This window comes from Streptomyces sp. NPDC001415 (genome assembly GCF_053597395.1).
In genome coordinates, this window is the sequence record NZ_JBSFIE010000009.1 from 110,953 (window position 1) to 167,808 (window position 56,856).

Sequence of the window (56,856 nt, forward strand, 5' to 3'; positions counted from 1 at the left end):
GGGGCGAGCGGGGTCGGCCAGCTGGAGGAGTCCCTCGACGCGGTGGATCTGGTCCTGGACGCCGAGGTCAGGGCCCGGCTCGATACGGCGGGCCTCGATGCGGCGAGTTGAGCGGTACGCCGCCGGTCTCGCCCGTCGCTCCGCCGGCCACCGTGGGTTCGTGTGCCTGCTGTGGCTCACGGTGCTCCTGGTGGGCGGAGCCGTGGCGGTGGGCGGCCTCGGCCGCCTGGACCAGAGCTTCACGGCCTCCGGCCAGGACGGCTCCCGGGCCAACGCCGCGATCACCGAGCGGTACGGGTCGGGCGCGGGCGTCGCCCCGCTGGTCGCCGTCGTCACCTGGCCGGACGGCACCGACGGCCGCTCGCCCGGCGCGACGGCCCGCCTCGCGGCCGGCCTGACCGGGGCGACGGCGCCCGGCACCCGCGTCCTGTCGTACGCCGACACCCGTGACGAGGCGTTCCTCTCGCGCGACGGGCGCACCACCTATGCCCTGGTGTATCCGCGCTCCGGCGAGCCGGACCTGGCCGGTCTCACGGTCGTACGGGACGCCACGGAGCGGCTGCGGACCGGGTTGCGCGCGGAGCTGCCCGGCGCCCGGGTCAACGTCACGGGCGTCCTTCCGCTCCAGGACGACAGCGCCGCCGCAGGATCGGGCCTCGGCCTCCAACTGGCCAAGGCGGCCTGTGCGTTGCTGGCCGTCGCGCTGCTCGTCAGGGCGTTCCGGCTGCCGATCGCGCTCGTTCCGCTCCTGGTGACGGCGGTGTCGTCGGTGGCGGCCCTGCTCGTGGTCGTCGCACTCGCGGGCTTCATGGAGCTGAGCCTGGCCGTGGTGTACCTGATCCCGGTGGCGGCCCTGGCGCTCTCGCTGCGGCGCACGTGGCTCCTGGTGTCGGCCTGGCGGGCGGAGCTCGCACGCGGGTCGGACCCCCGGTCCGCCGCCCCGCACCGGGCGGGAGTCGCACTGGCCGGCCCGGCGACGGCCGGGGCCCTCGCCGGGACCGCGTCCCTGCTCGCGCTGGCCCTGTTCCCCGTCCCCTTCCTGCGCTCGATCGGGCTCGCGGGCGCGGCGGTCTGCGTGACGGCGACCCTGGCGTCCCTCACGCTCGGCCCGGCCCTCCTGGCGTGGCTGCCCGGCGGGTGGCTCACCAAGGGACGGGAGTCCGCGGGGTGGCGGCCGCGTCATCAACTGCCCGACAACTCAAGGTTGTTGAGGGGTGAATCCCGGTTCTTGCGCCGCCTGTCGGCCGTCGGGCTCCTCCTGGCCATCGGGCTGCCCACGGTCGCGTCCGGGTTCCTGACCACGGGCAATCCGCGCGCCGAGGCGCTGGTGCGCGGCGGGCCGGCGCGGGACGGGCTCGACCAGCTGACGGCCGCCGGGATCCCCACCGGCGTGCTCAACCCCCTTGATCTGCTGGCCCCTTCGGGCACCGACCCCGCCCGGGTCGCGTCCTCGGCCGCCCGGGTCCCCGGCGTGCTGACCGCGACCGCGCCGCGGGGCGCCGCCTGGCACCACGAGGGGTCCACCCTGGTCGCCGTCGTCCCGTCCGGCGAGCCCATGTCGGACTCCGGCCGCCGGGCGATGGCGGACGTGCGGGCGGCGGCCGGCGCCACGGGGGCGGTGGCAGGCGGCTCGGGGGTGCCCGAACTCGACCTGGTCCAGGGCGTGTACCGCGCCGTTCCGGCCGCTCTCGCGGTCATGGCGCTGCTCGTCCTCGCCGTGGTCGCCCGTCTGCGGTCCGCCCGGGCGGCCCTGCGCGCCGCGGTGTGCGGGGCCGTCGCGCCGGTCGCGGTGAGCGGACTCCTGGTGCTGGTCTGGCAGTACGGCGTGGGCGCCGGGCTCCTCGGCGGGGTGGGTGCGACGGGGGCGGTGACCGGGTGGGTGCCGCTGGTGGCGGGTGCGTTCGCCTTCCTCGACGCGGTCGACCGCGCCGTGACATCCGGCTCGGCGGGGCGTCCCCGGCTCGGCGCCGGCCCCTTGACGGCCCTGTCACTTCTGGCCATCGGGCTCGGCCCCCAGGTGGAACTCTCCTTGCTGGCTACGGGACTTGGCGGTGCCGCCCTGCTCTGCTCCGCGCTGCTCCGGGGCCCGGCCGTACGGTCCGAAAGGGCACGGCGAACCGTCCGGGAAAAGAACACGGAACCCACCGCAAGTGCCCTTCCGGCCACGCCCGCGTCACCTTATTGGTCTAGACCTAGATCACCGCTCGGCCATACGATCCCCCTGGTCGAACCATCGGACCACGCACAGTGACGTGACGGCATACGCGAACCTGGGGGAACCCGCATGCTTGAGGCACTCGGAATCCAGCAGTCCACAGAGATCGTCTATCGGCTCCTGCTGGAGCAACCCGACTATGGGGTACCGGAGTTGGCCGAGCAGCTGGGTTGGCCGGAGGGTGAGGTCAGGGCGGCGCTCGCCCATCTCGCGGACCTCAGGCTCGTCCTCATGGACGACGCCGCGGACGGCGCCGCCCCCTTCAACCCCGATGTCGGGTTCGCCTTCCTTCTCTCGCGCGCCGAGGCCGAACTGACCAAGCGCAGACGCCAGGTGGAGCGGGCCGAGCGGGCGGTGGCCACGATCCTGGCCAAGTTCAGTGAGGGCGCCACCTTCCGGCACGACGTGGTCGACCGGATCCACGGAGTGGACGCGGTACGCGAACGCCTCGAAGACCTGGCCGGCAGCGCCCGCGCCGAGTGCCTCTCCCTCCTGCCGGGCGGCGCCCAGCGGCCCGACACCATGGACGCGAGCCAGCCCCTGGACGAGCTCGCGCTGGAACGCGGGGTGAAGATCCGCAGCATCTACCAGGAGAGCTTCCGCAACGACCCGCCCACCCTGGAGTACGTGCGCTGGTACTGCGACCTCGGCGGCGAGGCCCGTACGGTGCCGATCGTGCCGATGCTGATGGTGATCGTCGACCGCGGCGCGGCGCTCGTCCCGGTGGACCCGGGCGATGCGCGGGCCGGCGCGCTCGAAGTGCGCAGCCGCGGTCTGGTCAACGCGCTGGTCGTCCTCTTCGACCATCTGTGGGAGTCGGGCACCCCGTTCGGGGAGACCCCGCGGCGCAACGAGCACGATCTCTCGCCGCAGGAAAGGGAGTTGCTCCTGCTCCTCGGCATCGGCTGCACGGACGACGTGGCCGCGCGGCGGCTCGGGATCTCGCTGCGTACGGTGCGCCGGATGAACTCGGACCTCATGTCGCGCCTGGGCGCCCGCAGCCGTTTCGAGGCCGGCGTCCGGGCGGCCAAGGAGGGTTGGCTCTGACGTCTTGACGGCTGCGGCGCCGGGAACCCCCGTCCGGAATCCGGACGGGGGTTCCCTTGACCGAATCTCTCCCCTAGATTTCCTGCGCATTACCAAGTGATCCAACGCACAGGTGATCGTGAGGGGACGGAGCCACCCAATGCCGGATTCGACAGAAGTGAAGAGACCGGTGATCACGCCCTTGCGCGTGGTCATCGCGCTCTGCCTGATCGCGCCCTTCGTGGCGATGCTGTGGGTGAGCTCGTACGCCAAGACGGACCCGGCGCTCGGCGGCATCCCGTTCTTCTACTGGTACCAGATGCTCTGGGTGCTGATCTCGACCGCGCTCACGATGATCGCGTACAAGCTGTGGCAGCACGACCAGCGCTCCCGCGCCACCTCCGACAACAACAAGGGGGGTGTGTCCAAGTGAAGGACGGCGTGAACGGCGTCGCGCTCGGCGTCTTCATCTTCTTCTTCGTGGCCGTCACGGTCATCGGCTTCATGGCCGCGCGCTGGCGCAAGGCCGAGAACGAGGCGAGCCTGGACGAATGGGGCCTGGGCGGGCGGTCGTTCGGCACCTGGGTCACCTGGTTCCTGCTCGGCGGCGACCTCTACACGGCTTATACGTTCGTGGCGGTCCCGGCGGCGATCTACGCGGCGGGCGCGGCGGGCTTCTTCGCCGTCCCGTACACGATCCTCGTCTACCCGCTGATCTTCACCTTCCTGCCGCGCCTGTGGTCGGTCTCGCACAAGCACGGCTACGTCACCACCTCGGACTTCGTGCGGGGCCGGTTCGGCTCCAAGGGCCTCTCCCTCGCGGTCGCGATCACCGGCATCCTCGCGACGATGCCCTACATCGCGCTCCAACTGGTCGGCATCCAGGCCGTGTTGGACGTCATGGGCGTGGGCGGCGAGTCCGACAACTGGTTCGTGAAGGACCTGCCGCTGCTCATCGCGTTCGCGGTGCTCGCGGCGTACACGTACTCCTCGGGACTGCGGGCCCCCGCGCTGATCGCGTTCGTGAAGGACGGCCTGATCTACCTGGTCATCGCGGTGGCGGTCATCTACATCCCGATCAAGCTGGGCGGCTTCGACGCCATCTTCAGCGCGGCGCAGCACAAGTTCGCGGGCCCGCCCGGCGGCAAGCCCACCGGGGCGATCGCGCCCGGCGAGAAGAGCCAGTGGACGTACGCCACCCTCGCGCTCGGCTCGGCGCTCGCGCTGTTCATGTACCCGCACTCGATCACCGCGACGCTGTCCTCGCGCAGCCGCAACGTGATCCGGCGCAACACCACGATCCTGCCGCTGTACTCGCTGATGCTGGGCCTGCTCGCGCTGCTCGGCTTCATGGCGATCGCGGCCGGCGTCAAGGTCAGCAACGGCCAGCTGGCGATCCCGCAGCTCTTCGAGGACATGTTCCCGGACTGGTTCGCGGGCGTCGCCTTCGCGGCGATCGGCATCGGCGCGCTGGTCCCGGCGGCGATCATGTCGATCGCGGCGGCAAACCTGTTCACGAGGAACATCTACAAGGACTTCATCAAGCCGGACGCGTCGCCCGCGCAGGAGGCCAAGGTCTCCAAGCTGGTCTCGCTGGTGGTGAAGATCGGCGCGCTGGTCTTCGTCCTCACCATGGACAAGACGGTCGCCATCAACTTCCAGCTCCTGGGCGGCATCTGGATCCTGCAGACGTTCCCGGCCCTGGTAGGCGGCCTGTTCACCCGCTGGTTCCACCGCTGGGCGCTGCTCGCGGGCTGGGCGGTCGGCATGGCGTACGGCACGCTCGCCGCGTACGGGGTGGCCTCGCCCACGCAGAAGCACTTCGGCGGCTCCTCGAAGGAGATCCCGGGCATCGGCGAGATCGGCTACATCGGCCTCACCGCGTTCGTCCTGAACGTGGTGGTGACGGTGGTCCTGACGGTGATCCTGCGCGCGGCGAAGGCCCCCGACGGCATCGACGAGACCTCGCCCGAGGACTACACGGCGGACGCCGGCGACCCGGGCGTGGCCACGGAACTCCCGCCGGCGACGGCGGGTTCGGCCCACTGAGTTCTGGTCGTACGCGTACGCAGAAGGGCCGCCGCATCCGGGGAGGGTGCGGCGGCCCTTCTGCGTACGGGGGTCAGCGCACCCAGTCCTTGAGCACCTCTGTCTGGAGGGTGATGTCCACCGGATCGGGCAACTCGATGTCCCTGCCGAAGGGCAGCGTGCGCACGTTCGCGTACCGGCGGCCTTCGGGCTCGCTGTAGACGGAGATCTCGCACTTGGCCCGGTCGATCAGCAGGTATACGGGAATGCCCGTCTCCGCATAGGCCTGAGGCTTCTCGACGTGGTCCCGCCGGTGAGTGTCCGAGTCCCACGAGGTCACCTCGACCACCATGAGAATGGGGTCCGGGTCGACCCAATCGCCCTGCCCGACGAAGGCATCCGGATGAGCCAGCACCGCATCGGGGATGGCGCGCCCCGTCCGGTATTCCTCCGCCTTGATCCCCTGTCCCGGGTGCAGGAAGAGGTCGTCAGGCCGAGCCTGCATGCAGACCTTGAGCAGCCACTGAATGATCCGGTTGTGATCGCCGTCGGGCATGGCCTTGCTCCTGATGACCCCGTTGATGAATTCGAGCCGCGTTCCCTCCCTCTCGCGGGCTGCTATGCGCGCCAGAGCCTCGAATTCGTCGGGCAGCATGTGGGGGCGGTCGGCCATCACGGTCATGCCTCGCTCACCTTCCTCGACGGTGCTGTCTCCGACGATAGCGGAGAGGTACGTCACAGGGGCGCCACATCGCGGCCGACACAACATGTGGGGGCTGCCGCATCCGGAGTCCCCCACATGTATGCTCGTCCTCGCTGTCGCCGCAGGGGAATCCGGTTCGAATCCGGAACTGTCCCGCAACGGTATGACCCGTACCCCTTTGTACGGGCAGAGTCCGATGACCTGCCGATGGCGCGTCCGGGTCGACCGAACCGGACGCCAGACGTCCGGGCCTCGCGGTTGGGCCGGTGGACGACGCGCTCAGGGCTGCCCCGACGCGCGCCGACGCCTCCTCCGAAGGGCCCCGTGCCGAGCGAGGGAGTGCCCCCACGTGACCATCGCCCCTGCGGATCCCGCTTCAGCGATCACCGAAGAGTTGGCGGATGCCCCGGGGACCGCGCTGCTGCGGACCCTGACGGACCTCACCGCCGACCTCGCGGACACCGACCCCGGCCGGGTCGCCGCCGCCGCGCTGCGGGGCCGCAACGCCCGTTCCGACGAGGCCGAGCTGCGCGAGCTGGCCACCGAGGCGGCCGCGGGGCTCATCTCCGAGGACCCGGCGTACTCCCGCCTCGCCGCCCGGCTCCTGACGATCACCATCGCCGAAGAGGCCGCGACCCAGGGCGCGGTGTCGTTCTCCGCCTCGGTCGCCGTCGGCCACCGCGAGGGCCTGATCGCCGACCGCACCGCCGACTTCGTCCGCGCCCACGCGGCCCGCCTCGACGCCCTGGTGGACGCCGCCCTCGCCGACGGCGCCGACGACCGCTTCGGCTACTTCGGCCTGCGCACCCTCTACTCCCGCTACCTGCTGCGCCACCCGATCACCCGCAAGGTCGTCGAGACCCCCCAGCACTTCATGCTGCGCGTGGCGTCCGGCCTCGCCGAGGACGAGTCGGTGCGCGCCCTGGACGAAGTGGCGTCCCTGTACGGCCTGATGAGCCGCCTGGACTACCTGCCGTCCTCCCCCACGCTCTTCAACTCCGGCACCCGGCACCCCCAGATGTCGTCCTGCTACCTGCTCGACTCGCCGCTGGACGAGCTCGACTCGATCTACGACCGCTACCACCAGGTCGCCCGGCTCTCGAAGCACGCGGGCGGCATCGGCCTCTCGTACTCCCGCATCCGCGGCCGCGGTTCGCTGATCCGGGGCACCAACGGCCACTCCAACGGCATCGTCCCGTTCCTGAAGACGCTCGACGCGTCGGTGGCCGCGGTCAACCAGGGCGGCCGGCGCAAGGGCGCCGCCGCGGTGTACCTGGAGACCTGGCACTCCGACATCGAGGAGTTCCTGGAGCTGCGCGACAACACCGGTGAGGACCAGCGCCGTACGCACAACCTGAACCTCGCGCACTGGATCCCCGACGAGTTCATGCGCCGGGTCGACGCCGACGGCCAGTGGTCGCTGTTCTCGCCGGCCGACGTGCCCGAGCTCGTCGACCTGTGGGGCGAGGAGTTCGACGCCGCCTACCGCAAGGCCGAGGCCGCCGGCCTCGCCCAGAAGACCATGCCGGCCCGGGACCTGTACGGCCGAATGATGCGCACCCTCGCGCAGACCGGCAACGGCTGGATGACGTTCAAGGACGCCTCCAACCGCACCGCGAACCAGACGGCCGAGCCCGGGCACACGGTCCACTCGTCCAACCTGTGCACCGAGATCCTGGAGGTGACGGACGACGGCGAGACGGCCGTCTGCAACCTCGGCTCGGTCAACCTCGGCGCGTTCGTGGTGGGCGACGGCATCGACTGGGAGCGCCTGGACGAGACCGTCCGCACCGCCGTGACCTTCCTCGACCGGGTCGTCGACATCAACTTCTACCCGACCGAGCAGGCCGGCCGCTCCAACGCCAAGTGGCGCCCGGTGGGCCTGGGCGCGATGGGCCTCCAGGACGTCTTCTTCAAGCTGCGCCTGCCCTTCGACTCCCCCGAGGCGAAGGCCCTCTCGACCCGGCTCTCCGAGCGGATCATGCTGACCGCGTACGAGGCCTCCACCGACCTCGCCGAACGCAACGGGCCGCTGCCCGCCTGGGACAAGACCCGCACCGCGCGCGGCGTGCTGCACCCCGACCACTACAACGTCGAGCTGACCTGGCCGGAGCGCTGGGCGGCCCTGCGGGAACGTATCGCCAAGGTCGGCATGCGCAACTCGCTGCTCCTCGCCATCGCCCCGACCGCGACCATCGCGTCCATCGCGGGCGTGTACGAGTGCATCGAGCCGCAGGTCTCCAACCTCTTCAAGCGCGAGACGCTGAGCGGTGAATTCCTCCAGGTGAACGGCTACTTGGTGGAGGAGCTCAAGCGGCTCGGCGTGTGGGACGCCCAGTCCCGCGAGGCGCTGCGCGAGGCCAGCGGCTCGGTGCAGGACTTCGGCTGGATCCCGGCCGACGTGCGCGCGCTGTACCGCACGGCGTGGGAGATCCCGCAGCGCGGCCTCATCGACATGGCCGCCGCCCGCACCCCCTTCCTCGACCAGTCGCAGTCCCTGAACCTGTTCCTGGAGACGCCCACCATCGGCAAGCTGTCGTCGATGTACGCGTACGCCTGGAAGCAGGGTCTGAAGACGACGTACTACCTGCGCTCGCGCCCGGCGACCCGCATCGCCCGCGCGGCCCAGGCCACGGCCCCCGTGCCGGCCCAGGTGACGCCGGAAGACGCCGTCGCCTGCTCTCTCGAAAACCCCGAGTCCTGCGAGGCCTGCCAGTAATGAGCTCCACCGAACACAAGAACCTTCTCGACCCGGGCTTCGAGCTGACCCTGCGTCCCATGCGCTACCCGGACTTCTACGAGCGCTACCGGGACGCGATCAAGAACACCTGGACCGTCGAGGAGGTCGACCTCCACTCCGACGTCGCCGACCTCGCGAAGCTGACGCCGGGCGAGCAGCACATGATCGGCCGCCTGGTGGCCTTCTTCGCCACCGGGGACTCGATCGTCTCGAACAACCTCGTCCTCACCCTCTACAAGCACATCAACTCCCCCGAGGCGCGGCTGTACTTGAGCCGTCAGCTCTTCGAGGAGGCCGTGCACGTCCAGTTCTATCTGACGCTGCTCGACACCTACCTCCCCGACCCGGAGGACCGCGCGGCCGCGTTCGACGCGGTCGAGGAGATCCCCTCGATCCGCGAGAAGGCGCAGTTCTGCTTCAAGTGGATGGACTCGGTCGAGAAGATCGAGCGCCTGGAGACCAAGGCCGACCGCCGCCGTTTCCTGCTCAACCTGATCTGCTTCGCGGCGTGCATCGAGGGCCTGTTCTTCTACGGCGCCTTCGCGTACGTCTACTGGTTCCGCAGCCGGGGTCTGCTGCACGGCCTCGCGACCGGCACCAACTGGGTGTTCCGCGACGAGACGATGCACATGAACTTCGCCTTCGAGGTCGTGGACACCGTCCGCAAGGAGGAGCCGGACCTCTTCGACGATCTGCTTCAGGAGCAGGTCACCGACATGATCAAGGAAGCGGTCGAGGCGGAGCTCCAGTTCGGCCGCGACCTGTGCGGTGACGGGCTGCCCGGCATGAACACCGAGTCGATGCGCGAGTACCTGGAGTGCGTCGCCGACCAGCGCCTGACCCGGCTCGGCTTCCCGGCGGTGTACGGCTCGTCGAACCCGTTCTCGTTCATGGAGCTCCAAGGCGTCCAGGAACTGACGAACTTCTTCGAGCGCCGCCCGTCCGCCTACCAGGTGGCGGTCGAGGGCTCGGTGGGCTTCGACGAGGAGTTCTAGCCCCCGATATACGTAAGGCGTGAGGCCCCGCTGCCACGGGGGGAGCGGGGCCTCACGCCTTACGGCTCTACGCCAACTGCCTTACGGCGTACGTCAGTTGTTCGGCACCGTCTCGTAGCGGGCCGTGCCTTCCGCCATCTGCTTCAGCGCGTCCTTGCGGTCGCGCTTGGAGAGGCGGTCGATGTACAGGTACCCGTACAGGTGGTCCGTCTCGTGCTGGAGGCAGCGCGCGAAGTAGCCGGTGCCGCGCACCTTGACGGGGTTGCCCTCGGCGTCCTGGCCGGTGACCACCGCGTAGTCGGGGCGGGCGAGTTCGGCGTACGCGGTCGGCACGGACAGGCAGCCCTCGTTGGACTCGTCCAGGACGCGCAGCTCGGACGGCAGCTCTTCGAGGACCGGGTTGCAGACGACGCCGACGTGCCTCACGCCCTCGTCGTCCATGCAGTCGTAGACGAAGACTTTGAGGTCCACACCGATCTGGTTCGCGGCCAGGCCGACGCCCTCGGCCGCCTTCTGGCTGGCGAACATGTCGTCGATGAGCTGGGCCAGCTCGGCGTCGAACTCGGTGACGTCCTTGCACTCCTTGTGGAGCACCGGGTTGCCGACGACCGTGATCGGGCGGGCGGTGCCGCGCTCGCGGTGGGCCAGCTCGCGCGCCTCGCAGTCCTCCGTGTCCACGACGAACCCGTCGTTCTCGACCTGCTGGTCCGTCTCCTGCTGCGCCATGTCCGCCGTAAGCCTTCCTGAAAACCCGATTCCGATCCCGTACAGACTAAGGCGTGGCTCAGCAGACTTCTTCTAGATCCCGCCACTCCCGGCTGTCGGGGTTGTCCGCCACCCAGCCGTCGAGGAGGCCCCGGACCAGGCCGGCGGGGGCCGCGATGCCGCATTCGCGCTCCGGCACCCACAGGTCGCCGGAGGTGCGGTGGCCGAGCGGGCCGGGGTGGCCGGGCTCGCTGTGGTCGTGCGGGTCGAGGTGCTCGCCGTCGCCCTCGTCGCTGGGCATCTCGGACTCGGAGCAGGCCCGGCACAGCAGGCGTACGGACGAGGACCAGTCCTCGGCGGCGAAGCCCGCGTCGGCGGCGAGACGTTCCAGCGCGTCCCGGTCGGCCTCGGTGGCCGCCTCAAGCAGGACGACCCAGGTCGGTACGGGCGAGGGCGCCCACAGCTCGATCTCGTCGAAGACCGGGAAGGACGGGCCCGCGGCGGTGGTGCGTTCGCCGTGCGGGACGCCGTCGTGCAGCACGACCTCGCCCCAGCGCCGTCCCGAGGACGGCAGCGGGATGGACAGGACCTCCATGCGGGCCGGGTCGAGCCTGCGGCCCCACACCACCTCGGCCTCGCCCTCGGGCGAGAGGCGGACGGCCGCGCTGCCCAGCTCCATGCCGACGGGCTCGCCGCTGCCGGTGGCCTCGCCCGGCACCTTCAGGCCGTACGCCTGCCAGGCCCGGCGGGCGAGCGGCCAGTCCTGCAGCGCGGTGGCCGCGATGCCGACGTTCCACCAGTCGGGGGCGCCGGCCTCCTTGTCGAGGAGGGCGACCGCGCGAAGCCCGGCGGCCCGCGCCTGCTCCCAGTCGTGCCGGAACTTGTGCAGGAGCGCCAGGTTGAACCAGGACTCGGACAGCCAGGGCTCCAGATCGGCGGCGCGCGTCAGAAGCGCCCCGGCGTCCTCGTACCTGCCGTCGCCGATCAGCGTGAACGCACGGTCTGTGGCCTGCCGCCACGAGGCGGAGGGCCGGTGCCGTCCCTTGCCGAAGATCCTCACGATTCCCGCCTGCCCAGACCGGCCCCGACTACCGGGTCGGTCTTACGGTCTCCCAGTTTTCTGGGTTCTTTTCGCATCCAACCATGCCCAGCCGGAAGGCCGCTCATTACTCCTGGGTTACCCAGGCGGCACCCGGGTCAGACAGCCTCGGGCCAGCACGCGTGCCAGGGATTCGACAACCTGCGGATGGTAGTCACGGCCGGTGCCCAGACGCAGCTGTTCGAGTGCGTTCAGCGGCCCTCCGGGGCCCGAGGAGCCCTCCGAGAGGTCGTCGTAGGCGTTGACCGCGCGGACGATCCTGGCGGGCAGCGGCTGCTCCCGGTACGGGTCGGCCTGGCGCTCGACGACGACCGCCACCTCCGCGGGCACCCCGGTCTGGCGCACCACCGCGCCGCCGAGCAGCGCGATGCGGCGCTGGTCGGCGGCGGGCAGCCGGGCGGTGGCCCCGGCGGGTACCGGGTCGAGCAGGGACAACTGCCCGATGTCGTGCATGAGCGCCGCGTACTCCAGGACGGTCAGCTCGCTCTCGCAGAGCCCCAGCTCGCGCCCGACGGCCCGGCTGAGCTCGGCGACCCGGCGGGCGTGGCCCGGCTGGGTGTATCCGGCGATCTCGGTGGCGCGGGCCAGCGAGGCGATGGTCTGGCGGTACGTGGTGCGCACGGCCGCGTACCGCCGGAAGGCCAGCTGGGTGAGGAGCAGCGGCACGCAGAACACGGGCAGCGCCCACAGCCCGGCGACGGCGACCGCCAGCGCGATCACGGTGCCGGTGGCGCACACGGCGGACCCGATGCCGATGAGCCCCCGCAGCTCGTCCCGCAGGAGTGGCCCGAAGGGGTACCGGGTGCGGGCGTGCAGCAGCAGGGCGGCGACCACCGCGTCGCACAGCGCGGTCAGCACGAGCAGCAGAAGGAGAACGAACGCGAAGTACGGTCCGTGCCCGAACCAGGCGTCGAGGTGCCCGGAGTTGTAGAGCGGCTGAAAACAGACGGCGGTGAAGGCGACGGTGAGCACCCGTCGGGCCGCCTGGTCCAGGCTCGGCCCGCGCCCGACGGCCACGTGCGGTACGGAGCCGAGCAGCGCCGCGGCCACCACCACGGCGATCACCTGGAGCACCCCGTGCCGGGTGGCGAGCCCGGCGTTCTGCCCGAGCAGCGCGTAGGCCAGCGCGCCGGCCGAGGCCAGCGGGGCGGGCTCCCGCTCCCCGTCCCTGGCCCCCCAGCGGGCCAGCTCCCCCACGGTGATGAGCGCGCCGAACGCGGCGGCGGTGCCGGGCTCGACGAGCCCGTCGCGCAGGGTCGCCCCGAGCGCCCAGACGGTGAGCAGCCCGGCGAGGGCATAGACGGCGAGCACGGGGGCCGCGGGCCGGGCGGCCACGTCAGGCGCCTTGGGCGTTCGAGGGGCGGGGGCCGGGGAGCCCCGGTTCGGGGCGGGGGCGCGGCCCGGGTTCCGCGACGTCCGCCAGGGGCGAGAACCGGCCGTTCGCGGGCGGGGTGGGGAGCAGATCCGCGACGGGCCCCGCCGGGACGGCGGGAGCCTTCACCGGCCCGGGCGGAGGCAGGTTTCCGCGTGCCGCCGGGCCCGGCTCGTCCGCGGTGACCTCGACGTGCCACCCGTACCGGGACAGCGCCCGCACCAGGCCCCCGACCATCCGCGGGTCGAACTGCGCGCCCGCGCACCGCTGCAGCTCGGTGACGGCCGCCGCGACGGGTCTCGCCCGGCGGTAGGAGCGTGTGGACGTCATCGCGTCGAACGCGTCGGCCACCGCGACGACCCGGGCCGCCTCGGGGATCTGGCCGCCGGCGAGCCCGTAGGGATAGCCGCTGCCGTCGAGCCGCTCGTGGTGGTGCAGGATCGCGGCGCGGGCCTCGCCGAGGAAGCCGATGCCGCGCACCATCTCGTGGCCGTACTCGGGGTGCAGCTCGATCACCGCCCGCTCCTCGGGGGTGAGCGGCCCGTCCTTGCGGAGCACCCGGGTGGGCACCCCCAGTTTGCCGACGTCGTGCAGGATCCCGGCGAACCGGATGACCTCCAACCGCCCTTCCTCCATGCCGAGTTCGCGCGCGATCATCTCCGAGGCGCGGCCGACCCGCTCGCTGTGGCCGCGGGTGTACCTGTCCTTGATGTCGACGGCCTGGACGAGGGCGCGGATGGTGGCCCGGTGGGCGGCGCGCTCGCGGTGGTACTGGGCGAAGACCCAGCATGAGATGTACATGGGAAGCAGCACGAACAGCGCGGCGGGCGGCCCGAACCCGCTGCGCCACAGCACGGCCATCATCAGCCCCGCGAGCCCGTGCACGCAGTGCGGGGCGAGCGAGCGCAGCAGGAGCCCGCGCCAGGCGGTGCGGGGCGGGCGCCGTTCGGCGGTGGCCAGGATGAGGCCGTCGAGCGCGGTGAGGACCAGGCAGAAGACCAGCGCCGCGGCCCCGGCCGGCAGCAGGGCGTAGGGAAAGTCGGGGGCCGTGGCGGCGCCGCGCCCGCCCAGCGCCTCGCGCCCGCCGAGCAGCACATGGGCGCCGGCCGCCGCCGACGCCGCGATGGCGAGCTGGGCGGCCCGCCAGACGCGGCGCACCCGGCGCGGCTCTTCCTCGACGTACGCGATGAGCGCGCCCGGCACCGCGACGAGGGCCGCGGCGGCCGGCGGGAGCAGGAAGGCGGCGGCGAGCAGCACCGGGAAGAAGGAGCCCGGGGCGATCGGCACACTCACCTTCCCGGCAAGCACCGGGCAGCGCGGAGGCCATTCACACAGCGCGTACAGGCCCGCGAGGAGCGCCACGGCGGCCCAGGGCACGCCCTGGCGCAGGACGGGCAGCGCGCAGGCCCCCGCGCCCACGACGGCGCCCACGACGGCGATGCGCGCCCCCGTCGGAATGTCCCGCAGCCCTCGCGGCTCCGCCATGGCCCCCACCTCCCCATCCGCCCGGGCAGCCCGTTGCGTACAGCTTCGCGAGAATAGGCCCGTGCGCGGCGGCGGTCAGGTGCATGGTCGGAATAGGGCGTTTCGAGCCACCCGGATTAGCACCTTCGGGTGACGCCGGGCGCCCCCGGGGCCGGGAACACAGGAGAGCGGCCACGACATGGCGTCGTGGCCGCTCTCAACTGCCCTGCCGCGAGCGGCAGTTCACTGTTCCAGATCATCCTTGGCGCAGCACCGGATCACTCGGAGATCACTCGGGCCGGAGCGTCGGCATCTCCCCGGTGACGACGTCCTGTTCGGGCACCGCCTGGCCGGAGCGGATGAGGTCGATGCGGCCCATCACCTTGGAGCGCAGGTCGCTCGGCACGTCGTCCGAGCCGCAGCAGCGCTTCACCAGCTTCTTGACGGCCTGCTCAAGGCCGTACTTCTCCAGGCACGGCGAGCACTCCTCGAAGTGCACCTCGAACTTGTTGCAGTCCGTGGGGGGCATCTCGTGGTCGAGGAACTCGTAGAGATGGTCCAGGACCTCAGAGCAGTCCGTCTCGTGCGGCTCTCCGCAGCTCATGAGCCCGAGCCTTTCGCTTCGTCCGACTCGCCGGCGCCGGCCGGGACGAGTCCGCGGTCACGGGCGTAGTCCTCCAGCATTCCGCGCAGTTGGCGGCGGCCCCGGTGCAGCCGGGACATCACTGTACCGATGGGTGTACCCATGATGTCCGCGATCTCCTTGTACGCAAAGCCCTCTACGTCCGCGAGATACACGGCGATGCGGAACTCTTCCGGAATGGCCTGCAGGGCTGCCTTCACGTCCGAATCGGGCAGGTGGTCGAGCGCCTGCGACTCGGCGGAGCGAAGCCCCGTCGACATGTGCGACTCGGCGCGCGCGAGCTGCCAGTCCTCGATCTCCTCGGCGGCGCTGCGCTGGGGTTCGCGCTGCTTCTTCCGGTAGGAGTTGATGAAGGTGTTGGTGAGAATCCGGTAGAGCCAAGCCTTCAGGTTGGTGCCCTCGCGGAACTGGTGGAAGGACCCGTACGCCTTGGCGTACGTCTCCTGGACCAGGTCTTCCGCATCGGCCGGATTGCGCGTCATGCGCAGAGCGGCCGAGTACATCTGGTCGAGGTAGCCGAGGGCATCCCGCTCGAAGCGCGCGTTGCGCTCGGCGGTGGTTTCTTCCACGTGGCCGTCGTCGGTCCCTGTGACCGGACCCACCTCCTCGAACGGTGTGCTGAGCCCGAATGCGGACCCACTCGAATCGGAGGATAGACGACGATCCGCTCCGCCCGCCGCTCGAATAGGAGCGGTCCTGGCCGCGGAAAGCACCGTCCACTCCAGGTCAGAGGCGGCCTTGCGGCTCGGGCAGATGGTCGAACCCATGCGACGGACTCCCTCTCCACAGCTGGTCTGCGTATCCCTTACGTCGGCCATAACAGTGGGCCCGCATTCCGCATTCCCGGCGTCAGACCGCCAGCGCGCCGAGCCACTCACCCACTGCCGCGGCGATCACGTCGAGTGCCTCCCGCTGGGTGAGGGAGGCCCGCTTGGGCACCGCGAACCCGTGGTCGCCGAACGGCACTTCCACCAGCTCGTACGCCCCTTCGGGGAACTCGGCGGGCTTCCCGAAGGGGTCGTTCCCGCCCTGCACCACGAGGGTGGGCACGCCCGCACCGAGCAGCTCCGGCGCCCTCGACTTCTCCGGCTTGCCCGGCGGGTGCAGCGGGAAGCTCAGCGCGAGGGCTCCGGCCGCGCCGAGCTCCGCCGCCGTGCGGCAGGCGACCCGGGCCCCGGCGCTGCGGCCGCCCGCGACGACCGGCAGCCCCTGCTTCGCCACGGCCGGCCACAGGTCGCGCCATCCCGTGTCCAGTGTCTTCGGCGCCGGGGCCACCTTCTTGCCCGCCACCCGCCAGGGCTGCTCCACCAGGGCCACGCTCACCCCGAGCGGCGGCAGGGCCCCGGCCAGCGCCTGGAGGTCACGGGCCTCGATCCCACCGCCCGCCCCGTGGCTGACGGCCAGCACGAGGCGGGCCTTCTCGGCGGTATGCCAGGTGATGCGCGCCTCACCGGCGCCGGTCTGGATGATCTCGCTGGTACTCACGGGGCCATCCTGCCGCCGGGCCGGGCGGGGACGGCGTACGACATGGGCGAGGTCACACGGGGCACGGTCGGAACGCCGAGCCCACCCCGGGCGAGGTCAGAACAGCGTGCCCTCCTCGGGCCCCTCCAGCTCCGTCAGGAGCTCCGGCCCGTTGTTGCGTACGTTGCTCACCGCCGTCGAGACGGGATAGGCCCGCATCAGCCCGCCCGGCGGCGGCGCGAGCAGGTCGCGCAGCGACTCGGTGTCCGTGTGGGACGGGTCGAGCCAGGCGCCCCACCGGTCCGGCATCAGCATCAGCGGCATCCGCGGATGGATCTCCGCCAACGAGCCGGGCCCCTCCGCCGGGGCAACGCCCAGCGGCCCCGTCTCCGCCTCGGTGGTGACCACCGAGCAGGTCACCCACCAGGCCGAGGGGTGGTCGTCGGGCAGCGTGCGGTCGCGCCAGAACTCGTACAGGCCGGCCATCGCGAAGACGGAGCCGTCCGCCGGGGTCACGAAGTACGGCTGCTTGCGCGGCCGCTTCTTCTTGCCCTCGACCTCCAGCTCGCGCTCCCCGGCGCCGGTGACCCACTCGTAGTAGCCGTCCGCCGGGATGATGCAGCGCCGTGAGGCGAAGGCCTTCTTGAAGGAGGGCTTCTCGTGGATGGTCTCCGCCCGCGCGTTGATCATCCGGGCCGCGCCCTCGGGCGATTTCGCCCAGGAGGGGACGAGTCCCCACTTCAGCTTGCGCAGCTGCCGAACCGGACGGGGAGAGTCGGCGTCTTTAAGGGGGCGCTCCAGGACGACGTAGACCTCTTTGGTCGGCGCGACGTTCCAGTCGGGCTCCAGGCTCTCCGCCGGGTCCCACTTCTCTATTTCAAAGATTCCTGCGAGATCCTCGGGCCTGCGACTCGCTGCATACCTACCGCACATAGGTGCCACACTGCCACGGCGCCCGTACCCCATGAGGAGCCGTCCCAGAAATGTCCGCGCTTGAAGACTTCCAGCTCTTCGGCACCCAGAGCACGCCAGCCCAGTGGCTGGTCGTCGCGACGGGCATAGCCGCGCTCGCCGTCGTCGTCCCGCACAGCCTCTGGCGCCTCTCGCGCAACGCCATCACCATCGCCCACGAGGGCGGCCACGGCCTGGTGGCGCTGCTCACCGGCCGCCGCCTCGACGGCATCCGGCTGCACTCCGACACCAGCGGCCTGACCGTGAGCCGGGGCAAGCCGCACGGCCCCGGCATGATCCTCACGGCCGCCGCCGGATACACCGCGCCCCCGCTGCTCGGCCTCGGCGGGGCCGCGCTGCTCGCCGCCCACCACATCACGCTGCTGCTGTGGCTGGCGACGGCGCTGCTCCTCGCCATGCTGGTGATGATCCGCAACGCGTACGGCGTCCTCACGGTCGTGGTGACCGGCGCCGCCTTCCTGCTCATCTCCTGGCTGACCAGCCCGGACGTCCAGTCCGCGTTCGCGTACACGGCCGTGTGGTTCCTGCTGCTCGGCGGCGTGCGCCCGGCGTTCGAGCTGCAGAGCAAGCGCCGCCGCCACAACGACGGCGACTCGGACGCCGACCAGCTCGCGCGGCTCACCCACGTACCACCGGCGCTCTGGCTCTTCCTCTTCCACGCCGTTTCTGTCTGCTCGCTGATCGGCGGTGGCCGCTGGCTGCTCGGCCTCTAGGTGACGGCCCCACTAAAGTGAGGACCATGACCGAAACGCCCGTGCACCCCGCCCTCTGGCCCGCCCCCCTCGCGAGCGGGGCCGTCGACGCGACGGTCACCGTGCCCGGATCGAAATCGGTCACCAATCGCGGACTCGTCCTGGCGGCGCTCGCCGCCGAGCCCGGCTGGCTGCGCCGCCCCCTGCGCTCGCGCGACACCCTGCTGATGGCGGAGGCCCTGCGCACCCTGGGTGTCGGCATCGAGGAGGGCGTGGGTCCCGACGGATCGGGCGAGGCCTGGCGCGTGATCCCGGCCGGTCTGCACGGCCCGGCCACGGTCGACGTCGGCAACGCCGGTACGGTCATGCGCTTCCTGCCCCCGGTCGCGGCGCTCGCCGACGGGCCGGTCCGCTTCGACGGCGACCCGCGTTCCTACGAGCGCCCGCTCGGCGGCGTGATCAACGGTCTGCGCGCACTGGGCGCCCGGATCGACGACGACAACCGCGGCGCGCTCCCGATGACCGTGCACGGTGTGGGCGCCCTCGAAGGCGGCCGGGTGGAGATCGACGCCTCGTCCAGCTCCCAGTTCGTCTCGGCCCTGCTGCTTTCCGCGCCCCGCTTCAACCAGGGCGTCGAGGTGCGGCACGTGGGCTCCACGCTGCCGTCCATGCCGCACATCCGGATGACGGTCGACATGCTGCGCTGCGTGGGCGCCCAGGTCGACGAGCCGGAGACGGGCGGCGAGCCCAACGTGTGGCGGGTCTCTCACTCGGCGCTGCTCGGCCGCGACCTGACCGTCGAGCCGGACCTGTCGAACGCCCAGCCGTTCCTGGCCGCGGCCCTCATCACGGGCGGCACGGTCGTCATCCCCGACTGGCCGGTCCGCACCACCCAGCCCGGCGACCAACTGCGCCAGATCTTCACGGAGATGGGCGGCACCTGCCAACTGGCCGACCACGGGCTGGTGTTCAAGGGCTCCGGCCGCATCCACGGCATCGACGTTGACCTGAGCGAGGTCGGCGAGCTGACCCCCGGCATCGCGGCCGTCGCCGCGCTCGCCGACTCCCCCTCCACGCTGCGCGGCGTCGCACACCTGCGGCTCCACGAGACGGACCGCCTGGCCGCGCTCACCAAGGAGATCAACGAGCTCGGCGGCGACGTGACGGAGACCGCGGACGGCCTGCACATCCGCCCGCGCCCGCTGCACGGCGGCGTCTTCCACACCTACGACGACCACCGGATGGCCACCGCCGGCGCGATCATCGGCCTCGCCGTCGACGGCGTGCAGATCGAGAACGTGGCGACGACGGCCAAGACGCTGCCCGACTTCCCTGACATGTGGAGTTCGATGCTGGCAGGGTCCGGAAGCTGAGCGGGGCCTGACGATCATGCGCCGCTACGGCAAGAACCCGGACGAGGACGACATCCGCGTCCGCCCCAACCCCAAGGGCAACCGCCCCCGCACCAGCATCCGCCCCAAGCACGAGGACGCCGCCGAGGGCATGGTCCTCACCGTCGACCGCGGCCGGCTGACCTGCCTGGTCGGGGACCGCACGATCCACGCCATGAAGGCCCGCGAACTGGGCCGCAAGGCGGCGGTGGTGGGCGACCGGGTCGACATCGTCGGCGATCTGACCGGCAAGAAGGACACGCTCGCCCGGATCGTACGGATCGGCAAGCGCACCTCGGTCCTGCGGCGCACCGCCGACGACGACGACCCGTACGAGCGCGTGGTCGTCGCCAACGCCGACCAGCTCGCCATCGTCACCGCCCTCGCCGACCCCGAGCCGCGCCCCCGCCTCATCGACCGCTGCCTGGTGGCGGCGTACGACGGCGGCCTGGAGCCGCTCCTGGTCCTGACGAAGTCGGACCTGGCTCCGGCGGACCAACTCCTGGAGATGTACGGCGCGTTGGGCGTCCCGTTCGTGGTCACCTCGCGCGAGGAGCTGTACGAGGGCAACGCGGCGGACCGGGTGCGCGAGCAACTGCACGGCCGGGTCACGGCGTTCGTCGGCCACTCCGGCGTCGGCAAGACGACCCTGGTCAACGCGCTGGTCCCGGAGGCCAAGCGGCGCATCACCGGCCACGTGAACGCGGTCACCGGACGCGGCCGCCACACCACCACCTCGGCGCTGGCGCTGCCCCTGGACAGCGCGGACGGCGGCTGGGTGATCGACACCCCGGGCGTGCGGTCCTTCGGCCTGCACCACGTCGACCCGTCAAGGGTGATTCTGGCCTTCCCGGATCTCGTACCGGGCACCGAGAACTGCCCGCGCGCGTGCAGCCACGACGAGGCGGAGTGCGCGCTGGACCAGTGGGTCGCGGACGGTCACGCCGATCCGGCCCGGCTCTACTCGTTGCGCCGACTGCTCGCGACGAGGGAGCGACGCGAGGGCGACTGACCTGTTTCCAGGGGCGCACGCATGGCCTCCGTTGCATAATCGCACCAAGTGTTGACCATGCAGTCAGCGACGACGATGCGTTGCGGGAGGCCCTGGACATGGCGTGGCTGCTGGTCGTGGTGGCGGGAATCCTCGAAACGGGCTTCGCCGTCTGCCTGAAGCTGTCGCACGGTTTCACCCGGCTGTGGCCGACGATCGCCTTCGCCGCGTTCGCGCTCGGATCGTTCGGCCTCCTCACGCTGTCGTTGAAGAAGCTGGACGTGGGCCCGGCGTACGCGGTGTGGACGGGCATCGGGGCGGCCGGGACCGCGATCTACGGCATGGTCTTCCTCGGCGACGTGGTCTCCACCCTCAAGCTGGTGTCGATCTCGCTGGTCATCGTGGGCGTGATCGGCCTTCAGATCTCGGGGTCGGCCCACTGACCCACGCCCGTAAGCCTCGTGACAAACCGTCACATATGGGGCCCCACGGCGCGCACCGGCAGCCGGGCGAGCACCGAGCGGATGTACCCCGCCTGCCCCTCGCCCCGCCCCGGCGGCGCCACCACGCAGGAGAGCCCGAGCCGTACCGCGGTCTCGCAGTACCGCCCCAGCTCCACCGGATCCGCGCCCGGCACCTCCTTCTCCAGCGCCGCGAACGCCCGGTCCCGTACGGCGGCGACGAGTTCGGCGGGCCCGGGCACCCCGGCGTCGGCGCGGCGCTGGGCGGGCACGGCGGAGACCGCGGCGGAGGTACGGGCGGAGGGCGCCGGAAGGCGTTCGCTCCAGCAGCCCGTGAGCAGGGCCCGCACCAGAGCACTGGAGCGGGCCGAGCCGACCATCCACTCCGCGACGCGGACCAGGCGGTCGGCCGGGCCGATGACGGGGGTCCCCCCTGCGTCGGAGCCTGTCGGAGATGCATGGGGGCGCTCGGCGAGCGCTCTGTCGACGCCCCGCAGATAAACATCGGCCTCCCGGCGCACGAGCGCGCGGGCGAGGCCGTCCTTGCTTCCGAACTCGTTGTAGAGGGTCTGCCGCGAGACCCCGGCGGCGGACGCCACGTCCACCATCCGGACTCCCGACCAGGGCAGCCTCGCGAGCGCCGAGAGAGCGGCGTCCAGTAGGGATTCCCGCGCTGTGGGCATGGTCGCCTCCCGAGCCCCCCGAGGCCTTGCGAGCGGCTCCGAGTTCAGAGTTGACGCGCCACCAGGGACTGTCAATAGCCGCCGCGGGCGGCGCGCCGGGCGTCCGGAGTGCGGGCATTGTGGTCCGTAGGGCGGGCGATCGCTACGGTGGTGCCCATGCCCGACTATCACGATGATCTGCGTCTCGCCCACGTCCTCGCGGACGCCGCCGACGCGGCCACCATGGACCGGTTCAAGGCCCTCGACCTCAAGGTCGAGACCAAGCCGGACATGACGCCGGTGAGCGAGGCCGACAAGGCGGCCGAGGAGGTCATCCGGGGGCATCTGCAACGGGCGCGGCCACGCGACGCGATCCTCGGCGAGGAGTACGGCCTGGACGGCACGGGCCCGCGCCGCTGGGTGGTCGACCCGATCGACGGCACCAAGAACTACGTCCGGGGCGTGCCCGTGTGGGCGACCCTGATCTCGCTCATGGAGGCGGGCGAGCACGGCTTCCAGCCGGTGGTCGGCGTCGTCTCGGCGCCCGCCCTGAACCGGCGCTGGTGGGCGGCGAAGGGCCATGGCGCGTTCACCGGCCGCAGCCTGACGTCGGCGACCCGGCTGAAGGTCTCCAGCGTCTCGAAGCTGGCCGACGCCTCGTTCTCGTACTCCTCGCTGAGCGGCTGGGAGGAGCGGGGCAAGCTGGACGACTTCCTGGACCTGACCCGGGAGTGCTGGCGGACCCGCGCCTACGGCGACTTCTGGCCGTACATGATGGTCGCCGAGGGCTCGGTGGACTTCTGCGCGGAGCCGGAGCTGTCGATGTGGGACATGGCGGCGAACGTGATCGTGGTGCAGGAGGCCGGCGGAGTCTTCACCGGCCTCGACGGCCGGCCGGGCCCCCACAGCGGCAACGCGGCGGCGTCCAACGGCCTGCTCCACGAGGAGCTGCTCGGCTACCTCGGCGACAGCGCGCAGTAACCCGGGCCCCGCCCCTGAGGCGCACGAGGGGTGTGAGTCGTACTTTTACGCGCCCCTCGGCTGACCTCTACCAGCCCCTTGTTGACGGCCGGTCCGGATGCGACTCTAGGAGTCCCCCCACTTGTGAACTTGTGAATTCTTTCCGGAGCGGGCCCCATCGCCGTGCCGGGAGCTGAATCCACCAAGGAGGTGGCTCCATCCATGCTCGTCCGTGACGCCATGAGCACGATGGTCCTCACCATCGGACCTGCCCACACCCTCCACCAGGCGGCCCGGCTGATGTCCGCACGCCGGGTCGGCGCGGCCATCGTCCTCGACCCCGACACCAGCGGCATCGGCATCCTCACCGAGCGCGACATCCTCAACTCCGTCGGCCTGGGCCAGAACCCGGACCAGGAGACGGCGGGCAAGCACACCACCACCGACGTCGTCTTCGCGGCGCCGTCCTGGACCCTCCTGGAGGCGGCCGAGGCCATGACGCACGGCGGCTTCCGACATCTGATCGTGCTCGACGACCACGGCCCGGTCGGCGTCGTCTCGGTCCGCGACATCATCCGCTGCTGGGCCCCGGCGCGACGCGAGGCCGCGATGGCCGGCTGACCACCGGGCTCCCGGCCCGTAACGCCAGGAGGCCGGGCCCCTCGAAGGGGGTCCGGCCTCCTGTCTGTTCTTCGGCGAGCGATCCGTGAATCAGCCGCGAAGGGCCTGGACCGCGGCTTCGAGCCGCTTGCCGAAGTCACCGTCCGCCTGGCGGAAGTTGTTGATCGCACGCTCCGCGATGTCGTCACGCGAAACCTTGGCGATGAAGCCCGCCAGGTTGTCGATCAGACGGGCCTTCTCGTCCTCCGAGTACAGCCGGTAGAGGTTTCCGGCCTGCACGAAGTCGTCGTCCTCGGCGTGGGAGGGCGCCTCGGTGCTGCCGGTGACACCGGTGACCGGGCTGCCCTGCCACAGCGGGCGGTCGGTCTGGGCGGGCCCGCCGAAGCTGTTGGGCTCGTAGTTCTTCGCGCCCTTGTGGCGGCCGTCGTACAGGTAGCCGTCACGGGAGTTGGTACGCGCCTCGGTGGCGTGCGGGCGGTTCACCGGCAGGTGGTCGGCGTTGATGCCGACGCGGTAGCGGTGCGCGTCGCCGTACGCGAAGAGGCGGCCCTGGAGCATCTTGTCCGGCGAGGGACCTATGCCGGGGACGAAGTGCGCGGGGCTGAAGATCGACTGCTCGACCTCGGCGAAGATGTTCTCCGGGTTGCGGTTGAGCTCCAGCTTGCCGATCTCGATCGGCGGGTAGTCCGCGTGCGGCCACACCTTGGTGAGGTCGAACGGGTTGAAGCGGTAGGTCGCCGCGTCCGCTTCCGGCATGATCTGCACCTGCACGGTCCAGGACGGGAAGTCACCGCGTTCGATGGCCTCGCGCAGGTCGCGCTGGTGCGAGTCGGGGTCCTCGCCGGCGAGCTTGTTGGCCTCGTCCTGGGTGAGGTTCTTGATCCCCTGGTCGGTCTTGAAGTGGTACTTGACCCAGAAGACCTCACCGGCCTCGTTGTTCCACTGGAACGTGTGCGAGCCGTAGCCGTTCATGTGGCGCAGGGTGGCCGGGATGCCGCGGTCGCCGAAGAGCCACGTCACCTGGTGGGTGCTCTCGGGGCTGAGACCCCAGAAGTCCCAGACGTTGTCGGCTTCCTGGCTGCCCGTGTACGGGTCGCGCTTCTGGGTGTGGATGAAGTCGGGGAACTTGATGGCGTCCTTGATGAAGAAGACGGGCGTGTTGTTCCCGACCAGGTCGTAGTTCCCCTCCTCCGTGTAGAACTTCAGCGCGAAGCCGCGGGGGTCGCGCACGGCGTCGGCGGAGCCGAGGTTGCCGGCCACGGTGGAGAAGCGCAGGAACGTCTCGGTCTGCTTGCCGACCTCGGAGAGGAACTTGGCACGCGTCCACTGCGAGACGTCACGGGTGAGCGTGAAGGTGCCGTACGCGCCCGCACCCCGCGCGTGGACGATGCGCTCCGGGATGCGCTCACGGTTGAAGTGGGCGAGCTTCTCCAGGAGCGACTGGTCCTGGACCAGGACCGGACCGCCGGCGCCCGCGGTCGCGCTGTTCTGGTTGTCGGCCACCGGTGCGCCGGCCTCCGTGGTGAGCGGTCCCTGTGTCACGTGCGCCTCCTGCGTCATGTCCTGCGAGTCCTGTCCCTTGGCGTATGCCGAACTCGATCCTACAATGGACATTGTCTAAGTCAAGCAAGGATCCAAAGCCACACCTGTTCGGGACTGACTCCCCTCCCCTGTTAGGCTGGTCCTTATGAGTGACCTGTTGGAGCGACTGCGCGGCCGCGGCTGGCGCATGACCGCACAGCGGCGCGTCGTGGCCGAGGTCCTCGACGGCGACCACGTCCACCTGACGGCGGACGAAGTGCATGCGCGCGCGGTGGAACGGCTGCCCGAGATCTCCCGGGCGACGGTATACAACACCCTGGGCGAGCTGGTGACGCTCGGCGAGATCCTGGAGGTCTCCACGGACCGCCGCGCCAAGCGCTACGACCCGAACGCGCACCGGCCGCACCAACACCTGGTCTGCGCCCAGTGCGGCGCGATCCGCGACGTCCACCCGCAGGGCAACCCGCTGGCCGACCTCCCCGACACCGAGCGCTTCGGCTTCACGATCGCGGCCGTCGAGGTCACCTACCGCGGCACGTGCCCGAACTGCGCGGCGGCCTGACCCACCCCGGAACACCAAGAAGCCCTCCGGCCACCACTGGCTGGAGGGCTTCACTTCTGTCTACGACAGTTCAGATGTCCACGACGGTCTACAACGGTACAGAAAACGACTGAGGCCCGAATCCCCCAAAGGATTCGGGCCTCAGCCTGCAAGTAGCGGGGACAGGATTTGAACCTGCGACCTCTGGGTTATGAGCCCAGCGAGCTACCGAGCTGCTCCACCCCGCGTCGGTGAACACAACCTTACGGGACGACCCCGACCAGCGCAAATCCCTTCCCCACCTGCGCAAACCCTTAGGCCGTGAGCTCCTGGTGGAGCGCCTCGCGCAGCCGCGCGGCCCGCTCGGCAACCTCCGCCGGGCCCAGCTCGACCGCCTTCGCGCACCAGCGCTGCCCCTCGGTCAGCTCGCCGTGGCGGGCGGCGAGCAGGGCGAGGCGCAGCGCGGCCCGGCCGTGTCCGGCGTGCGCGGCGCGGGACCACCACAGGGCGGCCTCGCGTTCGCGGCCCTCGCGGGCGAGCAGCAGCCCGAGGTTGAAGGCGCCGTTGCGGCTGCCCGCCTCGGCCGCCTCCCCGTACCAGCGCGCGGCCGCCTCCAGGTCACCCCGGGCCGCGGCCAGCATGCCGACCCGGACCTGGGCCCGGCGGTGGCCCTGCTGCGCGGCCCGCTCGTACCACTCCTCGCACTCGGTCTTCTCCGCCATCGGCTCGCCGAGCGCGGGCGGCCCGGGCGGGGGCTGGCGTGCGTCGAGGACGGTGGCGAGACGGAAGGCGGCCTCCGCGCTGCCGCCGCCCGCCGCGCACCGCAGATGGCGCTCGGCGGCCTGCTCCTCGCCGTCCCGCAGCAGCGCGATGCCGACCTGGAGCGCCGCGTCGGTGTGCCCGGCCGCCGCGGCCCGCTCGTACCACTTCAAGGCCGTGCGGTCGTCGTCGCGGCCGGCGAAGAGGATGCCGAGGTTGAAGGCGGCGTCCACGCTGCCGGCCTCGGCGGCCTTGGAGAACCAGGGCTCGGCGCCGGTCGCGTCGCCGGCCTGGAGCAGCAGGATGGCGAGCGCGTTGGCCGCCTCGCGGTGCCCGGAGTAGGCGGCCCTGCGGTACCACTGCTCGGCCTGGGCGGTGCGGTTCTGGGCGGCGCAGAGCAGCCCGAGGTTGTACGCCCCGTTCACGTCCCCGGCGCCCATCGCCTCGCGGTACCAGCGCTCGGCGGTCTGCTGCTCGCCCCGCGCCGCGTGCAGCGCGCCCAGGGCGTTGGCGGCGTTGCCGTCGCCGTCCTGGGCGGCGCGCAGCCACCACACGGCGGCGCTCTCCTCGTCGCCCGCGTCGCGCAGCAGGAAGCCGAGCGCGCAGGCGGCCTTGGCCTCGCCGTCCTTGGCGGACGTCAGGTACCAGCGGCCGGCCTCCTTGAGCTCGCCGCGCTTCTCCAGGATCGCGCCGAGGTGCAGGGCGGCCCGGCGGTGGCCGCGGGCGGCGGCCTGCCGGTACCAGGGCTCGGCCTCGTCAGCCGCCCCTTCGCCGTCGGGCGCCTGGTCGACAGCGATGTCACCGGGGCCCTCGCCGGTCGCCTCGCCGTCGCCGCGCCCGTCGAGGAGGCGGGCGAGCCGGTAGGCGGCCTCGCGGTGACCCTGCTCGGCGGCGGCGCGCAGCCAGCGCTCGGCGCCGACGTCGCTGCGGTGCTCCAGGAGGTCGGCGAGCGCGTACGCACCGAGCGCGTGGCCCTGCTCGGCGGACTGGCGCAGCCAGTACTCGGCGGCGGGCTCGTCGCCACGCTCTCGGTAGTGGCGGCCGAGCGCGTGCGCGGCGGCGGCGGATCCGGCGACAGCGGCGATGCGCCACCAGCCGGCCGCCTCGTCGGGGTAGCCGCGCTGGTGGAGCAGGACGCCCAGGTTGTTGGCGGCGGCCCGGTCGCCCTCGGCGGTGGCGCCGCGCAGATAGGGCTCGGCGCTGTCGAGGTCGCCGCGGCGCAGCAACAGGGAGCCGAGCACGCTCATCGACTCGGCGTCGCCGCTGTCGGCGGCACGCCGGTGCCGCGCCTCGGTCTCGGCGTCAGCGGTGTCAGCGTCCTCATCGGAGCGTGTCTGCACAAACCGCCCTGTCTCCAACAGAGTTGCCCTGTCCCCCATAAATACCATCGTCGCACCACCCGCAACCGCCGTACACCTGGTATACCGCAGCCAGTGAGGTCACTTCAGCGTTTTGTCGACATGCCCACAGAGAGACAAGCCAAACCCCTTGCGCCCAACTCCCCCTGGGAAGACCAGTTTTCACACCGGAAGGTTCCAGCCACCGGTAATCGGACAAGATCGGCGGCGGACCTGGCGCAGACGCGACGAGGGCCCGGATCCTTGAAAGGATCCGGGCCCTCGTCAGTGAGTAGCGGGGACAGGATTTGAACCTGCGACCTCTGGGTTATGAGCCCAGCGAGCTACCGAGCTGCTCCACCCCGCGTCGGTGAATGCAACGCTACCACGGTGCGGGATGGCCTCCTGACCAGCACAGACCGAAGCCGACCCGGTCTGCCCGGGTCAGCTCCGGTCCGGCCGGGTCAGCTCGTGGGCCTGGTCGCCTTCGCCTCGGCGTCGGCCGCCTTCTGCAGGGCGTCCTGAAGTGCCTTCTGGGCATCGCCGTAGGCTTTCCAGTCGCCCTTGGCGAGCGCCTTCTGGCCGTCGTCGTACGCCTTCTGCGCGTCCTTGATGGCCTGGTCCACCGTCGCGTTGCCGGAGGCCGGCGGTGTGGTGGTGGGGGGCGTGGTCGGCGGTGTCGTCGTGGACGGCGGGGTGGCCCCGTCGGCTCCGAAGACCGCGCTGAGCGCGTCCGCCAGGTTGTCCTTGAAGACGGTCTTGTCGCCGTAGGAGACGCCGACCTTCTTCAGGAGCGGGTAGTTGGCGCTGCCACCGCGTGCGTACACCGGCTCGATGTAGAGGAAGCCCCCGCCGAGCGGCACGGTGAGCAGATTGCCGTAGTCGATCTCGGAGTCGGTGCCTCTCAGGTTCCGCACGAACTCGGCGACTTCGGGCAGACCGTTCAGCTTGCTCTGCACCTGTTGCGGGCCCTGCACGTTGTCGGTGACCCGGAGCAGTCTGATCTTGCCGTAGTCCTTGCTCGCGGCATCGGCGTCGATCGCCATGAACCCGCCCAGGTTGGGCCGGCCGTTGGGCGTGAACGTCGTGGTCAGCGAGAACTTCTTGCCCTCCGCCTCGGCGTTCGGCATCTTCATGGACAGGTAGTACGGCGGGACCGCGCTGTTGTCCTTGTTGGTCGGGTCGTCCGGAACCTGCCAGGCGTCACTGCCGCTGTAGAACTGCGCGGGGTTGGTGACGTGGTACCGGGTCAGCAGCTCGCGCTGCACCTTGAACATGTCCTGCGGGTACCGCAGGTGCGAGAGCAGGTCCTTGGGGATCTCGGACTTGGCCTTCACCGTGCCGGGGAACGCCTTCATCCAGGTCTTGAGGACCGGGTCCTTGTCGTCCCACTGGTACAGCGTGACCGTGCCGTCGTAGGCGTCCACGGTCGCCTTCACCGAGTTGCGGATGTAGTTGACCTGGTTCTGCTGGGCCATCACCGCGCGCTGGTTGTCGGTCAGCGAGTCGGTGGTGGTCTCGCCCAGGGTGGTGCGCGAGGCGTAGGGGTAGCCGTTGGTCGTCGTGTACGCGTCGACGACCCACTGGATGCGCTTGCCGACGACCGCCGGGTAGGCGTCGCCGTCGATGGTCAGCCAGGGAGCGACCGCCTCGACGCGGTCCTTGGGAGTGCGGTTGTAGAGGATCTTCGAGCCCTTGCCGATGGCTCCCGAGTACAGGATCTGCGGCTCGCTGAGGGTGACGGCGTACGCGGCCCGGTTGAACGGGTTCGACAGGCTCACCCCGCCCTTGCCCTCGAAGCTCGTCGTGACCTGGCCCTTGCCCTCGCTCTCGTAGTCGAGCTCCTTCTGGGGCCCGCCGACGATGGAGTACTGGTCGGTCTTCTCTCCGTAGTAGACGCGCTGCTCGTAGCCGGAGGCGAGCTGGCCGGTGGTGGGCAGCCCGGATTCGGTGAAGTCCGGCGCGCCGTTGACGTCCACACTGGTGCCCTTGGCCGCGATCGCGCCGAAGCCGTGGGTGTACGTGAAGTGGTCGTTGATCCAGTTGCGCTTGTCGATGCCCTTGAGGTTGAGCTCGCGCAGCCCGATGACGGTGTCCTGCTCCTTGCCGTCCTTGTCCGTGTAGCGGTCCACGTCCAGGGTCGAAGGGAACTGGTAGTACTTCCGCTGCTGCTGGAGCTGCTGGAAGGCGGGCGAGACGACGTTGGGGTCGATGAGCCGGTAGCTGGCCGCCGTGTCGGCCGCCGAGCGCAGCTTCGGGTTGTCCTTGGCGTCGGTGGTGCCCTTGTAGTCCGTCACATCCGCGTTGTCGATGCCGTACGCCTTGCGGGTGGCATCGATGTTCTTCTGGATGTACGGGGCTTCCTTGGCCTGCTCGTTGGGCTGGACCTGGAACTTCTGCACGATCGCCGGGTAGAGCCCGCCGATCAGGATCGCCGAGAGCACCATCAGGCCGAAGCCGATGACGGGCAGCTGCCAGGTGCGGCGCCACAGGGTCGCGAAGAACAGCACGGCGCAGATGACCGCGATGCAGAACAGGATCGTCTTCGCCGGCAGGTAGGCGTTGGCGTCGACGTACCGAAGGCCCGTCCAGTTGTTGGTCGCCTTGAAGTCACTGGACTTGACCGCCAGGCCGTACCGGTCCAGCCAGTACGCCACGGCCTTGAGCACCACGAAGACGCCGAGCAGCACCGAGAGGTGCCCGGTGGCCGCTCCCGTGGCGCGCGCCCCGGGGCTGGTGATGCGCAGCCCTCCGTACAGGTAGTGCGTGAGAGCGGCGGCGATGAGCGACAGGACGGCGGCGGCGAAACCGAAGCCGAGCATGAAGCGGTACCAGGGCAGGTCGAAGGCGTAGAACGACACGTCCAGATGGAACTGGGGGTCCTTCTGGCCGAACGGCACCCCGTTGACCCACATCAGCCAGGTGCGCCACTGACCGGAGGCCGAGGCCCCGGCGATGAGCCCGATGAGCGCGGTGATCCCGAGCAGCATCCACTTCTTGTACGGGGCGATGCCCATCCGGTAGCGGTCGAGGCTCTGCTGTTCCAGGGACATCGCGCTGAGCGGCGGCCGCAGCCGGTGCGCCAGCCAGATGTTCAGGCCGACGGCGAGAGCCATCAGCAGTCCGAACACGCAGAACAGTCCGATCTTGGTCCACAGCTGGGTGGTGAAGACCGACGAGTAGTGGACCGAGCGATACCAGAGCCAGTCGGTCCAGAACCCCGCGAACATGACGAAGGCCATGGCAAGCACGGCCAGAATGCCCAGTGTCATGAGCAGGGTCCGGACCCGGCGGGACGGCCGGCCGACTCTGATCCGTGGCCCGGACGGGCCTGAGCCGCGGTCCGGCATCTGGAAAGCCAAGGTGCGCACCTCGAAGTTCGCTGTCGTATGGGCGGGCCCCGCGATCGTAGGGCCCACTCATGCAACTTACTGAGGCTTTACTCAGTTCCCGATCGGGGGGTGAAAGAGGGCAGGATGTTGTCCATGTCCAACGTTTCCCCCTCCGGCCCTCCGATGGCCGCGAGCCCGCTCACCCGCGCGGTGCTCGAAATCGACGAGTACGCATCCGGTCTGGGCTGGGACAAGCCGGCCCGCCTCTTCGCCCTCGTCGACACCGCGAAGCTCCGTGCCCAGGCGCCGGGCCTGGTCTCCACCTCCGACGACGCCCAGGTCTCCGGGCTGACCCCGATCGAGCAGGAGGAGATCCCGCGGAACAAGCCGCTGGACAAGTTCCTCGGCACCATCGCCTGGCCCGACTCGGTGGCCGGCTGCGCGCTCACGGTGGAGCGCCTGATGCTGCCGCCGTCCGCCGAGACCTCCGTGCCCGAGGGCCTCGGCGACAAGGAGCTCGCCAAGTGGGTGGCCACGCACCCGGACCGCCAGGAGGTCCGGATGACGGTGGCGGTGCTGCGCGGCGGCGCCCGCGAGTCGGCGATCCGGCTGCGCGAGAAGGACTCTCCTACGGAGGTTCTGACCGGCCCCGACCTGGTGCCGGGCCTCGCCGAGGCGCTGGCCGCGACCTTCGCCTAACGACGCCGCGGGGGCGCGGCCCGCGTCACTTGGCCGAGCAGCTCGGCAGTCCGGCCGTGTCCCCCGTACGGATCTTGTCCAGGGACTGCCTGGCGTCGTGGATGGTGTCGACCTTCACCAGCGTGAGGCCCGAGGGGATGTCCGAGGCGGCCGCCTCGCAGTTGTCCTTGGGCGTCAGGAAGTAGCGGGCGCCCGCCTGGCGCGCGCCGATCAGCTTCATCTCGATGCCGCCGATCGGGCCGACCTTGCCGGCGTCGTCGATCGTGCCGGTGCCGGCGACGAACTTTCCACCGGTCAGGTCGTCGGGCGTCAGCTTGTCGACGATGCCGAGCGAGAACATCAGGCCCGCGCTGGGCCCGCCGACGTCGGCGAGCTTGATGTCGACGGTGAACGGGAAGGCGTGGTCGGTCCCGGCCTGGATGCCGACGATGGCACGGTCGCCGTCCGACGCCTTCTCGGTGGTGATGGTGAGCTTCTCGCCGCCCTCGGGCTCCTTGCCCGCCTTCTTGGCGGCTTCCGCCTCCTTGGCGGGGACGATCGTGAAGACGACGTTCTGGCCGGGCTTGTGCTTGGTGACGAGCATCGCGACGTCGGCCGGCTTGGTGACCGGGGCGCCGTCGACGGCCTTGATGGCGTCACCGGCGTGCAGCTTGCCCTCGGCGGGGCTGCCCTTGACGACCGAGGAGACGATGACCCAGTTCTTGACGGGGATGTTCAGCTCGTTCAGGGCCGCCACCTTGGCGCTCTCCTGGGACTGGCTGAACTCCTCGGCGTTCTCCTGGTTGGACTGCTCGTCGGTCTTGCCGTCCGGGTAGAGCGTGTCGTGCGGGACGACGACGCTGTCGTGCGCGAGCCAGCCGTAGACGGCCTCGACGATGTTCATCCGGTAGTCCGCACCGGTGACCCTGACCGTCGTCATGTTGAGGTGCCCGGTCGTCGGGTAGGTCTTGTGGCCGGAGATCTGCAGCACCGGCTCGCCGCCGGAGTCGCCGAGCGTGTTCACGGTGGGCCCGGGAGACATCTCGGAGTACGGCACTTTGATGAGCACCCCGGCACAGAGCAGCGCGATGAGCACGAGGGTGGAGGCGAGCATCGTCGCGGTGCGGCGTGGCATGGAACGACAGTACGGGACCGATCTGTGCGCCCACCCCTGGGGCCGGTCCGTACGGGGGCCGTTGGCGATCGCGTACGAAACGAGGGCGGTGTGCGCCGCTCGGGAACGCTCAGACGGCGTCGGTTCCGGAGTGCGATTTCGCCATCGCTTCACGGAACCGGCTGTACCCGGCGAGTTCAGCCACATCGCCGGCCGTGCGATTACGGGCTGCCCAGCTCGCCCATATCGCCGCGCCGACAGCAGCGCAAAGCGGAATCAGCAGCCACAGGAGTGCAGCCATTCCGACCTCCCGTCCCCAATGAGCAACCGCAACTGACAGATCAGCAGATTAGTCATCTGCCAGTCCAACGCTCACGCCAGGGGTGCGGTTACGCAAATCGGGGCGCAAGGCACCTGTTGGGTTTCGGACACGGAGGCCGCGTCAGCAGGCCCCGACCCACTCCTCCGTACCGTCCGAGAACTTCTGGTGCTTCCAGATCGGGACCTCGTGCTTGAGGTCGTCGATCAGCTTGCGGCACGCCTCGAAGGCCTCCCCGCGGTGCGGGCAGGAGACCGCGACGACGACCGCGATATCGCCGACGGCCAGATCGCCCACACGGTGGACGGCGGCCAGCGCGCGGACCGGATAGTCGGCGACGACCTTTTCGGCCACCCGGCGCATCTCCGCCTCGGCGCTGGGGTGGCAGGAGTACCCGAGCGTGTCGACGTCCGTGCCGCCGTCGTGGTTGCGCACGGTGCCCACGAAGAGCGTGGTGCCGCCCGCCGCGAAGTCGCCCGAAGCGGCGAAGACCTCGTCGACGGACAGCGGGCTGTCCCGGATCGCCAGGAGGCGGATGGGGTCCTGCGCCGCCTGCTCACCGGGGTGGTCGGGGTACGTGCGTGCCATGTTCCCATCGTGCCGTACGGCACCGACATCCCGGAATAGCTCTTTCGACCGGGTGCCGCGCGCCTGCGTAGGAGGGTCCTACAGCCCCCGGCGCTTGCGGGCCCTGCGCACCACTGCGGCGGCGCCGAGGAGCGCGACGGTGGCGCCCGCCGCACCGGCGGCCGTGGCGTCCTTGCGGCCGAGCCTGCGGCCCGCGACGGTGTGCCTGCCGGCGACCTCTTCGAGGAGCTCGGCGAGCACCTCCTCGTTGGTCCACTGCGGCCGCCAGCCCGCGTCGTGCAGGCGCCCGACGCTCACGACCCAGGGGTGCATCGTGTACGCGAGGTCTCCGGCCGGCGAGGGCGTGAGGCCGATCCGGTGCAGCCGGGCGGCCGCGCCCAGGGCGACCGCCGAGGGCAGCTCCATGCGGCGGATGCCGCTGAGTTCCTCGACCTCCTCCTGCTCAAGCCAACCGTCGCAGCCGACGGCGAACTCTCCGTCGACCTTCTCCAGAGCGGCGTACTCCAGCGCGCTGCACAGGTCGTCGACATGGCAGAACTGCCAGGTCGGACGGGATCCGGCGACGACCAGGAGGCGCGGCGACTCGAAGTACCGGGTGAGCGCGGTGTCCGTACCGCCCACCAGGACGGCGGGCCTCACCACCGTGACGTTGAGACCGGGGTGGGCGCGGGGTGCGCGCCGCCCCAGTCGCTCGATCTCCAGGAGGTCGCCGACGCCGGTCGCCTCCGCGGTGGCCCGCAGCTCGGCGTCCTCGGACAGCGGGATGTCGTTGTCGGGCAGCGCCCCGTAGACCATCGCCGAGGTGCACAGGACGACCCGGTGGACGCCGGCCGCGGCTGCGGCGGTCAGCACGGTCTGGGTGCCGCGCACGTTGTAGGCGGTGCGGGCCGCCGCGTCGGTCTCCAGGTCGAGGTCGAGCGCCAGGTGCACGACGACGTCGGCGCCCCGCAGCTTCTCGGCGATCGCCGGATCCCGTACGTCCAAAATGTGCCAGGTCGCCTCGGAGACCTCGCCCCGCCGTTCGTCGATGGCGACGACCTGCTTGACCTCGTCGGACGCGGCGAGCCGCGAGGTCAGCAGGGCGCCGATCCCGGACGCGGCACCGGTCACGGCGACGACGGGGCCGCGCGATGTTGAGGTTGAGAGGTTTCGCGCTGCGCGAACCTGCGGATCTGGGGAACTCACCGGGCGTCTCCAGCGGTTGTCTTCAGTACGTACGTTAATGACGCGTACGTACCAGGTGGCGTCCATCCTGCCGCAGGCCGCGAGGCGGCGGAGCACCGAGCCCTTATCCGGTTCGGATGTCTACGCTGGTCTTGTTGTGGGGAAGCCGCCGTCGGCAGTAGCCGACGGCCTGACGAGCCGAGGAAACCCGTGAGTGACACCCCATTCGGATTCGGCCTTCCGCCGGAGGAGCCGGAGAACGGCGACGGCAAGAAGAAGGACCCTGCCGGAGGTGGTCAGGGTGCCGGTGGCCAGGGCGGCAACCCCTTCGGCTTCCCGGGAGCCGGCGGCGGGGACAACCCGTTCGCCGCGATGTTCGGTTCGATGAACCCGAACGACCTGGGCGCCGCCTTCCAGCAGCTCGGCCAGATGCTCAGCTACGAGGGCGGTCCCGTGAACTGGGACATGGCCAAGCAGATCGCCCGCCAGACGGTCGCCCAGGGCACCGCGGACGGCACCAAGGACGAGAGCGTGGGCCCCGCCGAGCGGTCCGCCGTCGAGGAGGCCGTGCGTCTGGCCGACCTGTGGCTGGACGACGCGACGTCGCTGCCCTCGGGCTCCACCACGGCTGTGGCGTGGAGCCGCGCGGAGTGGGTCGAGGCCACCCAGCCCGCCTGGAAGGAACTCGTCGACCCGGTCGCCGAGCGCGTCGGCGCGGCCATGGGCGGCGTCCTGCCCGAGGAGATGCAGGCCATGGCGGGCCCGCTGATCGGCATGATGCGCTCCATGGGCGGCGCCATGTTCGGCCAGCAGATCGGGCAGGCCGTCGGCACGCTCGCGGGCGAGGTCGTCGGCTCGACCGACATCGGGCTGCCGCTCGGCCCGGCGGGCAAGGCCGCTCTCCTTCCGCTGAACATCGAGGCGTTCGGCAAGGACCTGGGCGTCCCCAAGGACGAGATCCGGCTCTATCTGGCCCTGCGTGAGGCCGCCCACCAGCGGCTCTTCGCCCATGTGCCGTGGCTGCGATCGCACCTGTTCGGCGCGGTCGAGGGCTATGCGCGCGGCATCAAGGTCGACACCGCGAAGCTGGAGGACGCCGTCGGCCAGCTCGACGTGTCGAACCCGGAGCAGCTGCAGGAGGCCCTCCAGCAGGGCATGTTCCAGCCGGAGGACACCCCCGAGCAGAAGGCCGCGCTGGCCCGCCTGGAGACGGCCCTCGCGCTGGTCGAGGGCTGGGTCGACGCGGTGGTCCACGCGGCCGCCAAGCCCCGGCTGACCTCGGCGGACGCGCTGCGCGAGATGCTGCGTCGGCGTCGGGCGACCGGTGGCCCGGCCGAGCAGACCTTCGCCACCCTGATCGGCCTGGAACTGCGGCCGCGCCGGCTGCGGGACGCCTCGCGCCTGTGGGCCTCGCTCACCGACGCGCGCGGTGTGGACGGCCGGGACGACCTGTGGGAGCACCCGGACATGCTGCCGACCGCGTCCGATCTGGACGACCCGGACGGCTTCGTGCACCGCGAGCACCTCGACTTCTCGGAGCTGGACAAGATGCTGGGCGAGGCCGCCGAGCAGAGCGGCCCTTCCCTGAAGAAGGACAAGGGCGCCGAGGCCGACGAGGAGACCGACGGATCCGACGACGGCAAGGGCGATTCCGACAAGTGACCCTGCACGACGACGCGGCCCTCGTACTGAAGGCGTACGAGGGCCAGGCCGAGCTGCGCCAGGCCTATCTGGATCATCTCTGCGCACACCCCGACGGCATGTGGAAGGCCTGCGAGGCGGGCCACCTCACGGCGAGCGCGCTGGTCATCGACCCGACGCGGGGCCGGGTGCTGCTCACGCTGCACAAGAAGCTGAACATGTGGCTCCAGATGGGCGGCCACTGCGAGCCGGGCGACGCCACGGTGGCGGCCGCCGCGCTGCGCGAGGCCGAGGAGGAGTCCGGCGTCGCCGGTCTCACGCTGCTCGCGGGCGGCCCGGTCCGCCTCGACCGGCATCCGATCCCGGCGCCCTGCCACTGGCACCTGGACGTCCAGTACGCGGCGCTCGCCCCGGCCGGCGCGGTCGAGGCGATCAGCGACGAGTCCCTGGACCTGCGCTGGTTCGGCTACGACGAGGTGGCCGCGGTCGCCGACACGTCGGTGGTCAACCTCCTTGAGGCGACCCGCGCGCGACTGTAGCCGGAGACCGGACCGGCCCCAACTGACATAAAAGTAAGGGGCGTTCGCCATGGCGAGCGCCCCTTACCCGTGCCCCTGAAGCCTAGCTCCAGGCGTTGCCCTGGTTCTGCGCGTGGACGCCCTGCTGGCCCATGCCGTACTGGGCGCGCAGGCCCTGCCCGATCATCGCGTTCTGCGGCGGCAGCACCTCGCTCGGCTGGACGAGGGCGAAACCCTGGCCCAGGAAGCTCAGTTCCCAGCCCTCGCCCGTGTTGCCGCGGCGCCGCCAGACGCCCGTGGAGTGCGTCTGCGCCTGCATCTGCACGCGCAGCGAGGTCGACCACGCCACGATCGCGTCCGCGTCCGCGTTGACGTACTTGTCGGGCGTGACCTGGAGCATCAGCGGCTGTCCCGAGGTCATCAGGACGACCTTGCCGGTGCCGGTGATGTTGAGCTGGTACTTGCCGGTGCCGGAGACCCCGTACTGGCTGTCCACGGCGATGACTTCGTAGTGCAGCGAGGAGTCCATCGCGAGGACGTAGCCGCTGTCGACGGTCAGCCCGTCCCGGTCGACGTCCACCACATGGACGTGCTGGGCCAGGTTGGCGAGGTAGACCGTGCCCTGGCCCGAGACCCGCATCAGGTCCAGGCCCTCGCCGGTGTGGGCGCGGGCGCGCTGCTGCCCGTTCGACTGGTACTCGCCGTCGAACTCCATCAGCCCCTGGTAGGCGACCATCGAGCCCTTGCGGGCGAGGAGGTCGTCGTGGCCGGTGAGCACGGCCCGCAGCAACTGCGGGTTCTGCGCCGTGTACCGCTCCTGGGACTGCTGCTCGGTGTAGCTGAAAAGCGGGCTCTGCATGGTGTCTCTCCCCCTAGCCCCGGGCCCGCAGGCGGTCCGTGCTGTCCTCACTCGGCTGTACGACCACGATGCCCTGGCCCGAGAAGGCCATCTGGAAGGCCTCTCCGCTGCCCCTGCCGATCAGCGAGGACGCCTTGAAGCTGCGCTTGCCCTTCACCTTCAGGTTCGGGGACCAGGCGACCAGGGCGTCCGGGTCGACGTACGTCTCGTCCTCGCCGCTCCCGCAGTCGACGACGACCGGGGTGCCGCGCGAGGTCAGGGCGACCCAGCCGGTGCCGGAGATCTTCACGTTGAACAGGCCCTGGCCCGCGAACTTGGCGAGCCCCTTGACCCGTTCGACGCCCCACTGGAGGCTCGCGTCGAAGGCGAGCACATTGGTGCCGTTGACGGAGAGCGCGTCGTTGTTGAGGTGGACGATCACGACGTTGGCGCCGTAGTCGGCGAGGTAGAGCAGGCCGTCGCCGGTGCACTTCATGAGCGGCGCGCCCTCGCCGGTGATCCAGTCCCGGGCCATCTGGCGCACGGCGGGCGGGTTGGGCTCGTACTGGATGAAGCCCTCGTAGGCGACCATCGAGCCGACCCGGGCGAGCAGGTCCTGGCCGGTGGCCATGGCCACCTTGAGCATGGCGCTGCCGTGGTTCTCCATCCGGGCCGCGACGGGCGTCGGGGCGTAGCCCGCGAGTTGCTGGTTCATTCTTCGGGCTCCCTCAGACCTCGTACGGCTGGACGACGATGAAGTTGCCGGGGGCGCCCCGGAACTGGAGATTGACGGATTCGCCGCTGTGTCCCGGATAGGCGTTGCGGCGCAGCCGGACCTGGCTGGAGACGATCACCTGGGACGCGGCGGACCAGGCGACGATCGCGTCGCTGTCGGCGAACGTGGTCGGCGTGACCGGCAGCACCACCGGGGTGCCGTGCGTCATCACGACGACGGTGCCGGTGCCCTGGAACAGCATGGTGAACAGGGCGCCGCCGGGGATGCCGTGGCCCTCGATACGGCGGACCTCGTACTGGAGCGACTCGTCGAAGGCCAGGACGTTCTCGGAGGAGACGCAGATGCCGTCGCCCTGGAGCTCGATGGGGTGGAGATAGGAGCTGTTCTCGGCGAGGAAGACCTGGCCTCGGCCGGAGCAGCGCATCAACTGCATTTCCTGGCCGGTCGCGTTGCCGACGATGCGGCCCGCGAAGCCGGCTCCCTTGTAGCCGAAGTCGACCTTGCCCTGGTACATGACCATGCTGCCCTGGCGGGCCAGGACCGGCTGGCCGCCGGTGCCGAGGTCGACCCGGACCAGCTGCTTGTTCTGCGATGTCCAGCGCTGGCCGGTGGGCAGTTCCTTGTACATCTGGATGGCGGAGTGAAGGCCGCCACCGCCCTGGGGCACGCCCTGCGGCTGCCCATAGGGCGCGGGCTGTCCATAGGGCGCCTGCTGGCCGTACGGGGCGGGGGCGCCCGGCGTCGGTGTCTGGCCAGGGATGTGGCCGAACTGCGGCTGCTGCGGCGGCTGTCCGTACTGAGGCTGCTGCGGCTGCCCGTACGGGGAAGGCGCGGGCGGCGGCGGCACGGTGCCGGGCACCAGGTGCATCGGCGCGGCGATGGTCGGGGCGGCGTGGATCTGCGGGCTGGGCGCGGGAGGCGGCGGCGGGGTGGATCCCTGCGGCGGCGCGTAGTGCTGCGGGGCGGGCGCGGCGGCTTGGGGTGGCGGCGCGAAGCCGGGGGCCGCGCTCTGCGACTGCGCCTGCGGCTGCTGCGGGGCTGCGGGCTCCTCCTCCAGGACCTCGCCGCCGAAGTTCTTCAGGAGGGCTTCGAGGCCACCGTCGAAGCCCTGGCCGACCGCGGCGAACCGCCAGACGTCCTTCAGGTAGAAGTCGCCGAGCATGACGGCCCGCTCGGTGCTGAACTCCGCACCGGTGAAGGAGTACCGGACCACTTCCTCGCCACCGGCGACGACCCGGATGTAACCCGGGCCCACCTGCGACATCTGGCCGGCGCCGTCGAGCGTCGCGGTGAAGGAGAGCTTGTGGATGTTGGCCGGGACGCGGTCCAGGGTGACGCGGAACGACTCGCTGTCACCGGACTGGGCACCGAGGAGCTGGATCGACCCCTCAGGGGATTTCGGCTGGTTGAAGAAGACGAAGTAACGGTCGTCGGACAGCTGCTCGTTGGCGTCGAGCCCGAAGCAGCTGATGTCGAAGGTCAGCCCGGGACCGCCGATCTGCACGCCTACGTACAGATCCGTCCCTGCCGTGAGATCACTGACCTTGGCCTTGTGGCCGCGCTGGAATTCCCTGGCCATGCGTACCGACCGTCCCCCATCCCGAGGTGATTGCGTCGCGCCAGGCTAACGGCTGCCTCCGACAATCGGCGAAGCCGCTACACATTCGGTACAGAACCGCCGACTCTCACTCTCCGCGGGCGGCGGGCAGGTGCGGAAGGCGGTCGGCGGCCACCACGCCTTCGAGGTAGCCGCGGGCCCGTTCGGTGCGCGGATAGGCGTCGAGGAGCCGCCAGAACCGGGGTCCGTGACCGGGCACCAGGAGGTGGGCCAGCTCGTGGACGAGCACATAGTCGACGACGTACTCCGGCATGCCCTGCAGCCGGTGCGAGAGGCGGATGCTGCCCTCGGCGGGGGTGCACGAGCCCCAGCGGGTGTTCTGGTTGGTCACCCAGCGCACCGACGCGGGGCGGGCCCGGCCCTCGAAGTACTGCTCGGACAGACGCTCGGCGCGCTCGGTCAGTTCCGCGTCGCCCAGCATGCGCTTGCTCTCCTGCGCCGCCAGTTTGTCCAGCATCACCGTGACCCAGCGCTGCTCCTCGGCCTCGGACATCCGGGCCGGGATCAGAACGATGGTGCGGTCGCCCTCCCGGTAGGCGGAGACCGTTCTGCTGCGCCGGGTGCTGCGGCGGACCTCGACCGCGCTCGTCGCCGGACCGCGTGGCGGCAGGCTGGTGGGGCTGCGCGGCGGGCTTCCGGCACTCTGCAGTGGGTCGGCGGGCACGCCCCGACGTTACCCGCTGCCAGTGGGGGAAGTCCCGCCTCCGGGTCGGTTGAGCCATGATCCATCCGACGGGGTGCAGCATTTGAATGACTAATACCCCTCGCCTGTGGACAACTTTTCACGCCCTTCGCCGCAGCCGTGCATTCTGGCCCCATGGCGCACGACGGCCTGCGATCGGGCAGGTTCCGGGGACGTGCGCAGGTGCGGAACAACGGGGGTTCGACCATGCATCCGATGCTGAAGCCGGCACTGCGCCGGGCCTGGCGGGACCGGCAGACCGTGCAGTTCGGGATCACACCCGCGCAGGCAGTGGTCGTGTCGCCGGTGGACCCGGCGACTGGCCATTTCCTGGAACTGCTCGACGGCACACAGGGCCTGCCGCTCCTGTACGAGCGGGCGCGCGCCCTGAACCTGCCGCCCGGTCAAGTGGACGAGCTGGTGGCCCGGTTGACGGCGGCGGGCGTGGTGGACGATCCGACGGCGGGCGGCCCGGCGGCCGGTGCGTTACGGAAGCGGTCGGATGCGCTGGAGCGACTACGGCCGGATCTGGCTTCCCTCTCGCTCATCCACCCCGAGCCGGGCGACGCGGCGCGCAGGCTGGCGGCCCGCAGGGCCATACGCGTCCAGGTGCGCGGCGCCGGGCGGGTGGGCGCGACCATCGCCGCGCTTCTCTCGGGCTCCGGGGTGGGCCGGGTCGACGTCCTCGACGGCGGCGTCGCGCAGCCGGGCGATGTGGCCCCGGGCGGGCTGCCCGAGCGGTCCGTCGGCGAGCGGCGGGCGACGGCGGCGGGACAGTTGGTGCGGCGGACGGCGCCGGGCGGACCGCCGCGCCAGGGCCGGGACGCGGAGCAGACCGCGCTCTCGCTGATCGTGGTCGCTCCCCGCGAATCGCTCGATGTGTACGCGCCGAACGCGATGGACGCCGAAGACTGGATCGGGGCCGGAATTCCCCATCTGTACGCGGGAGTTGTGGAGACCACGGGGATGGTGGGGCCGCTGGTGCTGCCCGGCGGCACCGGGTGCGCGGGATGTCTCTCGCTCGGCCGCACTGAGCGCGATCCGAGCTGGCCGCGGCTGCTCGCGCAGTGGCGCTCGGGGCGGCAGCGCACCGCCGTACCGGCCTGCGACCTGGCGCTCGCGACAGCGGTCGCGGGGCTCGCGGCGGGGCATGCTCTGGCATTTCTCGACGGCGATCTTCCGGCGAGTACGGGCAGCCGCTGGGAGGCCTCGCTGCCCCAGCTCGACTGGCGGTCCACACCGATCGAGCCACACCGCGACTGCTTCTGCGGCGCGGTTGGGAACACTCAGGGGGAGCAGGTCTCGGGGGCCGTCGGGCCACACGACACAATGGCCCGGTAACGCCTGCGAGGGCGCTGCTGTCTGGGATTTGGAGGGGCGCATGTCTGATCTTCCCCGGAAGGCGGTCACCCGGACCGCCAAGCTGGCCGCGCTGCCACTTGGCTTCGCGGGCCGGGCCACCTGGGGCCTGGGCAAGCGGATCGGCGGGAAGTCCGCGGAGCTGGTGGCGCGCGAGCTTCAGCAGCGGACCGCCGAGCAGCTCTTCAAGGTCCTGGGCGAGCTGAAGGGGGGTGCGATGAAGTTCGGGCAGGCGCTGTCCGTCTTCGAGTCGGCCCTGCCGGAGGAGGTCGCCGGCCCTTACCGGGCCGCCCTGACCAAGCTCCAGGAGGCGGCGCCGCCTATGCCGACCCGCACGGTCCACGCCGTACTGGAGGAGCGGATCGGCGCCGACTGGCGGGAGTTGTTCCTGGAGTTCGAGGAGAAGCCGGCGGCGGCCGCCTCGATCGGGCAGGTGCACCGGGCGGTGTGGCACGACGGGCGCGAGGTGGCCGTCAAGGTGCAGTATCCGGGGGCGGGCGAGGCGCTGCTCTCGGATCTGACGCAGCTCAGCCGGTTCGCCCGGCTGCTCGGCCCGCTGATCCCGGGGATGGACATCAAGCCGCTCATCGCCGAGCTGCGCGACCGGGTCTCGGAGGAGCTGGACTACGAGCTGGAGGCCCGGGCCCAGCGGGAGCACGCCGCAGAGTTCGCAGGCGACGGCGATGTGCTGGTGCCCGATGTGGTGCACCAGTGCGACCAGGTCCTGGTCACCGAGTGGATCGAGGGGATACCGCTCTCGGACGTGATCAAGGACGGCACGCCGGAACAGCGGGACAGGGCCGGGCAGTTGCTGACCCGGTTCCTGTTCTCGGGCCCGGCGAGGACCGGGCTGCTGCACGCCGATCCGCATCCGGGCAACTTCCGGCTGCTGCCGCCCGAGAAGGCGGGCGGCCAATGGCGGCTCGGCGTCATGGACTTCGGCACGGTGGACCGGCTGCCCGGCGGGCTGCCCGCGACCATCGGCGAGTCCCTGCGGATGACGCTGGAGGGTGAGGCCGAGGCGGTGTACGAGCTGCTGCGCGGTGAGGGCTTCGTCAAGGAGTCGATCGACCTCGATCCGGACGCGGTCCTCGACTATCTGCTGCCGATCATCGAGCCGGCCCAGGCCGACGAGTTCACCTTCAGCCGGGGCTGGATGCGCGGGCAGGCGGCCCGGATCGCCGATCCCCGTTCCCCCGCCCACCAGTTGGGCAAGCAGCTCAACCTGCCGCCGTCGTATCTGCTGATACACCGGGTGACGCTGTCCACCATCGGGGTGCTGTGCCAGTTGGACGCGACGGTGCGCATGCGGGACGAGCTGGAGGAGTGGATGCCCGGGTTCCTGGCGGACGCGCCGGAGGAGGCGGAGGCGGCCGAGGAGGCGTGAGGGCGGGCCCGGGCGCTACCACCAGGCGGCGTCGAGCCGGCCTTCGATGGCTCTGATGTTGGCGCGGGCGCAGTCGTCGCAGTAGTAGAGGCCGGTGCCGTTCTCGACCGAGTAGGTCCAAGTCGGCGGTGGACCCTCGGCAGGAGCCGGGGTCCCGCAGTGGGAGCACACGATGGTTTCGGCCACCGGTCGATTCTGGTCGTCCACCTCGCGACGATACCGCCGCGCCGGGCTCTTTGAGGCCACAACGCACCGCGGGGGCCGGTCCGTCAGGACCGGCCCCCGCCTCATGTTGCTTGGAGCCTGTGTCTCAGGCTCTTACTTCCTGGTCGTGCCGACCGGGCGCCGGCCGTCAGTGCATGACGGCCATGGCGAGGGCACGGCGGGCGCGCATCGACGCGCGCTCGGCCCGCCGCTGCATCCGCCGGGCGGCGACCATGCGTACGGCCTGGCGCTCCACCTCGGCTTCCTGCAGCCGCTGATGCATATGCGCACGGGCCAGGGCTTCTGGCATGAGTTGCATTTCGAGGGTCCTGTTCTGACGCGACTCGTTCGCGCCGGTGGTGGTGAAGTCTGGGGTCGCGGAGCCGGTGGGCTCGCTGGCGGACGTCGTCATCGGGGCCTGCTTCTGGGGGTCGTTCGTTCGGGGGTGGTCGATGGTTCCCGGGCGGTTCATGCCGCGACCGGGTTCTTGCGCGGGCGACCACGCGGCCGCTTGCGGGCAACGACCACACCCTGGACGAAGAGCTCGCCGCCCCAGACGCCCCACGGCTCGCGCCGCTCCTTGGCACCCGCGAGGCAGGCGGCCATCAGGGGGCAGGTCTGGCAGAGCGACTTGGCGTACTCGACATCGGCCGGCGACTCGGCGAAGAAGACCTCCGGGTCGAAGGAACGGCAGGGGACGGGTACGCCGAGGTTCTCGATGGCGTCGTCAAGCGCGGTGAGCGCGGTAAGGGGAGTCAAGGCGGGGTCCTCCGTGAGACCGGGCGGGGGGAGAGTCGGGGCGGGCGGTACGGACGGGGCGTGCGCTTCGAGTTGCACGGTGGTTTCAACCTCGTCTTGTCGGGTGTGTTCGGCTGTGTCGGTCCGGCCGGTCGGCCGGGTTTCGGCTGGTACCGAGGCCCCCTTCACTCCGTCCGTCCCGTTCGGGACAAACAGAAGGGCCGCGGATCCCTGATGGGGTTCCGCGGCCCTGAAGGCGCCTGCCTGATCTGGATCAGGCTGGATCACTCCAGGGTTCGAGCCCACGGAAGGCCCACATCGTGTGGTGCTGGTAGTGCTTCGTCTGCTTCTCGGCTCCGGCACCGGTCGCCGCAAAGGCGTGGGCCTGAGCCCGTCCCTTCGCTACTGCTGCTCCCGGCGCCTGAATCGGTCGCTCATTGCGCTCATCACGCACGGGGAGGCTCGCCAGGGAGGCCGGAACGACGGCGGAGATGCCGACGAGACCGGAGGCGCCGGTGGACAGACCGGTGCCCTGGAGAGAAGAGCCGAGCGTGCAGGTGGCGGCGACCGAGCGGTCCGTCACTTTGGTGCTGATGAAGCTGGTGGTGATCTCGATGTAGCTGGCCACTGGTCTCGCCTCCTCTCGGCGTCTCGGGGACTTCGGCCTCGCGGCCTGATCCCATGCGTATTCGGATAAGTACAGCTAAGTACAGCACGGAGACCCGGCTTCGGAGAAGCTCTCGTTTCCGTGGTTAAGAACCTATGGGGATTCCTGGGGCGGGCGCAAACTATTTTTTCGACGAGTTTTCACGAACCTGCCTCGTCGCCTCCTCCAGGCTCCTCACCTGCGCAGATGGCCAGGACATCGGTGCCGAACCGGTCCAGCTTGCGGGCGCCGACGCCGGAGATCACCGCGAGCTCGTGCCCGTTGGACGGCACGGCCTCCGCGATCGCCATGAGCGTCTTGTCCGTGAAGACGACGTACGGGGGCATGCCCAGCTCCTGCGCCTGGTGGGAGCGCCAGTCCCGGAGCCGCTCGTACAGCGCCTCGTCCATGTCCGAGGGGCAGTCCTCGCAGCGCATCAGTTTCATCTCGCCGGCCTCGGTGAGTGTTTTCCCGCACACCCGGCACAGCACCGGGCCCCGGCGGACCCGCTTGCGGGCGGCGGGGCCGCGCTCGATGCCACCCGCACCGCCCGCTGCCGCCCGGCCGGCGCGGGAGCCGGAGCCCGGGCGCAGGCCGTCCAGGAAGTGGCTGGGGCGACGGTGGGCCCGGCCGCCGGGAGAGCGCGAGAGCGACCAGGAGAGCCCCAGATGGAGCCGGGCCCGGGTGACGCCGACGTACAGCAGCCGGCGCTCCTCCTCGATCTGCTCGTCCGTCTTGGCGTACGTGATCGGAAGCATGCCCTCGGTGAGGCCGACCAGGAACACCGCGTCCCACTCCAGGCCCTTCGCCGCGTGCAGCGAGGCGAGGGTGACGCCCTGCACGGTCGGGGCGTGCTGGGCTTCTTCCCGGGCCCGGAGCTCGGCCGCCAGGTCGGACAGCGTCGCGTCGGGCTTCGCCCGCACGTAGTCCTCGGCGAGGCGGACGAGGGCGGCCAGCGACTCCCACTTGTCGCGCACCGCGCCGGAGCCCTTCGGGGGCACGGCCGTCCAGCCCTTGGTGCCGAGCACGGCCCGCACCTGGGAGGGCAGGTCCACGGCGTCGTCGAGCAGCGCGTCGTTGCGGCCGGCCACGGAGGCGCCCCTGAGGGCGGTCATCGCCTCGCGGACCTCGGGGCGCTCGAAGAACCGCTCGGCGCCGCGCAGCTGGTACGGCACGTCGAGGTCCGCGAGTGCCTGCTCGTAGATCTCGGACTGGGCGTTGATCCGGTACAGCACCGCGATCTCGCCGGCCGGGACCCCGGAGCGGATGAGGTCGCGGATGCGCCGGGCCACGCCCTCGGCCTCGGCGGGCTCGTCACCGTACTCCGTGTAGCTGGGCTCCGGGCCCTTGTCGCGCTGCGAGACCAGTTCGAGGCGGTGCTCGGCGGCGCGGCCGGTGGCCTGGTTGAGCAGCCCGTTGGCGAGGTGCACGACCTGGGGGGTGGAGCGGTAGTCCCGGACCAGCTTGACCACCGTCGCGCTCGGGTGGCGGGTGCGGAAGTCGAGGAGGTAGTCGGGGGTGGCGCCGGTGAAGGAGTAGATGGTCTGGCTGGCGTCGCCCACCACGCACAGGTTGCCCCGGTCGCCCACCCACAGGTCGAGCAGACGCTGCTGGAGGGGGCTGACGTCCTGGTACTCGTCCACCACGAAGTGCTGGTACTGGCCGCGCACCTTCTGCGCGATGTCCTCCCGGTACTGCAGGATGCCGACCAGGAGCAGCAGCACGTCCTCGAAGTCGATCACCACGCGGTCCTGCTTGAGCTGCTCGTACGTCCGGTAGATCTGGGCGATCTCGGCCGGGTCGCGGGGCGGTTCGCGGTGGGACTTGGCGACGGCCGCCGGGTAGTCGTCGGGGACCCTCTGGGTGACCTTCGCCCACTCGATCTCGCCGGTCACGTCGCGCAGCTCGTTGCGGTCGAGGCGGAGCCCGCTGCGGGCGGCCGCCTCGGCGACCAGCTGGACCTTGCGCTCGACGAGCCGGGGCGGGTACTTGCCGCCGACGGCCCCCTCCCAGAAGAACTGGAGCTGGCGCAGGGCCGCCGAGTGGAACGTACGGGCCTGGACGCTGCCGACGCCGAGCTCACGCAGCCGGCCGCGCATCTCGGCGGCCGCCCGGTTGGTGAACGTGACGGCCAGCACGCCGGACTGCGGGAGGATCCCCGAGCGCACCCCGTACGCGATCCGGTGGGTGATCGCGCGGGTCTTGCCCGTGCCCGCGCCGGCCAGCACGCACACCGGGCCGTGCAGGGCCGTCGCGACCTCGCGCTGCTCGGGGTCGAGCCCGTCGAGCACCGCGTCGGCCGTGTCCGGGACCGGCGGGAAGAGAGTGGAGTGCGTTGCTGATGTCACCCCGCCATGCTGCCAGGTCGCCCGGGACTGGTGCGCCGCGTTGTCCACAGGCGGCCCCCGCAGTCGTACTAATGCCAGCCGCACCGCCTTCCGCAGGCGCCGGGCACCTGGCTGAACAGCCACGATGCGGCCGCCGTGGCGATTCGGTCACATGCGGGCGCCGTACGGGAATGGTGCTCGGCCCTCGTACGTTCCAGTGCGTGCGGAACCGCATTCGGCGGGGCGCGCACGCCAGTCAGCGATACAGAGGAGCGCGAAGACATGCCGGGCACTGTGACGATGTACAGCACCACCTGGTGCGGCTACTGCCAGCGGCTGAAGAAGCAGATGGACCGCGAGGGCATCGCGTACACCGAGGTCAACATCGAGCACGACCCGGCGTCGGCGGCGTTCGTGGAGAAGGCCAACGGCGGCAACCAGACGGTCCCGACCGTGCTCTTCCACGACGGCTCGACGCTGACCAACCCGTCGCTCGCCCAGGTCAAGCAGAAGATCGGCGTCTGAGAGCGCCCGTACTGCGACTGATTACGGAAGGCCCCCGTCCCACCTCGGACGGGGGCCTTCCATATGTGGGGATGAGCATGGTCCGGTGTGCGGGTCCGGGTCAGTGCGTCGGCTTCGGGAGGGGCTTGCCGTACCAGAGCTCGATGAGGCGGGCCGCGATCGAGATGCCGTACGGGGGCAGGACCTCGCCGGACTCGAAGGCGGCGGCCAGGTCCTCGCGGGAGAACCAGCGGGCCTCGTGGATCTCCTCGCCGTCCACGTTGATCTCGGACGAGGTCGCCTTGGCCATGAAGCCGAGCATCAGGCTGGACGGGAACGGCCAGGGCTGGCTGGCGACGTACTCGACCGGGCCGACCGTGACGCCGGCCTCCTCGAAGACCTCGCGGCGCACCGACTGCTCGATGGACTCGCCGGGCTCGACGAAACCCGCCAGGGTGGAGAAACGGCCCTCGGGCCAGTGCACCTGGCGGCCGAGCAGCGCCCGGTCGTGCTCGTCCGTGACCAGCATGATCACGGCCGGGTCGGTGCGCGGGTAGTGCTCGGCTCCGCACGCCGGGCAGCGGCGGATGTGGCCGGCCGCGGCGATCACAGTGCGCTCGCCGCAGCGGGAGCAGAAGCGGTGCAGGCGCTGCCAGTTCTCCAGGGCGACGGCGTGCGTCATCAGGCTCGCGTCGCGCGGGGACAGCAGGAGGCCGGCCTCGCGCAGTCCGGCGGGCCGGGCCGACTGGTCCATGCGGCCCGGCAGGGCGTCCTTCTGGAGGGCGAAGTAGCTGACGCCGTCCTCGTCGGTGCCCAGGAAGTAGCGGTGGGTCTCGGTGACCGGGGCCTCGAAGGCCGGGGTCATGACGAGTTCGGTGCGCGCGTCCGTGCCGTCTGTGCCCTCGGTGGTGTCGTCGATCAGGACCTGGCCGCCGGAGACCACGAAGACCCGGGTCGTCGGGTGGCTCCAGGCGGCCGCCAGCCAGGCCTCGTCGAGGCGGTGGTGGGCCGCCCGGTCGATGCCGCTGGGCGCCGTGAGACCGATCGGCGTGGCGAGCCCGATCGGCTGGTCCGTGATGGCTTCACTGCTGGTGGTGCTCACAGGTGCTTCCAACTCCCCCGGGTGGATGGTGTGTTCAGCGATTTCTGTCAGCCGGCGGTCAGGCTGGCGGATCAGGCTGTCGTGGCGGCGAGGTCGCTCCACAGGTGGGCCGTGGTCTCGACGCCCTTGAACAGCAGATCCAGTTCGACCTTCTCGTTCGGCGCGTGCCAGCCGTCGGAGGGGACCGAGATCCCCAGGAACAGGACAGGCGCCGCCAGTACGTCCTGGAGGTCGGCGGCGGGTCCCGAGCCTCCCTCGCGGGTGAAGCGGACCTTCGTACCGAAGGCCTCGCCCATCGCCCGCACGACGGACTGGAGCGCCGGGTGGCCGAGCGGGGTGAGGCACGGCCGGGTGCCCGCGCTCCAGGTGATCTCGTGCCGGATCCCGGCCGGGATCCGCTCGGCGACCCAGTCGGTGACGAGCTTCTCGATGTGCTGGGGGTCCTGGCCCGCGACCAGGCGGAAGGACAGTTTCACCATGGCCGACGACGGGATGATCGTCTTGCCGCCGGGGCCCTGGTAGCCGCCGCCGATGCCGTTGACCTCGGCGGTCGGGCGGGCCCAGATCCGCTCAAGTGTGGAGAAGCCGGCCTCGCCCAGGGTCGCCCCCGACTTGGCGGTGTCCAGCCACTCGGCCTCGTCGAAGGGCAGCTCGGCGAAGAGCTCGCGTTCGGCGTCGGTCAGCTCGGCGATGCCGTCGTAGAAGCCGGGAATCGTGACGTGCTCGTCGGCGTCGTGCAGGGCCGCCACCAGGCGGGCCGCGGCCGTCGCCGGGTTGGGGACGGCGCCCCCGAAGGAGCCGGAGTGGATGTCCTGGCCGGGGCCGTACAGCTGGATCTCGCACTCGGCGAGGCCGCGCATGCCCGTGCACACGGTGGGGGTGTCCTCGGACCACATGCCGGTGTCGGAGACGATCACGGCGTCGGCCGCGAGGCGCTCGGCGTGCTGCTCGACGAGGGCGCGGAAGTGCGGCGAACCGGACTCCTCCTCGCCCTCGATCAGGAGCTTCAGATTGACGGCGGGGGCGGTGCGGCCGGTGGCGGCGAGGTGCGCGCGGACCCCGAGTGTGTGGAAGAACACCTGGCCCTTGTCGTCGGCGGCACCGCGTCCGTACATCCGCCCGTCGGTGATCACCGGCTCGAAGGGGTCGGTGTGCCAGCCGTCCTCGCGGGCCGCGGGCTGCACGTCGTGGTGGCCGTAGACCAGGACGGTGGGGGCGCCCGCCTCGCCCGAGGGCCACTCGGCGTAGACGGCGGGGGCGCCCGGGGTGGCCAGGATCTCGACGACCGGGAAGCCGGTCTCCTTGAGCTTGGCGGCGAGCCAGTCGGCACTGCGCCGTACGTCGGCGTCGTGGTCGGGCTGGGCCGACACGGACGGGATGCGCAGCCACTCCGCGAGGTCGTCGAGGAAGGCGGCGCGGTGCTGTTCGATGTACGTGCGCACCGTCTCGGTGGCGGTCTGGACGGCGCTGTCCGGGGTCTCGCTCATGCCCTTGAGCCTATCCGGCCGGGGGCGGTGGCCGGTCCGCCGGTCCGCCCTGCGGACTGCGCCCGAGCAGGATCGCCTCCAGCTCGGCCCGGCCCGGCAGACGGCCCGGTCGGACCGTCTCACCTGTGCGTACGTACACGAACGCGGCCCCGACCGACTCCAGCGGGACGCCCAGCTGCTCGGCCCAGGCGACCCGGTAGACCGCCAGCTGGAGGGGGTCGGCGGTGGCCTGCCGACCGGTCTTCCAGTCGACGATCTCGTACGTGGCGAGGGCGCCGTCGCCCTCCTTGTAGACGGCGTCGATCCGCCCCCTGATCACCCGGCCCGCCAGCGTCAGCTGGATGGGGGCCTCGGTGCGGTACGGGGTGCGAGCCGCGTACGGGGTGCGCTCGAAGGCCTCCTTGAGGGCGGCGAGGTCCCGCTCGTCCGCGATGTCGGCCTCGGTGTCGTCCGCACCGGGCAGCTCGTCCGGGCCCAGCATCGGCAGCGGGAGTTCCTCGAAGCGGGACTCCACCCAGGCGTGGAACCGGGTGCCCCGGCGGGCGGCCGGCTGCGGGCGGCTCGGCATGGGGCGGGCCAGATCACGGGCGAAGCCGTCGGGGTCGGCGGCCAGCCTCAGGAGCTCGGACGCGGTGAGCGAGGCCGGCACCTCCACCTCGCGGGTGGTCGCACGGGCCCGGCGCAGCTCGGTGGTGAGCGCCTCCAGGTCGCGGTCCCAGGAGTGCAGGGTGCGACGGTCCTCGGGGGTCAGGCGGGGAGCGGGGATGTCGGCGGGGGCCTGCGCCAGGGCGTGGTCGCGGACGCGGGTGTGCTCGACCGGCGCGGCCGGGGCGTGCTCGATCTCCGCGTCGGCGGACGGCGGGGTGGTGGCGGGGCGCTCGGTGGGCAGCAGGTCCCAGTCGTCGGTCAGGTCGACCGGGTGCCCCAACTCCCCTTCTCCATAAGGAGGGAAGGGGTCGTCCTCGTAGAGCTCGCCCTCGTGGGGATGGTCCTCGTACGGATCGGCTCCATAGGGCGCGTCTTCGTACAGCCCGTCCCCATAGGGCTCGTCCGCGAAAGGCGCGTCCTCATAAGAGGTGGGCGCTTCGTCATGGGGAGCTTCCGCGACCGGGGTCGCCAGGTGGGCCAGGACTCGTTCTGCGGCGGCGCGGCGGCGGGCCAGGGATTCCGGGTCGAGCGGGAGCGGCCAGGCGTGGGTGGTGGCGGACTCGTGGAGGGCGGGGTTCTCGGCGTCCTCGGCCGGTTCGTCCGCCCACGCCTCGATCTCGCCGTGGCCCGCCGCGCAGTGCTCGTACAGCGCGTGCAGGAAGTCGGAGGGGCCCCGGGGCTTCTTCTGGCTCGGGCCCCACCAGTGCCCGGAGCCGAGCAGCAGGGTGCGGGGGCGGGTGAACGTGACGTATCCCAGGCGCAGTTCCTCGGTGTGCTGGTGGTCCTTCATCGCCTCCTTGAAGGACTTGAGGCCCTTGGCGTCCCACTCCTCGACGACCGGCAGCGTCGGGGCGTCGCCGCGCAGCGCGTGCGGGAGGACCTTCGCCTGGGACGTCCAGGCCTCCCTCGACTGGGTGGAGGGGAACGTTCCGGTGACCAGGCCGGGGACGGCGACGACGTCCCACTCCAGGCCCTTGGACTTGTGGGCGGTGAGCACCTTCACCGTGTTCTCGCCGCCGGGCAGCGCGTTGTCCAGGCCCTTCTCGTACTGGGCGGCGGTGCGCAGGAAGCCGAGGAAGGCGAGGAGCGAGGCATCGCCGTCGAGCGCGGCGAAACCCGCCGCCGTGTCGAGGAACCCGGAGAGCGTCTCGCGGCGGCGGGCGGCCAGGGCGTGCGGGGAGGCGGAGAGCTCGACTTCGAGGCCGGTGACGCTCAGGACGCGGTGCAGTACGTCCATGAGCGGGTCGGCGAGCGAGCGGCGCAGGTCGCGCAGTTCGGCGGCCAGGCGGGCGAAGCGGACGCGGGCCTCGGCGGAGAAGGGCAGTTCGTCGTCCTCGGCGCCTTCGAGGAAGGTGTCCAGAGCGTCGGCGAGCGAGATCACCTCGGCCGGGTCGACGCCTTCGACGGCGTCGGCGAGGCGCTGGTCCGGGTCGTCGGAGTCGCCCGTGACGCGGCGTACGAGATTGCGGGCGCGGCGGCCGAGCAGCGCCAGGTCGCGCGGGCCGATGCGCCAGCGCGGGCCGGTCAGGATCCGTACGAGCGAGGCGTTGGCGCCCGGGTCCTGGAGGACTTCGCAGACCGCTACGAGGTCGGCGACCTCGGGCAGGTGGAGCAGGCCGGAGAGGCCGACGACCTCGACGGGGATGTCGCGGGCCACAAGGGCGCCCTGGATCTGCGGGAAGTCGCCCGCCGTACGGCACAGGACGGCGATCTCGCCGGGAGCCTTGCCGGTGCGCACGAGGTGGGCGATCGAGTCGGCGAGCCACTCGATCTCCTGCTCGTGGGTGTCGAGCAGGGCGATGCGGACGCTTCCGTCCCGCTCGGCGCCGGGGGCCGGGCGCAGCGCCTCGACGCCCTCGTGCATCGAACGCAGCGGCGCGGCAAGGGAGTTGGCGAGGTCCAGGAGGCGGCCGCCGCTGCGGCGGTTCTCGGACAGCGCGTAGCGGGTCGCGGGACGGCCGTCGGCGTACGGGAAGTGGCGGGGGAAGTCGTCGAGGTTGGCGACCGAGGCGCCGCGCCAGCCGTAGATGGCCTGGCAGGGGTCGCCTACGGCGGTCACGGCGTGGCCGGTGCCGCCGCCGAAGAGCGCGGCGAGCAGCCGGCGCTGGGCGACCGAGGTGTCCTGGTACTCGTCCAGGAGCACCACCTTGAACTCCTCGCGCAGGATCCGGCCGACCTCCGGGTGAGTGAGGGCGAGCTCGGCGGACAGCGCGATCTGGTCGCCGAAGTCGAGCAGGTCGCGGCTCTTCTTGGCGGCGCGGTAGCGGGTGGTGAGATCGAGCAGTTCCAGCCGGGCGGCGGCGGCCTCGGGCACCTTGCGCAGCTCGGCGTTGCTGAGCTTGGCGTCGGCGAGGGCGCGCAGCAGTTCCTGGTCGTACGCGGCCAGCCGCTCCGGGCGTACGAGGTGCTCCGCGAGCTCGGCGTCGAGCGCGAGCAGGTCGCTGACCAGGGAGGCGAACGACTTGGTCAGTGCGGGGTAGGGACCCGGGGCCTCGCGCAGTACGCGGGCGGCCAGCTGGAAGCGGGTGGCGTCGGCGAGGAGGCGTGAGGTGGGCTCCAGGCCTATGCGCAGGCCGTGGTCGGTGAGCAGGCGCCCCGCGAAGGCGTGGTACGTGGAAATGCCGGGCTCGCCCTGCTCGGGCTCCGGGGCGTCCGGGTCGGTGATCCCGGCCCTGATCAGGGCGGTGCGTACGCGCTCGGCGAGCTCGCCCGCGGCCTTGTTGGTGAAGGTCAGCCCCAGGACCTGCTCGGGCGCGACCTGGCCGGTGCCCACCAGCCACACGACCCGGGCCGCCATCACCGTGGTCTTCCCGGAGCCGGCTCCGGCCACGATGACCTGCGGGGCGGGCGGCGCGGTGATGCAGGCCGTCTGCTCCGGGGTGAACGGGATACCGAGGAGCTCTTTGAGCTGCTCGGGGTCGCTGAGGGGGGTGGGCACGGTTGAAAGGGTAGTGGGGGGTGCTGACAGTGGGGGCCGGGTTCAGGGCGGGGGCGCCCGCTACTCCACCACCTGCCGCCCCTCCGGCTGGGCCGTACACGACGCTCGGAACGTGCAGTGCGTGCAGTGCGTGCCCGGAGACGGGGTGAAGTGTTCGTCCAGGACCTTGCCCGCCGCTGTGGCCAATAGGTCGCCCACCCACTCGCCCGTCAAGGGCTGCTGGGACTGGACCTTCGGGTACGCGTCGCCGCCCTCGCGTTTGGGGGCGCTCTGGCGCAGGTGGACCAGTTCGGCGCCGCCGGGGTCGGGGCGTCGGCCGTCGAAGGCCTCGTCCAGGGCGCCCTCCCTCACCGCCAGCTGGTAGACGGCCAGTTGCGGGTGGGCGGCGACTTCCGCGGCGGTGGGCGACTGCTTGCCCGTCTTGAAGTCGACCACGTAGGCGCGGCCTTCGACGTCCTGCTCCACGCGGTCCATCGAGCCCCGGATGCGCACCTCGTACTCCCCCGCCTCCAGGGTCACGTCGAAGCCGTGTTCCGTGGCGACCGGGGTGCGGCCCGCGCGGTCCAGGGTGTGCCACTGGAGGAAGCGTTCCAGGGCGGCTCGCGCGTTCTGCTTCTCCTGGACCGACTTCCAGGGTGCGTCGAAGGCCAGCGCGTCCCAGACCGAGTCCAGGCGTTCCATCAGGACGGCCAGGTCCGCCGGCGTACGGCCGGAGGCGACCTCGTCGGCCAGGACGTGGACCACGTTGCCGAAGCCCTGGGCGGCCGTCGCGGGAGCGTCCGCCTTGACCTCCCGGCCCAGGAACCACTGCAGGGCGCAGGTGTTGGCCAGCTGGTCCAGGGCGCTGCCCGACAGTGCGACCGGGGCGGCACGGTCGCGCAGCGGGACCTCCGAGCGGGTCGGCTCGTACAGGCCCCACCAGCGGTGCGGATGCGCCGCCGGGACCAGCGGCTGGCCCTCGTCGTCGGCCAGCGCGGCCAGCCTGCCGAGGCGTTCGGCGGCCGCCTCGCGCAGCGCGTCGGAGGCCGCCGGGTCCACGGTCGTGGCGCGCAGCTCGGCGACCAGCGCGGCGACCGCGAGCGGGCGGCGGGGGCGGCCCGTCGTGTCCCGGGGTTCGACGCCCAGCTCGGTGAGGAAGCGGGACGGCTGGTCGCCGTCGTCGGCCGGAGCCTTGACGGCGGTCACCACGAGGCGGTCACGGGCGCGGGTGGCCGCGACATAGAAGAGGCGTCGTTCTTCGGCCAGGAGCGCGCCCGGGGTGAGCGGTTCGGCCAGGCCGTCGCGGCCGATCCGGTCGGCTTCGAGGAGCGAGCCCCGGCGGCGCAGGTCGGGCCAGAGCCCTTCCTGTACCCCGGCGACCACGACCAGGCTCCACTCCAGGCCCTTGGAGCGGTGGGCGGTCATGACGCGTACCGCGTCCGGGCGGGCGGCCCGGCGGGTCAGGGTGTCGGCGGCTATGTCCTGCGCGTCGACCTCTTCGAGGAAGTTGAGCGCGCCCCGGCCGCCGGTGCGCTCCTCGGCGCGGGCGGCGGTGTCGAACAGGGCGCAGACCGCGTCCAGATCGCGGTCGGCGGCTCGCCCGCCTGCCCCGCCGCGCAGCGCGGCGCGCTCCAGGCGCTGCGGCCAGGGGGTGCCGTTCCACAGCTCCCACAGCGCCTCGGCAGCGGTGCCGCCGCCCTCCAGGAGCTCGCGGGCCTTGCGCAGCAGCGCGGCGAGGCGCTGGGCGCCACGCGCGTACGAGGGGTCGTGTGCGACGAGCCGTTCGGGCTCGGCCAGCGCCCGGGCGAGCAGGACGTCGGAGGGTGCCGGGACGCGGTTGCCCGCGGCGCGTTCCTCGTCGCGCAGGGCCCGCCCGAGGCGCCGCAGGTCGGCGGTGTCCATGCCGCCCAGCGGCGAGGTGAGGAGGGTGTGCGCGGTCTCGGGGTCGAGCCAGGTGGTGGGTGCGGTGGGGCTGTTCGCCGCGTTCCTGTCCGGGTGGACGAGGCTGACGGGCGCGGGCGCGAGGGCTCCGGCGCCGTCCACCACGGCGGAGGAGGCCATGGCACCGCCTCCCGTGGCTGTGGCTCCGGCACCATCTCCCGCGGCGGTGGAAGCCCCGGCATCGGCGGTGGCTCCGGCACCGCCCGCCGCGCCGGCCGAGCCTCCGGCACCCCCGCCCCTGGGCCCGCCCTTGAGCGCCGCCCCCGCCACCACCCGCAGCGCCGTCAACAGCGGCGACACCGCCGGCTCGTCGCGCAGCGGGGTGTCCGCGCCCGACGTGTCCACGGGGATGCCCGCCGTCGTCAGGGCGCGGCGCAGGGCCGGGATCGTGCGGGTGCCCGCGCGGACCAGGACCGCCATCTCCTGCCAGGGGACGCCCTCTTCGAGGTGGGCGCGGCGCAGCAGGTCCGCGATGTTGTCCAGCTCGGTGGAGGCCGTGGGATACGTGTACGTCTCCACGCGGCCGCCCGTGCGGGTCGGCGACAGGTCGCGGTGCGCGCGGACCCGCTCGGCGGGCAGGCGCGGCAGCGGCATGCGGCGGGTCAGCAGCCGGGTCGCGTCCAGCAGGGCCGTGCCCGAGCGGCGGGACGTGGTGAGGACCTCGACGGGCGCCGGGCTCCCGTCCGTACGCGCGAACGTGTCGGGGAAGTCGAGGATGCCGTTGATGTCGGCACCCCGGAACGTGTAGATCGACTGGTCCGGGTCGCCGAACGCGACCAACGTGCGGCCGCCCCCCGCCAGCGCCTTCAGCAGCCGTACCTGTGCCGGGTCGGTGTCCTGGTACTCGTCGACGAACACCGCCTCATAAGAGGGCAGCTCGATGCGTTCGGCGAGCAGCACCGCGCGGTGCACGAGTTCCGCGTAGTCCAGGACGCCCTGGAGGTCGAGGACGTCGAGGTACTCCGCGAGGAACGCCGAGGCCGCC

At 71.4% G+C, this 56,856-nt stretch carries 50 protein-coding genes, 2 tRNA genes and 1 riboswitch (2 of these 53 cut by a window edge); of the genes, 20 read left to right on the forward strand and 32 right to left on the reverse strand.

Annotated elements, in window-relative coordinates:
* The 5 genes from ACWC2B_RS14810 to mctP all read left to right on the forward strand — a co-directional run.
* Nucleotides 1-111 carry the 3' end of an aldo/keto reductase gene (locus tag ACWC2B_RS14810; RefSeq protein ID WP_450716841.1) on the forward strand. It extends 870 nt beyond the left edge of the window, so only the last 111 of its 981 coding nucleotides appear in the window; its start codon lies beyond the left edge, outside the window; its stop codon occupies nt 109-111.
* Entirely contained in the window at nt 98-2,251 is a 2,154-nt protein-coding gene (locus tag ACWC2B_RS14815) for an MMPL family transporter (protein ID WP_450716842.1), read from the forward strand. The genes ACWC2B_RS14810 and ACWC2B_RS14815 overlap by 14 nt, the downstream gene beginning before the upstream one ends.
* A gap of 33 nt (nt 2,252-2,284) precedes the next feature.
* On the forward strand, nt 2,285-3,262 hold the full coding sequence (locus tag ACWC2B_RS14820; protein WP_450716843.1) for a LuxR C-terminal-related transcriptional regulator: 978 nt from the start codon (nt 2,285-2,287) through the stop codon (nt 3,260-3,262).
* A 139-nt stretch (nt 3,263-3,401) separates the two neighbouring features.
* The gene (locus ACWC2B_RS14825; protein WP_450716844.1) at nt 3,402-3,674 is read left to right on the forward strand and encodes a DUF3311 domain-containing protein; all 273 of its coding nucleotides are present in this window, start codon (nt 3,402-3,404) and stop codon (nt 3,672-3,674) included.
* Nucleotides 3,671-5,290 (forward strand): monocarboxylate uptake permease MctP, encoded by a 1,620-nt coding sequence (gene mctP, locus ACWC2B_RS14830; RefSeq protein WP_450716845.1) that lies wholly within the window; start codon nt 3,671-3,673, stop codon nt 5,288-5,290. The genes ACWC2B_RS14825 and mctP overlap by 4 nt, the downstream gene beginning before the upstream one ends.
* 73 nt (nt 5,291-5,363) lie before the next feature.
* Here the strand turns inward: mctP and ACWC2B_RS14835 are convergent, their stop codons facing one another.
* Nucleotides 5,364-5,951 carry a Uma2 family endonuclease gene (locus ACWC2B_RS14835; protein ID WP_450716846.1) on the reverse strand — a complete coding sequence of 196 codons (588 nt, stop codon included), beginning with the start codon at nt 5,949-5,951 and terminating at the stop codon, nt 5,364-5,366.
* Nucleotides 5,952-6,066: 115 nt separating this feature from the next.
* Nucleotides 6,067-6,195, forward strand: a riboswitch (cobalamin riboswitch).
* A gap of 126 nt (nt 6,196-6,321) precedes the next feature.
* On the opposite strand from ACWC2B_RS14835, the gene ACWC2B_RS14840 reads away from it, so the two are divergent.
* Entirely contained in the window at nt 6,322-8,691 is a 2,370-nt protein-coding gene (locus tag ACWC2B_RS14840) for a ribonucleoside-diphosphate reductase subunit alpha (RefSeq protein ID WP_450716847.1), read from the forward strand.
* The gene (locus ACWC2B_RS14845; RefSeq protein WP_450716848.1) at nt 8,691-9,707 is read left to right on the forward strand and encodes a ribonucleotide-diphosphate reductase subunit beta; all 1,017 of its coding nucleotides are present in this window, start codon (nt 8,691-8,693) and stop codon (nt 9,705-9,707) included. The genes ACWC2B_RS14840 and ACWC2B_RS14845 overlap by 1 nt, the downstream gene beginning before the upstream one ends.
* Before the next feature lie 93 nt (nt 9,708-9,800).
* Here the strand turns inward: ACWC2B_RS14845 and def are convergent, their stop codons facing one another.
* From def to ACWC2B_RS14885, 8 genes are all read right to left on the reverse strand, one after another.
* Nucleotides 9,801-10,433, reverse strand: a complete 633-nt coding sequence (gene def, locus ACWC2B_RS14850) for a peptide deformylase (RefSeq protein ID WP_450716849.1) — start codon at nt 10,431-10,433, stop codon at nt 9,801-9,803.
* A 58-nt stretch (nt 10,434-10,491) separates the two neighbouring features.
* A complete protein-coding gene (locus ACWC2B_RS14855) occupies nt 10,492-11,472 on the reverse strand; it encodes a tetratricopeptide repeat protein (RefSeq protein WP_450716850.1) in 981 nt (326 codons plus the stop codon).
* A gap of 117 nt (nt 11,473-11,589) precedes the next feature.
* Nucleotides 11,590-12,846 carry an HD-GYP domain-containing protein gene (locus tag ACWC2B_RS14860; RefSeq protein ID WP_450716851.1) on the reverse strand — a complete coding sequence of 419 codons (1,257 nt, stop codon included), beginning with the start codon at nt 12,844-12,846 and terminating at the stop codon, nt 11,590-11,592.
* 1 nt (nt 12,847) lies between these two features.
* Nucleotides 12,848-14,350, reverse strand: a complete 1,503-nt coding sequence (locus ACWC2B_RS14865; protein WP_450716988.1) for an HD-GYP domain-containing protein — start codon at nt 14,348-14,350, stop codon at nt 12,848-12,850.
* Between the two features lie 286 nt (nt 14,351-14,636).
* On the reverse strand, nt 14,637-14,951 hold the full coding sequence (gene rsrA / locus ACWC2B_RS14870; protein WP_189962721.1) for a mycothiol system anti-sigma-R factor: 315 nt from the start codon (nt 14,949-14,951) through the stop codon (nt 14,637-14,639).
* Entirely contained in the window at nt 14,948-15,592 is a 645-nt protein-coding gene (locus ACWC2B_RS14875; protein WP_167157084.1) for a sigma-70 family RNA polymerase sigma factor, read from the reverse strand. Before ACWC2B_RS14875 ends, rsrA begins: the two co-directional genes overlap by 4 nt.
* A gap of 247 nt (nt 15,593-15,839) precedes the next feature.
* On the reverse strand, nt 15,840-16,475 hold the full coding sequence (locus ACWC2B_RS14880) for an alpha/beta hydrolase family protein (protein ID WP_450716852.1): 636 nt from the start codon (nt 16,473-16,475) through the stop codon (nt 15,840-15,842).
* Nucleotides 16,476-16,571: 96 nt separating this feature from the next.
* Nucleotides 16,572-17,387, reverse strand: coding sequence for an SOS response-associated peptidase (locus tag ACWC2B_RS14885; RefSeq protein WP_450716853.1), 816 nt, complete (start codon nt 17,385-17,387; stop codon nt 16,572-16,574).
* Between the two features lie 50 nt (nt 17,388-17,437).
* On the opposite strand from ACWC2B_RS14885, the gene ACWC2B_RS14890 reads away from it, so the two are divergent.
* From ACWC2B_RS14890 to ACWC2B_RS14905, 4 genes are all read left to right on the forward strand, one after another.
* Nucleotides 17,438-18,139, forward strand: coding sequence for a M50 family metallopeptidase (locus tag ACWC2B_RS14890; protein ID WP_450716854.1), 702 nt, complete (start codon nt 17,438-17,440; stop codon nt 18,137-18,139).
* A gap of 26 nt (nt 18,140-18,165) precedes the next feature.
* Nucleotides 18,166-19,491 (forward strand): 3-phosphoshikimate 1-carboxyvinyltransferase, encoded by a 1,326-nt coding sequence (gene aroA / locus ACWC2B_RS14895; protein WP_450716855.1) that lies wholly within the window; start codon nt 18,166-18,168, stop codon nt 19,489-19,491.
* Nucleotides 19,492-19,507: 16 nt separating this feature from the next.
* Complete coding sequence (rsgA, locus tag ACWC2B_RS14900; RefSeq protein WP_450716856.1) at nt 19,508-20,521, forward strand: ribosome small subunit-dependent GTPase A; 1,014 nt, start codon at nt 19,508-19,510, stop codon at nt 20,519-20,521.
* Nucleotides 20,522-20,619: 98 nt separating this feature from the next.
* Nucleotides 20,620-20,943, forward strand: a complete 324-nt coding sequence (locus ACWC2B_RS14905; RefSeq protein ID WP_114038981.1) for a DMT family transporter — start codon at nt 20,620-20,622, stop codon at nt 20,941-20,943.
* A gap of 29 nt (nt 20,944-20,972) precedes the next feature.
* On the opposite strand, the gene ACWC2B_RS14910 is transcribed toward ACWC2B_RS14905, so the two are convergent.
* Nucleotides 20,973-21,644, reverse strand: a complete 672-nt coding sequence (locus ACWC2B_RS14910) for a TetR/AcrR family transcriptional regulator (RefSeq protein WP_450716857.1) — start codon at nt 21,642-21,644, stop codon at nt 20,973-20,975.
* Between the two features lie 156 nt (nt 21,645-21,800).
* Here ACWC2B_RS14910 and hisN point away from each other — a divergent pair, with 156 nt between their 5' ends.
* Both hisN and ACWC2B_RS14920 read left to right on the forward strand, forming a co-directional pair.
* Nucleotides 21,801-22,604 carry a histidinol-phosphatase gene (gene hisN / locus ACWC2B_RS14915; protein WP_450716858.1) on the forward strand — a complete coding sequence of 268 codons (804 nt, stop codon included), beginning with the start codon at nt 21,801-21,803 and terminating at the stop codon, nt 22,602-22,604.
* Between the two features lie 201 nt (nt 22,605-22,805).
* Nucleotides 22,806-23,204 carry a CBS domain-containing protein gene (locus ACWC2B_RS14920; protein ID WP_450716859.1) on the forward strand — a complete coding sequence of 133 codons (399 nt, stop codon included), beginning with the start codon at nt 22,806-22,808 and terminating at the stop codon, nt 23,202-23,204.
* 90 nt (nt 23,205-23,294) lie between these two features.
* Here ACWC2B_RS14920 and ACWC2B_RS14925 read toward each other — a convergent pair whose 3' ends face one another.
* Nucleotides 23,295-24,764 carry a catalase gene (locus tag ACWC2B_RS14925; RefSeq protein ID WP_450716989.1) on the reverse strand — a complete coding sequence of 490 codons (1,470 nt, stop codon included), beginning with the start codon at nt 24,762-24,764 and terminating at the stop codon, nt 23,295-23,297.
* Nucleotides 24,765-24,891: 127 nt separating this feature from the next.
* Between ACWC2B_RS14925 and ACWC2B_RS14930 the strand changes: the two genes are divergently transcribed.
* Entirely contained in the window at nt 24,892-25,308 is a 417-nt protein-coding gene (locus ACWC2B_RS14930) for a Fur family transcriptional regulator (RefSeq protein WP_053729883.1), read from the forward strand.
* A gap of 153 nt (nt 25,309-25,461) precedes the next feature.
* On the opposite strand, the gene ACWC2B_RS14935 is transcribed toward ACWC2B_RS14930, so the two are convergent.
* The 4 genes from ACWC2B_RS14935 to ACWC2B_RS14950 form a co-directional block, all read right to left on the reverse strand.
* Nucleotides 25,462-25,535 (reverse strand) — tRNA-Met (locus ACWC2B_RS14935).
* Between the two features lie 66 nt (nt 25,536-25,601).
* Nucleotides 25,602-27,434 (reverse strand): sel1 repeat family protein, encoded by a 1,833-nt coding sequence (locus ACWC2B_RS14940; RefSeq protein WP_450716860.1) that lies wholly within the window; start codon nt 27,432-27,434, stop codon nt 25,602-25,604.
* Nucleotides 27,435-27,676: 242 nt separating this feature from the next.
* A tRNA-Met gene (locus ACWC2B_RS14945) sits at nt 27,677-27,750 on the reverse strand.
* 97 nt (nt 27,751-27,847) lie between these two features.
* Nucleotides 27,848-30,733, reverse strand: coding sequence for a UPF0182 family membrane protein (locus ACWC2B_RS14950; RefSeq protein ID WP_450716990.1), 2,886 nt, complete (start codon nt 30,731-30,733; stop codon nt 27,848-27,850).
* A gap of 135 nt (nt 30,734-30,868) precedes the next feature.
* Here ACWC2B_RS14950 and ACWC2B_RS14955 point away from each other — a divergent pair, with 135 nt between their 5' ends.
* Nucleotides 30,869-31,414, forward strand: a complete 546-nt coding sequence (locus ACWC2B_RS14955; protein ID WP_450716861.1) for a PPA1309 family protein — start codon at nt 30,869-30,871, stop codon at nt 31,412-31,414.
* Nucleotides 31,415-31,439: 25 nt separating this feature from the next.
* On the opposite strand, the gene ACWC2B_RS14960 is transcribed toward ACWC2B_RS14955, so the two are convergent.
* The 4 genes from ACWC2B_RS14960 to ACWC2B_RS14975 form a co-directional block, all read right to left on the reverse strand.
* Nucleotides 31,440-32,528, reverse strand: a complete 1,089-nt coding sequence (locus ACWC2B_RS14960) for a YlbL family protein (RefSeq protein WP_450716862.1) — start codon at nt 32,526-32,528, stop codon at nt 31,440-31,442.
* A gap of 109 nt (nt 32,529-32,637) precedes the next feature.
* Nucleotides 32,638-32,808, reverse strand: a complete 171-nt coding sequence (locus ACWC2B_RS14965) for a hypothetical protein (RefSeq protein WP_450716863.1) — start codon at nt 32,806-32,808, stop codon at nt 32,638-32,640.
* A 141-nt stretch (nt 32,809-32,949) separates the two neighbouring features.
* The gene (locus ACWC2B_RS14970; protein WP_450716864.1) at nt 32,950-33,414 is read right to left on the reverse strand and encodes a molybdenum cofactor biosynthesis protein MoaE; all 465 of its coding nucleotides are present in this window, start codon (nt 33,412-33,414) and stop codon (nt 32,950-32,952) included.
* 78 nt (nt 33,415-33,492) lie between these two features.
* Nucleotides 33,493-34,599 carry an SDR family oxidoreductase gene (locus tag ACWC2B_RS14975; RefSeq protein ID WP_450716865.1) on the reverse strand — a complete coding sequence of 369 codons (1,107 nt, stop codon included), beginning with the start codon at nt 34,597-34,599 and terminating at the stop codon, nt 33,493-33,495.
* 189 nt (nt 34,600-34,788) lie between these two features.
* Between ACWC2B_RS14975 and ACWC2B_RS14980 the strand changes: the two genes are divergently transcribed.
* On the forward strand, nt 34,789-36,240 hold the full coding sequence (locus ACWC2B_RS14980) for a zinc-dependent metalloprotease (protein ID WP_450716866.1): 1,452 nt from the start codon (nt 34,789-34,791) through the stop codon (nt 36,238-36,240).
* Nucleotides 36,237-36,758 carry an NUDIX hydrolase gene (locus ACWC2B_RS14985; RefSeq protein ID WP_450716867.1) on the forward strand — a complete coding sequence of 174 codons (522 nt, stop codon included), beginning with the start codon at nt 36,237-36,239 and terminating at the stop codon, nt 36,756-36,758. The genes ACWC2B_RS14980 and ACWC2B_RS14985 overlap by 4 nt, the downstream gene beginning before the upstream one ends.
* A gap of 82 nt (nt 36,759-36,840) precedes the next feature.
* Here the strand turns inward: ACWC2B_RS14985 and ACWC2B_RS14990 are convergent, their stop codons facing one another.
* From ACWC2B_RS14990 to ACWC2B_RS15005, 4 genes are all read right to left on the reverse strand, one after another.
* The gene (locus ACWC2B_RS14990; RefSeq protein WP_450716868.1) at nt 36,841-37,596 is read right to left on the reverse strand and encodes an AIM24 family protein; all 756 of its coding nucleotides are present in this window, start codon (nt 37,594-37,596) and stop codon (nt 36,841-36,843) included.
* 13 nt (nt 37,597-37,609) lie between these two features.
* Entirely contained in the window at nt 37,610-38,290 is a 681-nt protein-coding gene (locus tag ACWC2B_RS14995) for an AIM24 family protein (protein ID WP_450716869.1), read from the reverse strand.
* Between the two features lie 13 nt (nt 38,291-38,303).
* A complete protein-coding gene (locus ACWC2B_RS15000; RefSeq protein ID WP_450716870.1) occupies nt 38,304-39,890 on the reverse strand; it encodes a TerD family protein in 1,587 nt (528 codons plus the stop codon).
* 106 nt (nt 39,891-39,996) lie between these two features.
* Nucleotides 39,997-40,593 (reverse strand): M48 metallopeptidase family protein, encoded by a 597-nt coding sequence (locus tag ACWC2B_RS15005; RefSeq protein WP_450716871.1) that lies wholly within the window; start codon nt 40,591-40,593, stop codon nt 39,997-39,999.
* 225 nt (nt 40,594-40,818) lie between these two features.
* Between ACWC2B_RS15005 and ACWC2B_RS15010 the strand changes: the two genes are divergently transcribed.
* Nucleotides 40,819-41,952, forward strand: a complete 1,134-nt coding sequence (locus tag ACWC2B_RS15010; RefSeq protein ID WP_450716872.1) for a ThiF family adenylyltransferase — start codon at nt 40,819-40,821, stop codon at nt 41,950-41,952.
* Nucleotides 41,953-41,992: 40 nt separating this feature from the next.
* Nucleotides 41,993-43,357 (forward strand): ABC1 kinase family protein, encoded by a 1,365-nt coding sequence (locus tag ACWC2B_RS15015; protein WP_450716873.1) that lies wholly within the window; start codon nt 41,993-41,995, stop codon nt 43,355-43,357.
* Nucleotides 43,358-43,372: 15 nt separating this feature from the next.
* Here the strand turns inward: ACWC2B_RS15015 and ACWC2B_RS15020 are convergent, their stop codons facing one another.
* The 5 genes from ACWC2B_RS15020 to ACWC2B_RS15040 form a co-directional block, all read right to left on the reverse strand.
* Entirely contained in the window at nt 43,373-43,543 is a 171-nt protein-coding gene (locus ACWC2B_RS15020; RefSeq protein ID WP_450716874.1) for a hypothetical protein, read from the reverse strand.
* A 166-nt stretch (nt 43,544-43,709) separates the two neighbouring features.
* On the reverse strand, nt 43,710-44,033 hold the full coding sequence (locus tag ACWC2B_RS15025; RefSeq protein WP_450716875.1) for a hypothetical protein: 324 nt from the start codon (nt 44,031-44,033) through the stop codon (nt 43,710-43,712).
* On the reverse strand, nt 44,030-44,398 hold the full coding sequence (locus ACWC2B_RS15030; protein ID WP_053729898.1) for a WhiB family transcriptional regulator: 369 nt from the start codon (nt 44,396-44,398) through the stop codon (nt 44,030-44,032). The genes ACWC2B_RS15025 and ACWC2B_RS15030 overlap by 4 nt, the downstream gene beginning before the upstream one ends.
* 175 nt (nt 44,399-44,573) lie before the next feature.
* Nucleotides 44,574-44,927, reverse strand: coding sequence for a hypothetical protein (locus ACWC2B_RS15035; protein ID WP_450716876.1), 354 nt, complete (start codon nt 44,925-44,927; stop codon nt 44,574-44,576).
* A 179-nt stretch (nt 44,928-45,106) separates the two neighbouring features.
* Nucleotides 45,107-47,293: an ATP-dependent DNA helicase UvrD2 gene (locus tag ACWC2B_RS15040; protein WP_450716877.1), complete on the reverse strand. Its 2,187-nt coding sequence runs from the start codon at nt 47,291-47,293 to the stop codon at nt 45,107-45,109.
* 261 nt (nt 47,294-47,554) lie between these two features.
* Between ACWC2B_RS15040 and ACWC2B_RS15045 the strand changes: the two genes are divergently transcribed.
* A complete protein-coding gene (locus ACWC2B_RS15045) occupies nt 47,555-47,797 on the forward strand; it encodes a mycoredoxin (protein WP_344378264.1) in 243 nt (80 codons plus the stop codon).
* A 100-nt stretch (nt 47,798-47,897) separates the two neighbouring features.
* On the opposite strand, the gene nudC is transcribed toward ACWC2B_RS15045, so the two are convergent.
* The 4 genes from nudC to ACWC2B_RS15065 form a co-directional block, all read right to left on the reverse strand.
* Nucleotides 47,898-48,878, reverse strand: a complete 981-nt coding sequence (gene nudC, locus ACWC2B_RS15050) for an NAD(+) diphosphatase (protein WP_450716878.1) — start codon at nt 48,876-48,878, stop codon at nt 47,898-47,900.
* 71 nt (nt 48,879-48,949) lie between these two features.
* A complete protein-coding gene (locus ACWC2B_RS15055; RefSeq protein ID WP_450716879.1) occupies nt 48,950-50,365 on the reverse strand; it encodes a dipeptidase in 1,416 nt (471 codons plus the stop codon).
* Nucleotides 50,366-50,375: 10 nt separating this feature from the next.
* Nucleotides 50,376-53,951: a UvrD-helicase domain-containing protein gene (locus tag ACWC2B_RS15060; RefSeq protein WP_450716880.1), complete on the reverse strand. Its 3,576-nt coding sequence runs from the start codon at nt 53,949-53,951 to the stop codon at nt 50,376-50,378.
* A 60-nt stretch (nt 53,952-54,011) separates the two neighbouring features.
* On the reverse strand, nt 54,012-56,856 hold the 3' portion of the coding sequence (locus ACWC2B_RS15065; protein ID WP_450716881.1) for an ATP-dependent helicase. It continues 650 nt past the right edge of the window; only the last 2,845 of its 3,495 coding nucleotides appear in the window; its start codon lies off the right edge, out of view — the gene reads right to left on this strand; the stop codon is at nt 54,012-54,014.

Bases quoted from the DNA above. Each gene is read 5' to 3' on its own strand.
- ACWC2B_RS14815 (WP_450716842.1), top strand. From the start codon at position 98: ATGCGGCGAGTTGAGCGGTACGCCGCCGGTCTCGCCCGTCGCTCCGCC.
- ACWC2B_RS14820 (WP_450716843.1), top strand. From the start codon at position 2,285: ATGCTTGAGGCACTCGGAATCCAGCAGTCCACAGAGATCGTCTATCGG.
- ACWC2B_RS14825 (WP_450716844.1), top strand. From the start codon at position 3,402: ATGCCGGATTCGACAGAAGTGAAGAGACCGGTGATCACGCCCTTGCGC.
- ACWC2B_RS14835 (WP_450716846.1), bottom strand. From the start codon at position 5,951: ATGACCGTGATGGCCGACCGCCCCCACATGCTGCCCGACGAATTCGAG.
- ACWC2B_RS14845 (WP_450716848.1), top strand. From the start codon at position 8,691: ATGAGCTCCACCGAACACAAGAACCTTCTCGACCCGGGCTTCGAGCTG.
- def (WP_450716849.1), bottom strand. From the start codon at position 10,433: ATGGCGCAGCAGGAGACGGACCAGCAGGTCGAGAACGACGGGTTCGTC.
- rsrA (WP_189962721.1), bottom strand. From the start codon at position 14,951: ATGAGCTGCGGAGAGCCGCACGAGACGGACTGCTCTGAGGTCCTGGAC.
- ACWC2B_RS14885 (WP_450716853.1), bottom strand. From the start codon at position 17,387: ATGTGCGGTAGGTATGCAGCGAGTCGCAGGCCCGAGGATCTCGCAGGA.
- ACWC2B_RS14890 (WP_450716854.1), top strand. From the start codon at position 17,438: ATGTCCGCGCTTGAAGACTTCCAGCTCTTCGGCACCCAGAGCACGCCA.
- aroA (WP_450716855.1), top strand. From the start codon at position 18,166: ATGACCGAAACGCCCGTGCACCCCGCCCTCTGGCCCGCCCCCCTCGCG.
- rsgA (WP_450716856.1), top strand. From the start codon at position 19,508: ATGCGCCGCTACGGCAAGAACCCGGACGAGGACGACATCCGCGTCCGC.
- ACWC2B_RS14905 (WP_114038981.1), top strand. From the start codon at position 20,620: ATGGCGTGGCTGCTGGTCGTGGTGGCGGGAATCCTCGAAACGGGCTTC.
- ACWC2B_RS14910 (WP_450716857.1), bottom strand. From the start codon at position 21,644: ATGCCCACAGCGCGGGAATCCCTACTGGACGCCGCTCTCTCGGCGCTC.
- hisN (WP_450716858.1), top strand. From the start codon at position 21,801: ATGCCCGACTATCACGATGATCTGCGTCTCGCCCACGTCCTCGCGGAC.
- ACWC2B_RS14920 (WP_450716859.1), top strand. From the start codon at position 22,806: ATGCTCGTCCGTGACGCCATGAGCACGATGGTCCTCACCATCGGACCT.
- ACWC2B_RS14925 (WP_450716989.1), bottom strand. From the start codon at position 24,764: ATGACGCAGGAGGCGCACGTGACACAGGGACCGCTCACCACGGAGGCC.
- ACWC2B_RS14930 (WP_053729883.1), top strand. From the start codon at position 24,892: ATGAGTGACCTGTTGGAGCGACTGCGCGGCCGCGGCTGGCGCATGACC.
- ACWC2B_RS14940 (WP_450716860.1), bottom strand. From the start codon at position 27,434: ATGGTATTTATGGGGGACAGGGCAACTCTGTTGGAGACAGGGCGGTTT.
- ACWC2B_RS14950 (WP_450716990.1), bottom strand. From the start codon at position 30,733: ATGCCGGACCGCGGCTCAGGCCCGTCCGGGCCACGGATCAGAGTCGGC.
- ACWC2B_RS14955 (WP_450716861.1), top strand. From the start codon at position 30,869: ATGTCCAACGTTTCCCCCTCCGGCCCTCCGATGGCCGCGAGCCCGCTC.
- ACWC2B_RS14960 (WP_450716862.1), bottom strand. From the start codon at position 32,528: ATGCCACGCCGCACCGCGACGATGCTCGCCTCCACCCTCGTGCTCATC.
- ACWC2B_RS14965 (WP_450716863.1), bottom strand. From the start codon at position 32,808: ATGGCTGCACTCCTGTGGCTGCTGATTCCGCTTTGCGCTGCTGTCGGC.
- ACWC2B_RS14970 (WP_450716864.1), bottom strand. From the start codon at position 33,414: ATGGCACGCACGTACCCCGACCACCCCGGTGAGCAGGCGGCGCAGGAC.
- ACWC2B_RS14990 (WP_450716868.1), bottom strand. From the start codon at position 37,596: ATGCAGAGCCCGCTTTTCAGCTACACCGAGCAGCAGTCCCAGGAGCGG.
- ACWC2B_RS14995 (WP_450716869.1), bottom strand. From the start codon at position 38,290: ATGAACCAGCAACTCGCGGGCTACGCCCCGACGCCCGTCGCGGCCCGG.
- ACWC2B_RS15000 (WP_450716870.1), bottom strand. From the start codon at position 39,890: ATGGCCAGGGAATTCCAGCGCGGCCACAAGGCCAAGGTCAGTGATCTC.
- ACWC2B_RS15010 (WP_450716872.1), top strand. From the start codon at position 40,819: ATGCATCCGATGCTGAAGCCGGCACTGCGCCGGGCCTGGCGGGACCGG.
- ACWC2B_RS15015 (WP_450716873.1), top strand. From the start codon at position 41,993: ATGTCTGATCTTCCCCGGAAGGCGGTCACCCGGACCGCCAAGCTGGCC.
- ACWC2B_RS15025 (WP_450716875.1), bottom strand. From the start codon at position 44,033: ATGAACCGCCCGGGAACCATCGACCACCCCCGAACGAACGACCCCCAG.
- ACWC2B_RS15045 (WP_344378264.1), top strand. From the start codon at position 47,555: ATGCCGGGCACTGTGACGATGTACAGCACCACCTGGTGCGGCTACTGC.
- ACWC2B_RS15055 (WP_450716879.1), bottom strand. From the start codon at position 50,365: ATGAGCGAGACCCCGGACAGCGCCGTCCAGACCGCCACCGAGACGGTG.